At 69.2% G+C, this 41,020-nt stretch carries 38 protein-coding genes, 1 tRNA gene and 1 pseudogene; 17 read left to right on the top strand and 23 right to left on the bottom strand.

Annotation, left to right across the window (positions count from 1 at the left end; all coding sequences use genetic code 11):
- The coding region (locus tag V6M51_RS19235) for an acetyl-coenzyme A synthetase N-terminal domain-containing protein (RefSeq protein ID WP_332769782.1) at positions 1–213 on the bottom strand (213 nt) is incomplete at its 3' end.
- Positions 214–425: 212 nt separating this feature from the next.
- Here V6M51_RS19235 and V6M51_RS19230 point away from each other — a divergent pair.
- Positions 426–1,628: a carbohydrate porin gene (locus V6M51_RS19230; protein WP_332769780.1), complete on the top strand. Its 1,203-nt coding sequence runs from the start codon at positions 426–428 to the stop codon at positions 1,626–1,628.
- Here the strand turns inward: V6M51_RS19230 and V6M51_RS19225 are convergent.
- The 12 genes from V6M51_RS19225 to V6M51_RS19170 all read right to left on the bottom strand — a co-directional run bounded on the left by V6M51_RS19225 (position 1,617) and on the right by V6M51_RS19170 (position 15,699).
- Positions 1,617–2,780, bottom strand: coding sequence for a M20 aminoacylase family protein (locus V6M51_RS19225; RefSeq protein WP_332769779.1), 1,164 nt, complete (start codon positions 2,778–2,780; stop codon positions 1,617–1,619). The genes V6M51_RS19230 and V6M51_RS19225 overlap by 12 nt on opposite strands.
- A 2-nt stretch (positions 2,781–2,782) precedes the next feature.
- Positions 2,783–3,274, bottom strand: a complete 492-nt coding sequence (locus V6M51_RS19220) for an Lrp/AsnC family transcriptional regulator (RefSeq protein ID WP_332769778.1) — start codon at positions 3,272–3,274, stop codon at positions 2,783–2,785.
- A 13-nt stretch (positions 3,275–3,287) separates the two neighbouring features.
- A complete protein-coding gene (locus V6M51_RS19215; RefSeq protein ID WP_332769777.1) occupies positions 3,288–4,679 on the bottom strand; it encodes an aspartate aminotransferase family protein in 1,392 nt (463 codons plus the stop codon).
- 109 nt (positions 4,680–4,788) lie between these two features.
- The gene (locus tag V6M51_RS19210; RefSeq protein ID WP_332769775.1) at positions 4,789–5,868 is read right to left on the bottom strand and encodes a tartrate dehydrogenase; all 1,080 of its coding nucleotides are present in this window, start codon (positions 5,866–5,868) and stop codon (positions 4,789–4,791) included.
- 20 nt (positions 5,869–5,888) lie between these two features.
- The gene (locus tag V6M51_RS19205) at positions 5,889–7,370 is read right to left on the bottom strand and encodes an NAD-dependent succinate-semialdehyde dehydrogenase (RefSeq protein WP_332769774.1); all 1,482 of its coding nucleotides are present in this window, start codon (positions 7,368–7,370) and stop codon (positions 5,889–5,891) included.
- Positions 7,371–7,384: 14 nt separating this feature from the next.
- A complete protein-coding gene (locus tag V6M51_RS19200; RefSeq protein ID WP_332769773.1) occupies positions 7,385–8,242 on the bottom strand; it encodes a GNAT family N-acetyltransferase in 858 nt (285 codons plus the stop codon).
- A gap of 300 nt (positions 8,243–8,542) precedes the next feature.
- On the bottom strand, positions 8,543–10,363 hold the full coding sequence (locus V6M51_RS19195; protein WP_332769771.1) for an ABC transporter ATP-binding protein: 1,821 nt from the start codon (positions 10,361–10,363) through the stop codon (positions 8,543–8,545).
- A complete protein-coding gene (locus V6M51_RS19190; protein WP_332769769.1) occupies positions 10,363–11,247 on the bottom strand; it encodes an ABC transporter permease in 885 nt (294 codons plus the stop codon). The genes V6M51_RS19195 and V6M51_RS19190 overlap by 1 nt, the downstream gene beginning before the upstream one ends.
- Positions 11,247–12,197 (bottom strand): ABC transporter permease, encoded by a 951-nt coding sequence (locus V6M51_RS19185; RefSeq protein WP_332769767.1) that lies wholly within the window; start codon positions 12,195–12,197, stop codon positions 11,247–11,249. The genes V6M51_RS19190 and V6M51_RS19185 overlap by 1 nt, the downstream gene beginning before the upstream one ends.
- 4 nt (positions 12,198–12,201) lie before the next feature.
- Positions 12,202–13,737 carry an ABC transporter substrate-binding protein gene (locus V6M51_RS19180; protein WP_332769766.1) on the bottom strand — a complete coding sequence of 512 codons (1,536 nt, stop codon included), beginning with the start codon at positions 13,735–13,737 and terminating at the stop codon, positions 12,202–12,204.
- Entirely contained in the window at positions 13,737–15,017 is a 1,281-nt protein-coding gene (locus tag V6M51_RS19175) for an NAD(P)/FAD-dependent oxidoreductase (protein WP_332769764.1), read from the bottom strand. The genes V6M51_RS19180 and V6M51_RS19175 overlap by 1 nt, the downstream gene beginning before the upstream one ends.
- Positions 15,018–15,030: 13 nt before the next feature.
- Complete coding sequence (locus V6M51_RS19170) at positions 15,031–15,699, bottom strand: haloacid dehalogenase type II (protein WP_332769762.1); 669 nt, start codon at positions 15,697–15,699, stop codon at positions 15,031–15,033.
- A 345-nt stretch (positions 15,700–16,044) separates the two neighbouring features.
- Here V6M51_RS19170 and V6M51_RS19165 point away from each other — a divergent pair, with 345 nt between their 5' ends.
- Positions 16,045–16,974, top strand: a complete 930-nt coding sequence (locus V6M51_RS19165; RefSeq protein WP_332769760.1) for a 2-hydroxyacid dehydrogenase — start codon at positions 16,045–16,047, stop codon at positions 16,972–16,974.
- Here the strand turns inward: V6M51_RS19165 and V6M51_RS19160 are convergent.
- From V6M51_RS19160 to V6M51_RS19150, 3 genes are all read right to left on the bottom strand, one after another.
- Entirely contained in the window at positions 16,968–17,999 is a 1,032-nt protein-coding gene (locus V6M51_RS19160) for a PepSY-associated TM helix domain-containing protein (protein ID WP_332769759.1), read from the bottom strand. The genes V6M51_RS19165 and V6M51_RS19160 overlap by 7 nt on opposite strands.
- Positions 18,000–18,069: 70 nt before the next feature.
- A complete protein-coding gene (locus tag V6M51_RS19155) occupies positions 18,070–20,208 on the bottom strand; it encodes a TonB-dependent siderophore receptor (protein ID WP_332769757.1) in 2,139 nt (712 codons plus the stop codon).
- Positions 20,209–20,546: 338 nt separating this feature from the next.
- Positions 20,547–21,758, bottom strand: coding sequence for a DUF1624 domain-containing protein (locus V6M51_RS19150; RefSeq protein WP_332769756.1), 1,212 nt, complete (start codon positions 21,756–21,758; stop codon positions 20,547–20,549).
- 287 nt (positions 21,759–22,045) lie between these two features.
- On the opposite strand from V6M51_RS19150, the gene copC reads away from it, so the two are divergent.
- The 4 genes from copC to V6M51_RS19130 all read left to right on the top strand — a co-directional run bounded on the left by copC (position 22,046) and on the right by V6M51_RS19130 (position 25,753).
- A complete protein-coding gene (copC, locus tag V6M51_RS19145; RefSeq protein WP_332769755.1) occupies positions 22,046–22,399 on the top strand; it encodes a copper homeostasis periplasmic binding protein CopC in 354 nt (117 codons plus the stop codon).
- Between the two features lie 332 nt (positions 22,400–22,731).
- Positions 22,732–22,947 (top strand): hypothetical protein, encoded by a 216-nt coding sequence (locus V6M51_RS19140; protein WP_332769753.1) that lies wholly within the window; start codon positions 22,732–22,734, stop codon positions 22,945–22,947.
- A complete protein-coding gene (locus tag V6M51_RS19135; RefSeq protein ID WP_332769751.1) occupies positions 22,944–24,401 on the top strand; it encodes an aldehyde dehydrogenase family protein in 1,458 nt (485 codons plus the stop codon). The genes V6M51_RS19140 and V6M51_RS19135 overlap by 4 nt, the downstream gene beginning before the upstream one ends.
- A gap of 26 nt (positions 24,402–24,427) precedes the next feature.
- Positions 24,428–25,753: an NAD(P)/FAD-dependent oxidoreductase gene (locus V6M51_RS19130; protein WP_332769749.1), complete on the top strand. Its 1,326-nt coding sequence runs from the start codon at positions 24,428–24,430 to the stop codon at positions 25,751–25,753.
- A 79-nt stretch (positions 25,754–25,832) separates the two neighbouring features.
- Here the strand turns inward: V6M51_RS19130 and V6M51_RS19125 are convergent.
- Positions 25,833–25,921 (bottom strand) — tRNA-Leu (locus tag V6M51_RS19125).
- A 118-nt stretch (positions 25,922–26,039) separates the two neighbouring features.
- Here V6M51_RS19125 and V6M51_RS19120 point away from each other — a divergent pair.
- Entirely contained in the window at positions 26,040–26,228 is a 189-nt protein-coding gene (locus tag V6M51_RS19120) for a hypothetical protein (RefSeq protein ID WP_332769747.1), read from the top strand.
- On the opposite strand, the gene V6M51_RS19115 is transcribed toward V6M51_RS19120, so the two are convergent.
- The 3 genes from V6M51_RS19115 to V6M51_RS19105 all read right to left on the bottom strand — a co-directional run bounded on the left by V6M51_RS19115 (position 26,225) and on the right by V6M51_RS19105 (position 28,452).
- Positions 26,225–26,908 carry a glutathione S-transferase family protein gene (locus V6M51_RS19115; protein ID WP_332769745.1) on the bottom strand — a complete coding sequence of 228 codons (684 nt, stop codon included), beginning with the start codon at positions 26,906–26,908 and terminating at the stop codon, positions 26,225–26,227. The two genes, V6M51_RS19120 and V6M51_RS19115, sit on opposite strands and share 4 nt — an antisense overlap.
- 34 nt (positions 26,909–26,942) lie before the next feature.
- Positions 26,943–27,737, bottom strand: a complete 795-nt coding sequence (locus V6M51_RS19110; RefSeq protein WP_332769744.1) for an SDR family oxidoreductase — start codon at positions 27,735–27,737, stop codon at positions 26,943–26,945.
- 79 nt (positions 27,738–27,816) lie between these two features.
- Positions 27,817–28,452: a glutathione S-transferase family protein gene (locus V6M51_RS19105; RefSeq protein WP_332769743.1), complete on the bottom strand. Its 636-nt coding sequence runs from the start codon at positions 28,450–28,452 to the stop codon at positions 27,817–27,819.
- 109 nt (positions 28,453–28,561) lie between these two features.
- On the opposite strand from V6M51_RS19105, the gene V6M51_RS19100 reads away from it, so the two are divergent.
- Positions 28,562–29,929, top strand: a complete 1,368-nt coding sequence (locus V6M51_RS19100; RefSeq protein WP_332769741.1) for a spinster family MFS transporter — start codon at positions 28,562–28,564, stop codon at positions 29,927–29,929.
- On the opposite strand, the gene V6M51_RS19095 is transcribed toward V6M51_RS19100, so the two are convergent.
- From V6M51_RS19095 to V6M51_RS19085, 3 genes are all read right to left on the bottom strand, one after another.
- Complete coding sequence (locus tag V6M51_RS19095) at positions 29,926–30,186, bottom strand: hypothetical protein (protein WP_332769740.1); 261 nt, start codon at positions 30,184–30,186, stop codon at positions 29,926–29,928. The two genes, V6M51_RS19100 and V6M51_RS19095, sit on opposite strands and share 4 nt — an antisense overlap.
- Before the next feature lie 108 nt (positions 30,187–30,294).
- Entirely contained in the window at positions 30,295–31,095 is an 801-nt protein-coding gene (locus tag V6M51_RS19090) for a PEPxxWA-CTERM sorting domain-containing protein (RefSeq protein ID WP_332769738.1), read from the bottom strand.
- 437 nt (positions 31,096–31,532) lie between these two features.
- Positions 31,533–32,240, bottom strand: a complete 708-nt coding sequence (locus V6M51_RS19085) for a PEPxxWA-CTERM sorting domain-containing protein (RefSeq protein WP_332769736.1) — start codon at positions 32,238–32,240, stop codon at positions 31,533–31,535.
- Positions 32,241–32,964: 724 nt separating this feature from the next.
- On the opposite strand from V6M51_RS19085, the gene V6M51_RS19080 reads away from it, so the two are divergent.
- The 9 genes and pseudogenes from V6M51_RS19080 (at position 32,965) to V6M51_RS19040 (ending at position 40,873) form a co-directional block, all read left to right on the top strand.
- On the top strand, positions 32,965–34,485 hold the full coding sequence (locus tag V6M51_RS19080) for a DUF4153 domain-containing protein (RefSeq protein WP_332769734.1): 1,521 nt from the start codon (positions 32,965–32,967) through the stop codon (positions 34,483–34,485).
- Between the two features lie 11 nt (positions 34,486–34,496).
- A complete protein-coding gene (locus tag V6M51_RS19075) occupies positions 34,497–35,201 on the top strand; it encodes a response regulator transcription factor (RefSeq protein WP_332769732.1) in 705 nt (234 codons plus the stop codon).
- Positions 35,198–36,781, top strand: a complete 1,584-nt coding sequence (locus V6M51_RS19070; RefSeq protein WP_332769730.1) for a sensor histidine kinase — start codon at positions 35,198–35,200, stop codon at positions 36,779–36,781. The genes V6M51_RS19075 and V6M51_RS19070 overlap by 4 nt, the downstream gene beginning before the upstream one ends.
- Before the next feature lie 66 nt (positions 36,782–36,847).
- A complete protein-coding gene (locus tag V6M51_RS19065) occupies positions 36,848–37,039 on the top strand; it encodes a hypothetical protein (RefSeq protein WP_332769728.1) in 192 nt (63 codons plus the stop codon).
- A 224-nt stretch (positions 37,040–37,263) separates the two neighbouring features.
- Positions 37,264–37,902 (top strand): peptidylprolyl isomerase, encoded by a 639-nt coding sequence (locus V6M51_RS19060; protein ID WP_332769726.1) that lies wholly within the window; start codon positions 37,264–37,266, stop codon positions 37,900–37,902.
- Positions 37,903–38,029: 127 nt separating this feature from the next.
- Positions 38,030–38,416, top strand: coding sequence for an endonuclease domain-containing protein (locus V6M51_RS19055; protein WP_332769725.1), 387 nt, complete (start codon positions 38,030–38,032; stop codon positions 38,414–38,416).
- 117 nt (positions 38,417–38,533) lie between these two features.
- Complete coding sequence (locus V6M51_RS19050) at positions 38,534–40,057, top strand: S10 family peptidase (protein ID WP_332769723.1); 1,524 nt, start codon at positions 38,534–38,536, stop codon at positions 40,055–40,057.
- A gap of 36 nt (positions 40,058–40,093) precedes the next feature.
- Positions 40,094–40,198 (top strand): annotated as a pseudogene (locus tag V6M51_RS19045) (putative RNA methyltransferase); the annotation flags it as partial.
- 33 nt (positions 40,199–40,231) lie between these two features.
- Complete coding sequence (locus V6M51_RS19040; RefSeq protein ID WP_332769783.1) at positions 40,232–40,873, top strand: methyltransferase domain-containing protein; 642 nt, start codon at positions 40,232–40,234, stop codon at positions 40,871–40,873.
- Positions 40,874–41,020 lie beyond the last annotated feature (147 nt).

Raw genomic sequence — 41,020 nt, 5'->3', positions numbered from 1 at the left:
GTACCAGCGGATGTGGAACGGGTGCTTGTGGAAGGAGGTGTCCTTGATCTGGGTCGGGGGCGTGATCCAGTCCAGGCGGCCGGCGACCTTGCGCCAATAGGCCTCCGGATCGGCTTCCACCTGCGCGACGGCGGCCTCGTAGCCGGCGGCGTCCATATGCGCGCGCTTGGCCCAGGCGCTCGGAACCGGAAAGACCTCGCCTTCGGACACCATTCACCTCCGGGTTCGGGAACAGCCCGCCGCCACGGCGCGGAAGGCCGGGGTGGCCGTGGTCGGCGGGCGCCAGCGACCAGGGGGGCGAGGCCGCGGCGCCGACGTTCTCCCACGCACCCGCCGGAATGATCTGCGGTTTTCGCGGCTGGCGACGCAGCCGCCGCGCCGAACAGCGAGGCCTGTTCGCAATCACATGGGGCGCTGCTCCGGCGATGATCGCCCAACTTAGCTTGTCGGGTTTCCGCGTGGTTGCACATCGGATCATCGGTGCGGTTGGGGCGCTCTTCGCGCTCGGAACCACGGCGTCGGCCGAGGAGACTCCCGCCGTCCAATTGTCGGCGACCTACACCGGCGAAGCCTGGCGCAACCTCCACGGCGGCCTGCGCCCTGGCTCCGCCTACCTCGAGAACCTCGAGGCGGCCGCCGAGGTCGATATGGAGCGCGCGTCCGGCTGGCGTGGCGCGACCGTTCGCGTGTCGGCCTTCTGGAACGACGACGACACCCTCTCCGAACGGCTGGTCGGCGACACCCAGGCGGTCAGCGGCAAGGACGCCACCGGCGGGACCCGCCTCTATGAGGCCTGGGTGCGGCAGGCGATCGGCGGCGGCGGCGTCAAGCTGGGCGTCATCGACCTCAACAGCGATCTCGCCCTCAACAAGGCTGCGCTCCTGTTCGTGAACGGGGCGCAGGGCCTCGGCCTTGATCTCGCTCAGATCGGGCGGAACGGCCCCTCGGTGTTCCCGAACACCGGCCTGGGCGTGCTGGCCGAGCTTCCGATCGACGGGCACTGGGAGGTCAAGATCGGGGCGTTCGACGGCGTGCCCCGCAATCTCGACGGGCCTCCCGGCCCGACCTTCCGCATCGGCGCTGACGACGGGGCCCTGATCGTGGCGGAACTCCTCCACGAGAGCGACAACGAAACGCGGCTCGCGCTGGGGCTCTGGAGCCACACCGCCAAGTTCGACGCGATGGGCGGGGCGGTCGAGCGCGACTCCTCGATGGGCGGCTACGCCCTGGTCGAGCGCCCCCTCGCGCGGTGGGGCGATCAGCGCCTTGACGGCTTCGTTCGCCTGGGTCTGGCCGAGCCCAAGACGGAAGAGATCGCAGCCGCATATAGCGCCGGCCTCGTGCTGAGCGGCCGCCTGCTGGGTCTCGAGGATGAGGCCCTCGGCGTGGCCTTCACCACGGCGCAGACCAGCCGGCCGTACAGGCGCGCGCGCGCCGCGCTCGGCGCGCCCGTGGACAAGCACGAGACGGCGGTGGAGCTGACCTACCGCGCCCAGGTCACGCCCTGGCTCGCGGTGCAGCCCGACGTGCAGTACGTGATCAACCCCGGCGCTGATCCGGCTCTGAAGAACGCGCTGGTGGTAGGGCTACGGTTCGAGATGGCGTGGAGCGGGCCGTCAGGCCGCTAGCAGCCGCTCGACGATCGCCGCGTGCAGCCGAATCCCCGTGGGGATCACGGCGTCGTTGAAGTCGTAAGCAGGATGGTGCAACGGCACGTGCTCGCCCTCGCGCGCCTGGCCCAGCCAGATGTAGGCGCCCTTCCGCGCCTGCAGCATGAAGGCGAAATCCTCGGAGGTGAACGCCGGCGCGGGCGCGGTGTCGGCGTGGCAGCAGGCGCATCGCGCGGCCGCGAGCGCTTCGGCCGCCGCCTCTGGGTGGTTGATGGTCGCCGGGTAGTACCGATCATAGATGATCGTCGGCTTCACGCCGTGCGCGGTCGCGACCCCGGCGACGACGTCGCGCAACGCTGCTTCGATCGTGTCCTGCACTTCGGGCTCGAAGCTGCGCACCGTGCCCGTCACGCGAACGATCGCCGGCAGGACGTTGTGGGACTGGCCGCCTTCGATCTTCGTCACGGAGAGCACGGCCGATGATGTGGGCGGAATGCGGCGCGAGACGATGCTGTTCAGCTGGGTCACCAGGTGACTCGCGGCCAGGATGGCGTCCGGAGTCTGGTGCGGCATGGCGGCGTGGCCGCCCCGGCCCTCGAGGCTGATTTCGAACTTGTCCGCCGCCGCCATGATCGGTCCTGCGCGGGTCTGGGCCGTCCCCGCCGGCAGGTCGGGCCAGTTGTGCAGGGCGTAGACCTGGTCCGTCGGGCAGAGGTCGAAGAGGCCGGCCTCGATCATCGCCCGCGCCCCGCCCAGACCTTCCTCGGCCGGTTGGAAGACGAAGTTCACCGTGCCGTCGAAGCGGCGCGTTCGGGCCAGGTGACGCGCCGCGCCCAGGAGCATCGCCACGTGACCGTCGTGGCCGCAGCCGTGGAAGACGCCGGCCGTCCGGCTCGCATAGGCCAGCCCCGTCTCTTCCCGGATCGGCAGGGCGTCCATGTCGGCCCTGAGCGCAAGGCTCCGGTCCGAGCCGCCGGCGCGCAGCACGCCCACCACCCCGGTGCCGCCGATCCCGGCGTGGACCTCGAGCCCGATCTCCCGCAGCGCCTCGGCGATCTTCGCCGACGTGCGGTGCTCGGCGAACCCCAGCTCGGGATGGGCGTGGATGTCGCGGCGGAACGCGACCAGGGGCTCGATCAGGTCGGCGATGTCGGAGGCGGTCGTGGACATGCTCAGGCCTTCTCTCCGAACAGCCCCTGGATCGGGTAGTGCGTCTTGATGAAGGGCGACTTGATGACGATGTAGCTGAAGTACTTCTCGATCCCGATGTTGCTCTCGAGCAGGTACTCGATGAGGGTCTGATAGTGGCTCACGCCGGGGGTCACGAACTTGAGCAGATAGTCGTAGCCACCGCTGACCAGGTGGCACTCGATAATCTCGTCCACCGTGCGGATCTTGGCCTCGAAGCGGGCGAAGTCGGGGCTTCTGTGGTCCTGCAGGGTCACTTCCGTGAAAACGGTGAGGAACTCGCCCAGCTTGTGCAGGTTGATCTGGGCTCCATAGCCGGTGATGTAGCCCGCCTGCTCCAACCGCTTGACCCGCGTCAGGCAAGGACTGGGCGACAGGCCGACCGCGTCCGCCAACTCGACGTTGGTGATCCGCCCGCTCTTCTGGAGCTGGGCTAGGATCTTGAGGTCGATCCGATCGAGCTTCGGCGTATTCATTGAGGCCCCGGCGCTAAGCCAATGCCGCCCGAATGTCAGGCTCTTCGAGCAATGCGTCCAGTGTCCTCCCTATGCGCTCGAAAATCATGTCCATTTCCGCCTCCGAGCAACAGAGCGCCGGCGCCAGGCCGATCGTCGCGTCCCCAAAGGCCCGATAGATCACGCCATTGCCATAGCCGCCGCTGAACAGGCGATCGGGCAACTTCAGCGCAGGATCGAACGGCCGCTTGGTCGCCTTGTCGGCCACGAGCTCGATCGCGCCCAGCAGGCCCCGCCCGCGCGTGTCGCCGACCATCGGGTGCTCGGCCAGCCGCGCGAGGCCCGCCGCGAACCGCGGCGCCACGGCGCGGGCGTTCGCGAGGATCCCGCCCTCGGTGTAGAGCCGCAGCACCTCCAGGCCCACGGCCGCGCTGACCGGATGGCCCGAATAGGTGAAGCCGTGGCCAACCGGCATATCAGGCGCCGCGTCGGCGATGGTCGAATAGACCTCCTCGGACATCAGGACCGCGCCCATCGGGGCGTAGCCCGCGGTCAGGCCCTTGGCGACGGTCATCAGGTCGGGCGACACGTCCTCGTCTTCGCAGGCGAACATCGGCCCCGTGCGGCCAAAGCCGGTGATCACCTCGTCGGCGACGAACAGGATCCCGAGCTCGGCGCAGGTGTCGCGGATGGCCCTGAGCCAGCCCTTCGGCGGCACGATCACGCTGCCCGAACCCTGGATCGGCTCGCAGAAAAAGGCTGCGACATTGTCTGCGCCAAGCTCGGCCACCTTGGCCCGCAGCTCCCCAACCGAGCGGGCGATCAGGGCCTCGTCGCTGAGCCCGCTGCGGTACGGATAGGGGGACGGCAGGTGATGCTGCCAGGCGCGCGGCACGTCGAAATTGCGGTGGAAGGCCGGGAGCGCCGTCAGGCCCGAGCCCAGGCTGGACGAGCCGTGGTAGCCGCGCTCGAGGGCGATGAACTGCTTCTTCGCCGGTTTCCCCAGCGCGTTGAAGTAGTGGACGATGAAGCGGATGGCCGAGTCCACGGCGTCCGACCCACCCAGGGTGAAGTAGACCCGCTCCAGCCCGGGCGGCGCCAGCTCGGCCAACCGCTGCGCCAGCCGGATGGCGGGCTCGCTGCCGAAATCGAAGTAGCCGGTGGCGTAGGGCAGCCGGCGCATCTGCTCGGCCGCGGCCTGCACGATGCTCTCCTGGCCATAGCCGACGTTCACGCACCAGAGGCCCGCGAAGGCGTCCAGCAGCTCACGGCCGTCTCCGTCGGTGAGCCACATCCCGCGCCCGGATTCGAGCACCGTCACGCCGCGCGCCTCGTGCGCGCGGTAGGCGCTGACCGGATGGATCAGATGGTCGCGGTCGAGCTCCTGGAGCGTTCGGTTGGACCTGATGGGGTTCGGCAGCGGCATTTGCCCGTCTCCTCGCTGCCGCTAGGCTAGGCGAGACGCGGCGCGCGGATCGGCCGTCGTGGCCTTGCGCGTGAGGGCGCGGCGGCGTTTTTTCGACGTCCGCGGCAGATTATGCTTCGAGGGCCTGGGCGATGGCCTCGCCGCAGGTGACGGTGTCGGCGGTCCCCTTGAGGTCGGCGGTCCGCAGCTTGGGCTCGGCCAGCACGGTCTCGATGGCGCGCATGATCGAGGCCGCCGCGGCCGGCTCCCCCAGGTGCTCCAGCATCATCGCCGCCGACCAGATCTGGCCCACGGGATTGGCGATCCCCTTGCCTGCGATGTCGGGCGCCGAGCCGTGCACCGGTTCGAACAGCGAGGGCGACGTGCGCTCGGGGTTGATGTTGCCGGAGGGGGCGACGCCGATAGTGCCCGTGCAGGCAGGGCCCAGGTCCGAGAGGATGTCGCCGAACAGATTGGAGGCCACCACGACGTCGAAGCGGTCCGGATTCAGCACGAACTGCGCGGTCAGGATGTCGATGTGATACTTGTCCCACCGCACGTCGGGATAGCTCGCCGCCATCGCCTCCACGCGCTCGTCCCAGTAGGGCATGGTGATGGAGATGCCGTTGGACTTTGTGGCGGAGGTCAGATGCTTCTCAGGCCGGCGGCTCGCCAGCTCGAAGGCGTAGCGCAGCACCCGGTCGACGCCGATCCGGGTCATCACCGTGTCCTGGATCACCACCTCGCGCTCGGTGCCCGGGAACATCCGGCCGCCGACCGAGGAGTACTCGCCCTCGGTGTTCTCGCGCACGATCCAGAAGTCGATGTCGCCAGGCTCACGGCCGGCCAGCGGACTGGCGACGCCGGGCAGGAGCCGCGCGGGGCGCAGGTTAACGTACTGATCGTACTCGCGCCGGAACTGCAGCAGCGAGCCCCACAGGGAGATGTGGTCCGGCACGGTGTCGGGCCAGCCGACCGCGCCGAAGAAGATGGCGTCGGGCCGGCCGATCCGGTCCTTCCAGTCGTCCGGCATCATCTTGCCGTGCCGCGCGTAGTAGTCGCACGAGGCGAAGTCGTGCCACTGCTGCTCGACGCGGAAGCCGTGTATCGCGGCGACACGCTCCAGCACGCGGATCCCCTCCGGCGTGGTCTCCTTGCCGATCCCGTCGCCCGGGATCACGGAGATCCGGTAGACTCGTTCGTCCGACATGCTTCGCTTCCGCTCCGGCTTCAGGTCGAGAGCTTCAGGCCGCCGAAGTGGAAGGCCTTGGTCTCCAGGTATTCCTCCAGCCCGGCGTGGCCGCCCTCGCGGCCGAGGCCTGACTGCTTCACGCCGCCGAACGGCGCCATCTCCATGGCGATGGAGCCGGTGTTCAGCGCCACCATCCCGGCCTCCAGCCGCTCGCCGACGCGCCACGCCCGGTGCAGGTTCTCGGTGTAGAAATAGCTGGCCAGTCCATACGGCGTGGCGTTGGCGAGCTCGATCGCCTCGGCCTCGTCGCGAAACCGGAACAGCGGCGCCACCGGGCCGAAGGTCTCCTCGCTCGCCAGGCGCATCTCGCGCGTCGCGCCGGTGAGCACCACCGGGGCCACGAAGCGGCCGGCGTCGAGGTCGACGTCCGAGGTGGCCAGGATGCGGGCGCCCCGGTCCAGGGCGTCCGCCAGGTGCGCGCGCACCTTCTCCACCGCCGCGCCGTTGATCAACGGTCCGGTGGTGACGCCGCTCGCCGTCCCGGGTCCGACCTTGAGGCCGGCCACGGCGCGGGCGAGGCGCTCGGCGAAGGCGTCGTGGACGCCGTCCTGCACGAGGATGCGGTTCGCGCAGACGCAGGTCTGGCCGGCGTTGCGGAACTTGCTCGCCATGGTCGCGGCCACCGCCAGGTCCAGATCGGCGTCGTCGAAGACGATCAGCGGCGCGTTGCCGCCCAGCTCCAGGCTCAGCCGCTTCAGGGTGTCGGCGCACTGCCGCATGAGCAGCGCGCCGATGCGGGTGGAGCCGGTGAACGAGAGCTTGCGCACCACCGGGTTCGCGGTCAGTTCGGTCCCGATGGCTTCGGGCCGCCCGACCACCACGTTCAGGACGCCCGCCGGCAGACCCGCGCGCTCAGCGAGCTTGGCCAGGGCCAAGGCTGTGAACGGCGTGAGTTCCGAGGGTTTCACCACCACCGGACAGCCCGCGGCGAGCGCTGGCGCGCATTTGCGGGTGATCATCGCCGCTGGGAAGTTCCAGGGCGTGATGGCGGCCGAGACGCCGACCGGTTCCTTGGTCACCAGGATCCGGCGGTCGGCCTCGGGCGCGGGCACAGTATAGCCGGCGATCCGGCGGCCCTCCTCGGCGAACCACTTGATGAACGAGGCGGCGTAGCGGATTTCGCCCTCGGCCTCGGCCAGCGGCTTGCCCTGCTCGGCCGTCATGATGCGCGCCAGGTCGGCGGCGTTCTCCAGCACCAGGGCGTGCCACCGCTCCAGGATCACAGAACGCTCGCCGGCGGTGCGCGCCCGCCACGGCCCGAAGGCGGCCTCGGCCGCGGCGATGGCGGCGCGGGTTTCCTCGGCGCCGCAGTCCGGGACGTGGCCGATAACGGCGCCGGTCGCCGGGTCCTGGACGGCCAGCGTGGCGCCGGAGGCGGCCGTGATCCAGCGGCCGTCCACGAGGGCGCGGGTCTCGAACAGGCTCGGGTCGGCGAGGATCGGCGCGGCGAGTTTATTCATGATAGCGGCGGAGCTCAGCTGAAGGCCTGACTGACGATGGCGTACGGCGCGACGCCGTCGCCGCGGGCCGGCGGGGGACCTAGGACCATGGTGGTGACGGAATCGACCTCCTTGAGGCCCATCTTCTCAAGCCAGTCCGCGAGACCGGCGTCCCCCGGAGTGTCCACGCGGATGAACATGCCGGCGTTGGAACCTAGCCAATGCGAGATCAGCGCCCGGGCGCCGTCGCGGTCCGGCGACACCACCGGACCCACGGCATAGCCGCGGCCAAAGCGGCGAAAGAGCGCGAAGCCGGCGGCCTCGCCGCCACGGTCGAGGATCACGCCCTGCCCGCTCTCCAGCAAGGCCGAGACGAGCGCCTCCCGCTTGAGGCCCGTGGCTCGGCGGTCGAGCTCGATGATCGCGGCGCCGTCGCTGGCGCCGAGCGGCCGCACCCGCTCGCCTTTGCGCAGCTTTGCGACCGGGACCGAGAAGGCCGCGCCCTGGTGCTGGTGGATCGTGCCCACCGGCTCGAAGCCCAGCTTGCGGTAGAGCGGCGCGCCGATCTCTGTCGAGTTGAGCAACACCGTCCGCCCGCTGAGCCGCGCCAGGACCGCCTCCATCAACTTGCGGCCCACGCCGCCGCCGCGGCAGGCGCGCGAGACGATGACCATCCCGAGCGTCGCGGCGTCCGACCCGTAGGGCCAGCCCATGGTCGTGCCCACGATCTGGCCGTCCAGCTCCGCGACGACGCCGAAGCCGACGCTCAGCATCAGTTCCCAGTCCTCGAGCCGGTGCGGCCACTGCGCCTCGCTCGAAAGCGCATGGGCCGCGACCAGGTCTGCCGGCGTCATGTCCCTAAGCCGCAGGTCGGCCACCGCCGAAATCTCCATCGCAATCTACTCCTCGCCGCCGCATGCCGATCCGGCGCAGCACAGTCAGGCCTGTTCGAAATCGGAGCCGGCTCCGAAACGAGGCCCGGCATCCTAGTTTTCGACAGCATACGGCGCCTGCGTTGGCATTCGCTGCCGGGTTGCGGGGCAAATCGGTGACTTATCGCGCGTCATCCAGCCCGATGGGCCGGAAATGCCGCGCGCAACCCCTCGGCTGAGTACAACCTGGACGAGCGCCGCCATGGGGAAATCTGACCCCAGTGGGCATGATGTGCGGCCCCATCACCGCCTCGGCGCGGGCTATGTGGAGGGCGCGGGTGACGGCCTCGACGTCCGCTGTCCGAGGGACGGCCGTGTCGACAGGTCCTCTTCGCTGCGGTGGCACAGCACCTCCGAACCGGCCAACCGGACGCGTGGCGGCGGCAGGCGATCGCAGACGCCTTGGATGCGCACCGGGCAGCGGTCCAGGAAGCCGCAGAGGCCGGGCGCGACGGTCGGCGCGGCTTTCCGCGCCTCGCGCACCGCCGTCTCCTCCAGCCAGCCGCGCCGCATCTCGGGCACGGAGCCGACCAAGAGATCGGTATAGGGATGGAACGGCGGGGCGCTGAACGCCTCGCGGCCGCCCGCCTGCACCTTGCGGCCCGCGTACAGCACGACGATCTCGTCGCAGATCGCCCGCACGGTCGAGATGTCATGGCTGATGAACATGAACGACACCCCGAGCCCGCGGCGCAACTCGGCCATCAGGTCTAGGACCGCGGCGGCGACCACCGTGTCCAGGGCCGAGGTCACCTCGTCGCAGAGGATCAGGTCGGGCTCGGCGGCCAGCGCGCGGGCGAGGTTGATGCGCTGCTTCTGTCCGCCCGAGAGCTCGCCGGCGCGGCGGCTGGCGAGGGCGGCAGGCAAGCGGATCAGGTCCAGCAGTTCAGCGACCCGCCGCTCGCGCGCCTCCCCCTTCAGACCGTGGTACAGCTCGAGCGGGCGGCCCAGGATGCGCTCCACGCTATGTGCGGGATTGAGCGCCGTGTCGGCGTTCTGGAAGACGATCTGCACGCGGCGCAGTTGCTCCCGCGACCGGCGGGCCAGCGCCGGCGGCAGGGCGGCGCCGTCCAGCAGCACGGTCCCGGCGGACGGTGGCAAGAGGCCCGCGACCACGCGCGCCAGGGTCGACTTGCCCGAACCCGACTCGCCGATCACGCCCAGGGTCGAGCCGCGGGCGATGCTGAGGCTCACGTCCTGCAGCACCGGAACCCGGCCGTAGCTGGCGGTGACGCCCCGCACCTCGAGCAGCGGCGTGGGCGCGGCCGTGGCCTCGGCCGCGGCGGCAGTCCGCACCTGCGGCCGGGCGGCGGCCATCAGGGTCTGGGTGTAGGCGTCCTGCGGCGCGTGCAGCACCTGGTCGGTCAGGCCCGTCTCGCGCACCTCGCCGTGACGCAGCACCACGATGCGGTCCGCCATCTGCGCCACCACGGCGAGGTCGTGGGAGACATAGACCGCCGTCGCGCCGCGCTCGGCCACGACCTTCTTGAACACCCGCAGCGCCTCGATCTGGGTGGTGACGTCGAGGGCGGTGGTGGGCTCGTCCAGAATCACCAGGGCCGGATCGGTGATCAGCGCCATGGCCGCCATCAAGCGCTGCAGCTGTCCGCCCGAGACCTGGTGCGGATAGCGGCGGCCGATGGTGTCGGGATCGGGCAGCGCCAGGGCGCGGAACAGCTCCACGGCCTTCGCCTCGGCGTCAGCGCGGCTCAGGAGACCGTGGATCGTCGCGGGCTCCGTCACCTGGTCCATGATGGTGCGGGACGGGTTGAACGACGCGGCCGCGCTCTGGGCGACATAGGCCACGGTTGCGCCGCGATAGGCGCCGAGCTGGGCGGCGTTGAGCGCCAGGACGTCCGTCCCCGCCACCTCGATCGACCCCTCGGCGATCCGGCAGCCGCCGCGGGCGTAGCCCATCAGGGCGAGCGCGATGGTCGTCTTGCCCGAGCCGGACTCGCCGATCAGGGCCAGGACCTCGCCCTTCGGGATCGAGAAGCTGACGTCGTGCACAATGGTCACCGGCCGGTCGTCGTCGCCCGGCGCCGTCACCTTCAGCCCGCTCACCCGCACATGGTCGACCATCACGGCTCTCCCTGCACGCGCCGGGCGCGACCCGGCAGGGCGTCGATCAGCAGGTTGACCCCGATGGTCAGGGTGGCGATGGAAAGCGCCGGCATCAGGACCGCCAGCGCGCCGTCGCCGAGGCCGGAGGTGTTCTCGCGCACCAGCGAGCCCAGGTCGGCGTTCGGGGGCTGCACACCCAGGCCCAGGAAGCTGAGGCCCGACAGCAGCAGCACGACGAAGACGAAGCGCAGGCCGAAGTCGGCGAGCATCGGGTTGATCATGTTGGGCAGGACCTCGACCCGCGCCAGGTAGAAGCGGCCCTCGCCGCGCGCCCGGGCGGCCTGGACATAGTCCATCTCGTTGAGGTTCACCGCCAGCGACCGGCCGATGCGGTAGGCGCCGGGCACATAGGTCGCCGCCGCGATCAGCAAGAGCAGCGGGATCGAGGAGCCGAAGGCGGCGACCATCACCAGCGCCAGCACCTTGCTGGGGATCGAGATCATGGCGTCCATCAGGCGGCTCAGCGCCTCGTCGACCCAGCGCCCGCTGACCGCGGCGGTGAGCGCGAGCGCCGTGCCGATTGTGCTGGCCAGCACAGCTGCGGCCAGCGCCAACCCCACGGTGTAGCGCGCGCCCGACAGCACCCGGCTCAGCACGTCGCGGCCCAGGTAGTCGCTGCCCAGCAGGTGGGCGGCGCTGGAACCTTCGAACACGTCCGGGGCGACGATGGCTCCGACCTCATAGGGCGCTAGGAACGGCCCGACGATGGCGGCGGCGACCCAGAACACCACGAGCGCCAGGCCGACGCGGCCGGACAGCGGCAGCGACGCCCAGAACCCGGCGGCGCGGCGGACCGGCGACGGCCGGGCGGCAGGAGCGGCGGGGGCGGCGGTGTCGGTCATCAGCGCCTCAGCCGCGGGTTGGCGAGAATGGCGATGACGTCGGCGATGAGGACAAGCAGCAGGTAGGCGCTGCAGAAGACCATGGCGCAGGCCTGCAGCAGCGGCATGTCGCGGCTGGTGACGGCGTCCACCATCAGGCTGGCGACGCCCGGGTAGTTGAAGATGGTCTCCACGATGATCGCCCCGCCCAGCAGGTAGGACAGGCTGAGCGCCACCGCGTTGACGATCGGCCCAACAGCGTTGGGCAGCGCGTGGGTCAGCGCCACGCGGACCGGGTTCACGCCCTTCAGCACGGCCATCTCCACGTAAGGCTGGCTCATCTGGTCGATCACCGCCGCCCGCGTCATTCGCGCCATCTGGGCCACGATCACGAAGCAGAGCGTCATCACCGGCAGGGCGTAGGCGCGCAGCATTTCGCCCAGGGTCGCCTCCTCCGGGATCAGGGTGAGGGAGGGCAGCCAGCGCAGCTTCACCGCGAAGATCAGCACGGCGATGGTGGCCACCAGGAACTCGGGCACCGCCACCATCGACAGCGTCGCCACGTTCAGCGCGCGGTCCAGCAGCGAGCCGCGGAACATCGCCGACAGGATGCCGATGGCCAGCGCCAGCGGCACCGACACCGCCGCGGTCAGGCCGGCCAGCAGCAGCGACTTGGGCAGGCGCGCCCCGATCAGCTCACGCACCGGCAGATCGTTGGCCATGGAGCGGCCGGGATCGCCGGTGACCAGCCCGCCCAGCCAGCGGACATAACGCTCCGGCGCCGGCTGGTTCAGGCCCAGCTGCTCGCGCAGCGCCGCGACGGCCTCGGGCGTCGCGCTCTGGCCCAGGGTCTCCTGCGCCGCGTCGCCCGGCAGCAGGGAGGAGATGGTGAACACCACCAGAGACACCAGGAGCAGCGTCAGGACCGCGGCGCCGAGCCTGCGCAGGATCAGGGCGAGCGTCAGGGCCATCCGCTCAGCCCTCCAGCCAGACGTGTTCGGCGAAGGCGTAGCCCATCAGGCCCCCGATCGGGATCGACCCGAAGCCCTTCAAACGCTGGTCGTAGGCGTCGAGGCTGCTGATGAACACGGGGATCGCCACCCCGCCCTTTTCGTGCACCAGCACCTGCATGTCACCGTAGAGCTGGCGGCGGCGGGCCTCGTCCGCCTCGGAGCGGGCGGCCAGCAGCAGCTGGTCGAAGCGGCTGTTCTTCCAGCCGGACTCGTTCCAGTCGGCGTCCGACTTGAAGAACAGGCTGAACACCAGGTCGGCCGTCGGGCGCGGGTTGGTGTTCCCGAAGGTGAGCGGGTGCTTCATCCAGTGGGTCGACCAGTAGCCGTCGGCGGGCACCCGGTTGACCGCCAGCCGCAGGCCGATCTTCGACGCGGCCTCCTGCAGGATGGACGCCATGTCCACCGAGCCTTCGGCGGCCGGCGAGGCGTAGACCGGCAGGCGGACGCCCAGCAGGCCCGCCCGTTTCAGCAGGAAGCGGGCCCGATCGGGGTCATAGCCGCGCTGCGGCAGACCGGGCAGGTAATAGGGATGGGTGGGCGCGATCGGCTGGTCGTTGGCGATGGTGGCGTAGCCGCGGAACAGGGCGCGGCGGATCAGTTCCCGATCCATCAGCAGCTTCATGGCCATGGTGAAGTCGGGGTGGCCCGTGGGCGCGCGGTCCTGGCGGACCACCAGGTCGGTGAAGAGCCCGGCCTTGGTCTCCAGGATGGCGTGGCGGGCCGAGGCGCGGATGCGCTTGGTCGAGCGCGGGTTGACGGCGTTGATCAGCTGCACGTCGCCCGACAGCAGGGCGTTCACCCGGCTGACCTCGTCTGGGATGCCGATGAGTTCGATCTCGTCCAGATAGGGTCGGCCCGGCTTCCAGTAGTTGGGATTGCGCGTGACGATCGTGCGCACGCCCGGCTTGAACACCTTCAGCCGATAGGGCCCGGTGCCGACCGCGGTCCGGAAGTCGGTGGTCCCGTCCCGGATGATCAGGAAATGCGAGGTCGCCAGGATCGTCGGGAGATCGACGTTGGGGCTCGTGAGCCTCAGCTCGACCTCATCGGTCCCGATCGCGCGGGCCTCGGCGAACTGGCTGGCGACCGTCTTCATCTTGGACGCGACCCGCGGGTCCTTGTGGCGCATCAGGGAGAAGACGACGTCGGCGGCGGTCAGCGTGCGACCGTCGTGGAACGGCACGCCCTTCTTCAGCCGGATCCGCCAGCGGATCCGGTCGCGCGTCTCGAAGGACTCGGCCAGGGCGAGCCTGGGCGTCAGCCGCGCGTCGAACTGGGTGAGCCCGCTGTAGAGCATGTAGTGGCGGACGTAGTCGGTGTTGAGCGCCCCTTTGGCCGGGTCCAGGGTGTCGGCCGTGGAGCTCGACGTGGTGGCCACCCGGATGCGCCCGCCCCGCCGGGGCTGGGCGAACGCCGGCTCGGGCAGGATGAGCGCCCCGCCCGCGGCGCCGATCAGGCCGCGGCGCGTCAGCACGTCGAGGGCGGCCGGATCGCGCATCAGTGCAACCTGTCCTGCAGGCGATAGTAGGCGCCGACGAACGGCAGGAACCACGGCTTGCCGAAGTGGCCCGGGATCGCCGGCCAGCTGAGTTCGCGCCAGGGATTGGCCTCGGCGCGGCCCTCCATGACCTGCGCCATCCGCTGTCCCGTGCCCACCGACATCTGCACGCCATGGCCGCTGTAGCCCATGGCGTAGAATAGGCCGTCGCGCTCGCCCGCGCGGGGCAGCCGGTCGGCGGTCATGTCCACGAGGCCGCCCCAGCAGTAGTCGATCCGCACGCTCGCAAGCTCGGGGAAGATGTCGGCCAGGGCCGCCTGCAGCACCCGGCCGCTCTTGGCGTCCTCGCGCGGGTTGGACATGGCGAACCGGGCGCGGCCGCCGAACAGCAGGCGGCCGTCGGGTGTCGGGCGGAAATAGTTCCCGATGTTCTTGCTGGTGACGTAGTTGCGGCGGTTGGGGATCAGCCGGTCCAGCACGTCGCGGCCCAGCGGCTCGGTCACCACGATGAAGCTGCCCACCGGCACGATCCGCCGGCGGATCCAGCCGAACGGCCCCTGCGTCGCCGCGCCGGTGGCGACAAACACCTGGTCCGCCTCGACGACGCCCTTCGCGGAGGTCACGCGCCAGCGGCCGCCCGCGACCCGCTGGAGGCCGGTTACGGCCGCCTGCTCGTGCACACGCGCACCGGCCCGTGCCGCCGCTTCCGCCAGTCCGACCCCGAACTGGCCCACGTGGAATTGCGCGCTGCGGGTCTGGATCATCCCGCCGTGGAAGGCGTCGGACCCGACCTCCTCGCGGATGCGCTCCGGGGGCACGAGCGTCACGTCCTGGTCGACGCCTTCAGCGCGCAGGGTCTCGTACGCCCGGGCGATCTTCTCGAAATGGTCCGGCTTGGCGGCCAGCTTCATACGGCCGGGCCGATGGAAGCCGCAGTCGATGGACTCGTCCCGGATCAGGCGCTCGACGGCGTCCACGGCGTCCGTGTGGGCGCGGTAGTAGGCGCGCGCCCTTTCGGCCCCGATGCCTTGGGCGAGTGTCGCGTAGTCGTGGGCGAGACCGTTGTTGCAGTGACCGCCGTTGCGTCCTGAAGCCTCACCGCAGACCCGTCCTGCCTCCAGCACCGTCACCGAGGCGCCGTGGCCGGCCAACGCATGCGCCGCGGACAACCCGGTGAAGCCGCCGCCGACCACGACCACGTCCGCTCGGCCTTCGACCGGGCCCTGAGCGGCTCCGCCGAAGGTCGGCGCGGTGTCGAGCCAGTACGGGGTCAGCTTCATCGCGACATGGTCCTCAGAGACCGACGAGCGCCGGCAGCCCGCCGATGTCCTTGATCTCGTGGGTCGCGTAGTGCGGCAGGGCCGGCTCGTGCCCGCGCGCCACGAACACCCGGGCGCCCATGCCGAGGTCGTAGGCCGACATCTGGTCGTAGCGGTAGCTGGACGAGACGTGCATGCAGTCCTCCGGGCCGACGCACAGCTGGTCCAGCATGTACTCGAACGCCTGCAGGCGGGGTTTGTAGGCGTTGGCGTCCTCGGCGGTGAAGACGTGCGCAAAAGGCGCGCCCAGCAGCTCGACGTTCTGGTGGATCTGGGCGTTGTCCGCATTGGACAGGATCACCAGCGGGATCTCCTTGCCCACGCGGCGCAGCGGCTCGGTCACGTCAGGGTGCGGCCCCCAGGTCGGCACCGCCGCATAGATCTCCTCGGCGTCCGACTCCCGGAACTCGACGCCCCAGAGCTTGCAGGTGCGCGCCACCGAATTGCGCACGACCTCGCGGTACGGCTTCCAGTCGCCCAACACCTCGTCGAGCCGGTAGCCGCGGAAGTCGTCGCAGAACTCTTCCATCTGCTCGGGCGTGATCCGGTCGGGGAACAGCTTCCGCGCCATCGGCGACATCTGGAAGTTGGTCAGGGTGCCGTAGCAGTCGAAGGTGATGTACTTCGGTCGGAACCGGCTCATTGGCGCCTCTTGCATCCTCGTGTCCGGCCCCACGCCGCATGGCGTTTTGGGGCGCTCCGTCACAATCAGTAGCGCATGGCGGCGCCGACACATGGCTCCGATTGCGGCGCGCAGGGCGCACAAACGCTCATTCTGCCGCAGCGCCTCGGCATAGGGCGCCGCCTGTGGTGAACGTTCCAGGGCCGTGGTCTCCCCTCGCGAGGACCGCTCGCCAAGACGGCCATCGCCGCATGAATCGCCACGCCGGACACCCCTCGACCGTAGATTCTGCTTCGCGCCGGCCCTCTACGGCGCCGCCCCCGCGTCGGGACGGGTGACAATAGGCCAGGCAAGAGGTTGAAGCAGATGACGAGCGTCCTCTACCGGTCGGATGCGGCGCGCGGGCGCGCCTGGGCCGAATACTTCGCGCACCACGCGCCGGACGTGGACTTCCATGTCTGGCCCGATCACGGCGACCTGGCCGACGTGGCGTACCTCGTCGCCTGGCAGGCGCCGCCCGAGCTGCTGGCCGCCTTGCCGAACCTGAAGGTCCTGTTCTCGTCGGGGGCCGGCGTGGACCACGTCGACTTTGCGGCCATCCCGCCGCACATCCCTGTCGTGCGAATGGTCGAGCCCGGGATCATCAACGGCATGGTCGAGTACGTGACCATGGCGGTGCTGGCCCTGCACCGCGACCTCTTCGACTATCAGGCGCGGCAGGCCCGCGGCGCCTGGGAGCCGATCGAGGTCCGGGCGGCGTCGGCCCGGTGCGTCGGCGTCATGGGAATGGGTGTCCTGGGCCAGGCCGTCCTCGCCCGGCTCGCCCCGTTCGGTTTCCGCCTGCGCGGCTGGAACCGCTCGGAGCGCGCGAGCGAAGGCGTCGAAGTCTTCGCGGGCCCCGAGGGTCTGGCGCCGTTCCTGGCCGGCGCCGACATCCTGGTTTGCCTCCTGCCGCTCACCGACGCCACGCGCGGGATCCTGGGCGCGGAGGTGTTCGCCGCCCTGCCCCGCGGCGCGGCGATCATCAATGTCGGACGCGGCGGGCACCTCGACCAGGCGGCCCTGCTCGCGGCGCTGGAGTCGGGTCAGCTTTCCCGCGCGATCCTCGACGTGACCGATCCCGAACCGCTGCCGGCCGACCATCCCTTCTGGCGCCACCCGCGCATCCTGCTTACCCCGCACGTCGCCAGCATGACCCAGCCGGAGACCGCCGCGCCCGTGATGCTCGAGAACCTCCGTCGCCACCAGCGCGGCGAGCCGCTCCTCGGCCTGATCGACCGCGACCGCGGCTACTGACGCCGCCGGGAGAGCAGCCAGACGATTGGTCCGGTCGCCGCCAGGGTCACGAGCCCCAGCGCGCCGAAGAGGATCACGAGCGATCCGAGCCGCCCGAACATGTCGCCCGAGTGGATCGGCAGCAGGGTCATCCAGAGCGTTCCCGCGCGCGTGGCGGGGGTCACCTCGAGCACGCGCGCACCCGCCAAGTCCACGCGCACGCGATGGACCGCATGCGGGCTCGCCTCCGGCGCCCAGAAGAAGACGTCCAGCGCATCGGCCTGCCGTAGGCGCACGTCGCGAATCGACCGTCCCGGATAGGCGGTCCGCGCCTGCGCGAGCGCCATGTCCAGGTCTCCCCGCACAGGCTCGGCCGACGCGGTGAACGGAACCAGCGGCCCAGGCGCGAGGATGAACTCGCCCGCCACGACCAGCCCCGTTGTCGCGGAGAACACGGCGCTGGCGGCGCAGGCGACCCCAAGGGTTCGGTGGACCTGGCGCAGCACCACCTTTCCCGGCAGCCGCGTATCCACCATCAGGCTCTTCTTCAAGCGACCGCGCTTGGGCCACCAGTAGCTCAGGCCCGTGGCGGCCATGACCAGCAGCGCGAGCCCCGACAGCATCATCAGCGCGAGGCCCGGACGTCCGGTCAGCAGCCGGTAGTGAACCTGCAGGATCGCCTCCGCCGGGAACGCCCAAATCTCTCCGGCGCGCGACACGTCGGCAGTCCCCGGATCGACCGAGACGTAGCGGCTGGCGCCTCGCGGATCCAGCAGATGGACGAGGTAGACGCCCTGCCCGGTCTGCGGGAAGACGATCTTGTCGACGCCATATCCAGGGTAGCGCGCACGGGCCGCGTCGAAGACCCGGCTCAGGGGCGCCGCGCCAGCCGCCGAGCGGCGGATCATACCGGCCGGATCGACCAGTTCGGCCAGCCCGGTGCGGAAGACCAGCAGCGCGCCGGTGCCGGCCTGCAGCAGGATGAGCAGCGCCGCCGCGAGGCCGGACCACCGGTGGATCTGCAACAGGAGCCGCTTGGGGACCATGCTCACCCTCAGAACGGACGCGGGCCGCCGGCGTGTCGCCGACGGCCCGGATCAGGCGCGACGGGCCCGATCAGAACTCGTAGGTGGCCCGCACCGTGAATGTCCGCGGCGAGCCGGGCGCGACCCACAGCCGCGAGAACGAGGCGGGGTAGTAGGTCTCGTCGAACAAGTTGTTCACGTCGGCCGCCAGCCGGACGTGTTCGTTCAGCTTGTACGCGGCGAACACCTTCACGAGCGTGTAGCTCGGCAGGTAGAAGGTGGTCGCCGTTTCCCCTAGGCGACGGCCCGAGTGGTGGACGTTGAAGCCCAGGGTCAGGCCCCGGTCGTCGGCGAACTCGAAGTCCTTGTAGACCAGCAGGTTGCCGCTTTGCTTCGGGATGCCCAGCAGCGACGATCCCGCCGGGACCGGCCGGCCGAAGTCCGGCTCGAAGATGTCGGTGGTGATCTTGGCGTCCAGGTAGGCGTACGAAATCCGCGCCTGGATGCCGGCCGGCAGCTTGGCGTCCAGCTCGGCCTCGAAGCCCTTGCTCTCGGCTTCGCCGATCGCCAGCGAGAAGCCGGTGTTCACCGGGTCGGCGGTGATGATGTTGGTCTTCTCGGTCTTGAACACCGAGAGGGTGCCGACCAAGGCCTGGTCCATCAGCTGGACCTTCGCGCCCACCTCGTACGACTTGGTGAATTCGGGGCTGAACGGCGTGCCCCTGACGTCCGAACCGCTGTTCGGGCGGAAGCCCTTGCCGTAGCTGGCGTACAGCGAGAGCGCCTCGGTGGGTTGGAACATCAGGCCGATTTGCGGGCTCACCTTGGTGACGTCCTGGCCCGAGCGAGCGCCGTTCAGGCGGTTGGTGATCCGCTGCTGGAAGTCGTCGTAGCGGACGCCCAGGCGCAGCTTCAGCTGATCGGTCAGGTCGATCTGGTCCTGGACATAGACGCCCCAGGCCCTCTGCTTCTCGATCATGTCCTGGAAGACCCCGGGAACCGGCCGGTTGCCGTAGACGGGGTTGAAGATGTTCACCGCGTTATGCGCGGCCGGCGAGGGGTTGGCGGCGACGCTCGGCGGGCGGAAGCGGTTCTGAATCTGGTCGAGGTTGAACCGTTCTCCGTCGACGCCCACCAGCACGTGATGGAGGAACGGGCCCGTGTCGAAGCTGCCGTCCAGTTCGCCTCGCAGCACCAGGTGCTCGGCGCCATAGTCGCGGTAGCGCCGCTGGCGCGATACGAACTGGCCGGTCGAGAACAGCAGCTGGCGGCTGGCGGTCAGCTCGGCGTCGGAGGAGAAGCCCTTGAGCGAGGTGTCGCGATAGCCCAGGCCAAGCATCACCACCCAGTCGCCGGTGAGCTTCTGGGCGAGCTGCAGCTGATGACCTAGCACCTCGACCCTATTCTGGCCGTCGCCGGGCTCGCCGAGGAAGCGCGACTTGGGGATGACGCCCAGCTTGCCGTTCACGGCCACGACGCCGCGGTCGAACGGCACGTCCTGCCGCACGATCTCCATCTCGTAGTTCAGCGACGTCGAGTCCGAGAACTTCACCACCACCGACGGCGAGACGACGATCTTGTCGGACGACAGGTGGTCGCGGAAACTGTCGGCGCTCTCGTAGGCCCCGTTGATGCGGACGGCGATCATGTCGTTGATCGGCCCGGTGTAGTCGCCCTCGGCCCGATAGGTCTGGTAACGCCCCGCCCCGATCGTGAGGCTGCCTTCGGGGCTGAACTGCGGCTTCTTGGTGATGATGTTGACAGTGCCGCCCGGCTCGCCGCGACCGAACAGGGCCGAACCGGGACCCTTGAGGACCTCGATGCGGTCGATGTTCGAGGCGTCGCGGGGCCCGCCGAAACCGCGACCGCCGTTGAAGCCGTTGACCAGGTAGCCGCTGGGCACGTTCGGGTCGCCGACGAAGCCACGCACGGCGAAGGAGTCCCAGAGGCCGCCGAAGTTGTTCTGCCGCTCGACGCCCGCCACGAGGTCGAGGGCGCCGTCCAAGCGGGTGAGGTTGACGCTCTCCAGCACCCGCGCGTCGATCACCGAGACACTCTGCGGCAAGTCCTGCAGGGGGATATCACCCCGGTACTGCTGGCGCTGGGCGAGGACGACGACTTCCTCGATACTGCTCGGGGTCTCCGGTTCGGCCGCCTGGACCGCAGGCGCAATCGCCAGGACCGCCGCGCCGGAAAGCAGGGAAAGTCGAAGAGCTTTTTCGATCGGCATTTTGAACCCCCAATACCTCAGTGTGATCTTCGGCGAGTGACACGAGACGTATTTTTCTGCCGCCCCTAGCCATGCCGGAGGTGGGTTTCGCTTATTCAAACCAAACGATTACTCTCGCTTGCAGGATGAGTGTCCGGCCGCCCCTCGGGAATTTGTCATCAAATCGGCACAATGCGGCAGGCGAACCTTCGGTATTGGGTGCGGAAACCGCACAAAATGCCGGTCGCAAGTCCAGGCTGCGTCCACAACTCATGCGATAGCGCCCTGGTCCCTAAGGGTGCAACGAAAAGGGCGCGATCCTCGTGGATCGCGCCCCTGAAAAACCATCTCCCTCCGCCCTACAGGTAGCGAAGCCAGGCGATGTCGCGGCGGCGCTGCTTGAGGCGCGCAAACCATGCCGACGGCAGGTAGAGGGGGGCCAGCAGGACCAGCGCGGTCAGCCAGACCATGCCGATATTGTCGAAGCCGAAATACTTGCCCTCGTTCAGCCCCCAGATGGCGACTGCGGCGAAGTAGAGCACCTTCAGGACGTAGAGGTGCAGGATGTAGAAGAACATCGGAGCACCGCCGAAAATGCCCAGGCGCGCGATGGTCGGCCCGTCCTGCATCTGTTCGAACAGCGCGAGCAGGACAAGGCCGAGGCCGATCGTCGGCATCAGGAAGAGGAGGGATGGCGGATACTTGGTGAGCGCCAGGAAGCTCATCACGGTGCGCAGGGCGTCGCCCGTCTCGCCCCACGGCTTGTCGCCATAGACGTTCGCGTAGCGGATGAGGAAGAACCCGAACACCAGGGCCCCACCCGTGATCAGCAGGCGCTTCATGCGCAGCGCAGGATCGGTCCCGCGCGCGAACCAGGGACCGATGGCGTAACCCAGCAGGATTACGCCGATCCAAGGCAGGACCGGATAGGTGGTCTTGGCGACCATGCCGCCACCCAGTTCGATCACGGCGCGCTGGTGCAGCATCGCCCAGGGGACGAAGAACGGCGACTGGGCCGTCAGGACGATCCCGTCCAGCAGGTTGTGGCCGGCCACGATCACGCCGCCCACCAGGAGCTGCCACACCCGCGGCAGGTAGATCAGGCCGGCGAGCGCGATCATGCAGACGCCGATGCACCAGATGACCTGCAGCCAGAAGGTCGGCGGCAGGGTCTGGGCCGCCCAGGCGAAGCCCACGACGGTGAGTTCCAGAACCATCAGGAAGGCGCCGCGCTTCAGGAGGAAGAGCGCCGTCTCCTTCTTCGTGTGCGACTGACCGTACAGATAGGCGGAGAGGCCGGTCAGGAACACGAAGACGGGCGCGCAGATTTGGCTGGTGACCCGCGTGAAGAAGAGCGCCGGCTCGATGGTCAGCGCGTCCATGGGATCGGTCACGCCGTGGTGGGCGTAGAAGACCTCGCGGATATGGTCGACCATCATGAACAGCATGACCAGGCCGCGCAGCGCATCGATGGCCAGGAGCCGCGTGCGGGTGACCGCCTGGGCGCTGGCCGCGGCCCTGGGCGCGACGTTTAGCGGAACGGCGGCCTCGCCGCCCATCACGGTACTCATGCGATCCTCCGTCAGTCGTCGGCGAGGCGTTGTCCTGGGCTTGCCCACGCCGCCCACCTGACGCGAAGCATAGGCTCCCGGCCCAGGCGCAACCTGCCAATTGCACGGCGTCAGGCGACGATCATTTGCCGAAACCCGCCAGTCAAACGGCAGATTGCGCGGCGCATGCCATGCGAAAAGAGCAGACTTCGAAGAGCGGCGCACCCTGGCTGCCGACGCCGTGAGGGATCGCCGAGCACGGAACGCATGCTTGAACGCGGCCCCTCTCGTCGCCGCTGGAGAACGCCATGAACTCGATCAAATCGCTCGCCGCCGCGGCCCTACTGTCCGTCGCCTGCGCCGGCCAGGCCGCGGCCCACGCCAAGCTCGTGGAATCGAATCCGGCCGCCAACGCCACTGTCACCGCGCCCAACCAGATTGTGCTGCGCTTCAATGAGAAGCTCGAGCCCAAGTTCTCGGGCCTAGACCTCAGCGTCGGCGGCGCGAAGGCGCCGGTGAAGACATCCATCGCCAGCGACGGGATCACCCTGATCGGTGCGCCGGCCAAGCCGCTCGCCGCGGGCGCCTACAAGGTCGACTGGCATGCGGTGACCGCCGACGGCCACCGCATGCAGGGCGCGTACAGCTTCACAGTTCGCTGAGCCGCGTCCATGATCTGGGCCGTCGCCCTGCTGCTGGAGGCGGCCGGCCATATCAGCGGCTCACGGGGGCCAGCGCTTGGTGTCCCGGTTCGCCATCCGGTCGATCGTCGAGATCGATTGAGGTCGACGACACAGTCCTGTCGAACCGTCCCGAGGCCCTCAAGCGACGACCGAACACGCGTCACCGCACCGCGCGGCAGGAAATAGCGCTGCGGGCCCGCGCCACCGCACGAGGCCGTCGCGGCTCGACGACATACAGGAGATGTTGCGAGCCAGGGCTGGCTAAATGGAGAGGATCCGGCGGCTACCGCCCACGGCGAGGGGAACGAGACATGCGTTGGCGGGACCATTTGCAACGGGTCTCTCCTCAGATCGCCCGCGCGTGTGCGCCGGTCGCGCTGGGCGTGGACCTCGCCGTGCTGATTGATTCTACGGAGCAGGCGCGCACGCTCGCTGAAGCTGCGGGAGCTGGCGGCGCCATGCCGGCCATGTTGATCGAGATCGACGCGGTCGCGGTTCGCGGCGCGCCCCTGGATTTGGTCGGATGACGAAGGCCCTGGCTGGCGAAGGCGCCACGACGAAGACGCACCACTCCGCCTACATCGACGGTGCTTGGAGCCAGGTTTCCGGCGCCGAGATGCTGTCCGTCGTCGATCCCGCGCGCGAAACGGTGATCGCCGAGGTGGCGGCCGGGCAAGCCGCTGATCTCGACCGAGCGGTCGCCGCGGCGCGCGGGGCTTTCCCGGCCTTCGCGGCGTCACCGGTCTCGGAACGGCTCGCGCTGCTCGAGCGCATGCATGCTCTGATCCTCGAGCGGGCGGAGCCGCTTGCCCAGACCCTCGCGCGCGAGATGGGGGCGGCGATAACGCACGCTCGGGCGGCGCATGTTCCGCTGGCGGCCGCGCACGTCCGCGCCGCGGCCGAGGTCCTCGCTGAGTATCCGTTCCTCACCCTGCGCGGCACGACCGCGATCGTCCGCGAACCGATCGGGGTGTGCGGCCTCATCACCCCGTGGAACTGGCCCCTTTATCAAATCACCGCCAAGGTCGCGCCCGCGCTGGCCGCGGGGTGTACCGTGGTGCTGAAGCCCAGCGAGCTGGCGCCGCTCAGCGCATTGATGTTCGCGCAGATCGTCCACGACGCTGGCGCGCCGCCCGGCGTATTCAACCTCGTCAACGGCACGGGTCCGGAGATTGGCGCGGCCATGGCCGCGCATCCCGACATCGACATGATCTCGATCACGGGCTCGAACCGTGCCGGCGCGCTCGTCGCGCAGGCCGCCGCGCCGACCGTCAAGCGGGTGACCCAGGAGTTGGGGGGCAAGTCTCCGAATGTCCTGCTGCCCGATGCGGACTTCGCGCGCATGGTCCCTCTCGGCGTGATGGCCGCGTTCCGGAATGTCGGCCAGTCGTGCAGCGCCCCGACGCGCATGATCGTCCCTCGCGGGAAGCTGGCCGAGGTCGAGGCGATCGCCCGGGCGACCGCGGAGGCGATCATCGTCGGTGATCCGCTCGACGACGGGACAGTCCTGGGGCCCATCGCCAATCGCGCCCAGTTCGATCGCGTCCAGGCGATGATCGAAGTGGGGATCAGCGGAGGCGCCACCCTCGTTTGCGGCGGGCCAGGACGACCGCACGGACACGACCGCGGCTTCTACGTTCGTCCGACGATCTTCTCGGATGTGACCGGCGCCATGCGGATCGCCCAGGAAGAGATCTTCGGCCCGGTGCTGTGCATCATGCCGTATGACGATGTGGACGAGGCGGTGGCTATCGCCAACCACACGGTTTTCGGCCTGGGGGGGCATGTCCAGGGCGAGGACATCGAGCAGGCCCGCGCGGTCGCGCTGAGGATCCGCACCGGTCAAGTCCACCTCAATCAGCCGGCGTGGGACGCTCACGCGCCGTTCGGCGGTTACAAGCGATCGGGCAACGGCCGGGAATACGGCGTCTTCGGCTTCGAGGAATATCTCGAAACAAAGGCGATCCTGGGCTTCGCCTGAGCGCCGGATAAGGGAGAGATATCGTCGTGCCAGCGCCGTTACGTCTGATCGAATCATCGCCCGATTTTCCGGCCGAAGCCGATGCCGTCGTGATCGGCGCGGGGATCGTCGGCAGCTTCGCCGCGTACTACCTCGCAAAGGCGGGACTGAAAGTCGCCCTTCTCGAGAAAGGCGTCGTCGGCGGTGAGCAGTCGAGCCGCAACTGGGGTTGGTGTCGGCAACAGAATCGCGATGCGCGTGAATTGCCGATTTCCACCAAGAGCTTGGAGCTCTGGGAGCAATTTTCAGCCGACAGTGGCGAAGACACCGGCTTCCGCCGGTGTGGGCTCTTCTACGTCAGCAACGATGAAGCAGAGCTCGCAGGCTGGGCGAACTGGGGCGAGTTCGCGCGGACGGTCGGTGTCTCCTCCCTGATGCTGAGCAGCGAGGAGGCGAGCGAGCGGGCGGCGTTCACCGGTCAGCGTTGGCGAGGCGGCGTGTTCTCGCCGACCGACGGCATCGCCAATCCCGCCCTCGCCGCGCCCGCGGCGGCGAAGGCGCTTATGAAACTGGGGGGCGGCGTCCACCAATCCTGCGCAGCTCGCGGAATCGAAACCAGCGGCGGCGCCGTGAGCGGTGTCGTGACCGAGAAGGGTACGATTTCAACGCGCCTGGTGATCATGGCCGGAGGCGCCTGGGCATCGTCCTTCTGCTATCAGCTCGGCGTCCGCCTTCCGCAGGCGGCGGTCCGACAGTCGATCATGGCTGTCGCGACGGGCAATCTGGCATTGCCCGACGCCTTCTACAGCAAGTCGGTGTCGATCACGCGTCGGGGCGACGGTTGCCACACCTTGGCGATCAGCGGTCGGGCCCGCGTCGATCCGACGTCGCAGTTCCTCCGTTTCCATCGTGAGTTCGTGCCGATGTTCCTTCGCCGCTGGCGAAATCTCTCGCCGGGCGGGTTGGAGGGCATACGTTCAGGTCATGAAGGTCTAACCCGTTGGCGCCTCGACCGACCGACGCCGATGGAGAGCATGAGGATCCTCGACCCGAAGGTCGATGCAAGCGCCATCAGTTTGACGAGGAAGCGGGCGACCGCCCTCGTGCCGGCGCTTGAATCCGCGCCCATCGTCGGTTCCTGGGCCGGCTATGTCGACAGCACGCCGGATGGCGTACCGGTCATCAGCGAGGCGCCCTCGGCGCCGGGCCTCATCCTGGCAGCGGGCTTTAGCGGTCACGGTTTCGGGATCGGTCCGGGTGCCGGACGACTGGTCGCTGATCTTGCGACGGGCGCTCCGCCGATCGTGGACCCTCGACCATATAGCCTTTCGCGCTTCAACTCCGGCCAGGACCTGCAAGTGGCTGATTTTTGAGGGCTCAAGTCGCCTGACTTGGTGGGCCGATCGCGCCCTGCCGGCGGCGATCACCAACAGGGCGCGGTCATCGAACTCATGGTGCGGGCGGCCGGAGTCGAACCGGCACGGGCCTTGCGGCCCTACGGATTTTAAGTCCGGTGCGTCTACCAGTTCCGCCACGCCCGCTGACCGCCCTGGCTCTATAGCCGCCCGGCGCCGCCAAGGCGACCCGGCCCGCCATTTGCTCGCTTCAGCCCTCGCGGTCCCGTTCTGACACGGGCCGACGGGGTGACCGGAGGGGAATATGGGCGACCCGATGCTGGCCTACGCCATCGACCAGGCCGACACCGACTGGCGCTGGCGGGTGTTCGACGTCGACGGCGAACTGGTGGCCGGCGGCTTCGCCCCTACCCGCCCAGAGGCCGAGTCCGCCGCCATCCATGTCTTCGCGGTGGCCCCCCGCCAGCGGCGGGGAACCGCCGGCACAGCCTAGGCGGTTTCCGCCGCCTTGGCCTTGGCCGCCATCTTGGCGATCAGGGCGCGGCGCTCCTCCAGCCCGCGATGCAGCTCCACCAGGGTCCGCGCGCCGTGCTCGTTCTTCGAGATCGCGGCCCAGTAGGCGGCGACCTTCGGCGAACCCGGGATCGGGTTCTCCACCCCCACAGTCGGGATCACGTTCTCCACCAGGAACAGCGCCGGGACCAAGGTGCAGTCGGCCAGGGTCAGCCGCCCCGAGACCGCGAAGCCGTCCGTGCCGATATAGTGCTCCAGCGCCTTGATCCCGCGGATCACCTGGCCGCTCAGCAGGTCGACCACCGCCTGGTCGCGGGTGGACTTCCGCCCCTGGCCGGCCAGCATGAACATGTTGTTCATCAGGTAGATGTCGGCGATCCGCGAGACCGTGCGGATGGCCGCCGTCTCCCGGGGAGTGGCCCCCAGCAGCCGCGGCGTCGGGTGGATCTCCTCGATATATTCCGAGATGACCTCGGACTCCGGGATCACGTCCCCGCCCAGGTCCAGCACCGGGATGCGGGCCAGTGGCGAGACCTTGTGGAACTCCCCGGTCAGGAAGCCGGGCGGCAGTTCGATCTCGATGTCGGAGATTCCCTTGGCGTAGATCTGCATCCGCACCTTGGCGGAATACGGGCTCAGGTCCCCGGAATAGAGCTTCATTTCAAATACTTCCCTGGAAAATGGCGTCGACGCCTCAGGCGTAATTCGCCAGCGCGTTGCCCGTAGCATCGCCGACGCCGCTGCCGCCGTCCACCGGCACGATGGCGCCGTTGACGTAGCGGGCCTGGTCCGAGGATAGGAACAGCGCCATGTCGGCGATCTCGTCCTTGGTGCCGTAGCGGCGCAGGGGATTGCGCTCCTTCACCCGCGCCTCGGCCTCCGGCGTGGTGGCCAGCCGCGCCATGCCCTCGGTGTCGGCGATCGGCCCGGGCGAGATGGCGTTGACCCGCACCCCGGCCGGTCCCCACTCCAGGGCCAGGCACTTGGTCAGCATGTTGATCCCGGCCTTGGCGGCGCAGACATGGGCTTGGAACAGGCTGGCCCGCTCCGCCTGCCCCGCGGTGATCGAGATCAGCGAGGCGCCGGGCCGGCGCAGGAACTCGAATGAGGCGCGCAGCACGTTGAAGGTGCCGATCAAGTCGATGTCGACCACGGTCTTGAAGCCGTTGGCGCTCATGCCCAGGGCCGGGGCCACGAAATTGCCCGCCGCGCCCGACAGCACGATGTCGATGGGCCCGTGCTCGTCGAAGGTGCGCTTCAGCGCCGCCTCCACGGCGGCGTAGTCGCGCACGTCGGCGGCGATGCCGATGGCCGGCTTGCCGAAGGCGGAGACCTCCTTGGCCGCGGCCTCGATCTTCTCGGGGCTGCGGCTGATCAGCACCACATTGGCCCCGGCCGCGGCGAACCGCTTGGCGATCCCCAGATTGATCCCGCTGGAGCCGCCGGCGACGAAGGCGGTCTTGCCCGCCAGTTGGGTGTCCTGAGCCATGATGTTCCTCTCCCTTGTTGGCGAGGACCCTAGTCCCCGCGACCGTGGGAAAGGAAGGCTGACGCCACGTCGGCCCCCCTCAACTCCCCGCCTTGGCCGCGGCTTCCCATTCCAGGAACTCCGGCGTCGCCAGCAGTCGGGTCATATAGGTCCCGCAGCGCCCGTCGTCGCCGTAGTCGCTCAGATGCACCCCATAGGTCCGGAACCGGGTCGCCACCGGGGCGTAGAAGGCGTCGGCTATGCTCCACTCGCCGGCCAGGAACGGCCCGCCCGAGCGGGTCAGCAGCTCCGACCACAGGGCGACGATCCGCCGGATGTTCTTCTGGGTGGCCTCCGACAGGGTCGCCACCTTCGGCGGCGCCTCCAGCGCCATCGGGCATTCGCCGCGCAGGGACTGGAAGCCCGAGTGCATCTCGCTCGCCGCCGCCCGCGCCAAGGCCCGCAGGGCCGGATCGGCCGGCCACAGCCGCGCATCGGGGAACTTCTCGGCCAGGTATTCGCAGATCGCCAGCGAATCCCAGATCAGCAGGTCGCCGTCCTTCAGGGCCGGCACCATGCCCGAGGGCGAGTGCGGCAGGATCGCCGCCTCGGTCTGGTGGTCGGCCTGGCGCAGCGCGATCAGGGTCTCGGTGAACGGCGCCCCGGTCCTCTTCAGCGCCAGCCAGGGCCGCAGCGACCAGGTCGACCACCGCTTGGTTCCGATCACGAGTTCCATGCCCGCTCCTATTCCTTGGGGTCAGCCTATTGCCCAATGAGGGGGGCCATCGGCTACAGTGACTTCAACAATAAGAATTTCAGTTCGTCATTTCCGAGGAAACGCTTTCATGACCGAGACCGCCGCACCGTCGGCCGATCCGATTGTCCCCCCCGCCACGTCCACGGTCAGCGCCGCTCCATTTTCGCCCGCCTATACGCGCTATGCGATGTTCCTGCTGCTGGGCATCTACATCGTCAATTTCCTCGATCGCGCCGTGATCAATATTCTGGCCGAGCCGATCAAGAACGAACTCCACCTCGCCGACTGGCAGCTCGGCCTGATGAGCGGCCTGGCCTTCGCGATCTTCTATACCGTGCTGGGCATCCCCATCGCCCGCCTGGCCGAACGCAAGAACCGCCCCGTCATCATCGGCACGGCCGTGGCGGTCTGGTCCGGTTTCACCGCCCTGTCGGGCCAGGCGAACAGCTTCGTCACCCTGGTCCTCTGCCGCATCGGCGTGGGCGTGGGCGAGGCCGGCTGCACGCCGCCCGCCCACTCGCTGATCGCCGACTACGTGCCCAAGGAAAAGCGCGCCTCGGCGCTCGCCTTCTACTCCATGGGCACGCCGCTGGGCGGCCTCCTGGGCCTGGTCATGGGCGGGCTGGTGGCCGACGCCTATGGTTGGCGCGCCGCCTTCCTGGTGGCCGGCGTCCCCGGCATCCTCTTCGCCCTGCTCTGCTGGTTCACCCTGAAGGAGCCGCGCAAGATCCTGGCGGCGCACAGCTCCAAGATCGTCGCGGCCCAGGCCACCTTCGGCGAGACCCTCAAATACCTCACCAAGAAGAAGACCTTCTGGCTGATCGCCATCGGCGCCGCCATCAAGGCCTTCATCGGCTACGGCCACGCCCCCTTCACCGCCTCCTTCTTCATGCGGGTCCACGGCGAGGAAGTCGCCGGCCTGGCGGCGATGTTCGACCTGAAGTCGCTGGGCTTCCTGGGCCTGGCGCTCGGTCTCATGGGCGGCACCGCCGGCGCCATCTCGTCCTGGATGGGCGGCCAGATCGCCGACAAGTACGCCAAGAGCGACCTGCGCGGCTATGTGGTGGTCCCGGCCTTCGCCTCGCTGATCGCCGTACCCGTCTACATCATCGCCGTCAGCGTGCCCTCGGCCAGCGTGGCGCTCTGCATCCTGGTGATCAACGGCCTGCTCGGCTCGCTCTGGTACGGCCCGGTCTACGCCATCGGCCAGTCCATCGTGCCGCCGCACATGCGGGCCACCACCGCGGCGATCCTGCTGTTCACCATCAACCTGATCGGCCTGGGCCTCGGCCCGCTGGCTGTGGGCATCCTGTCGGACATCATGTCCAACGGCTTTGGCCTAGGCTCGGCCCAGGGCGTGCGCTGGGCCTTGATGCTCTCGACCTGCTTCGGCTTCCTGGCCTTCGCGCTCTTCTGGATCGCCCGCAAGACCATCCGCGAGGAGATGGAGTCCTAGGCCCGCGTCCAGAGCCAGGCGGACAGGGCCACGAACACCACCGCCCAGAACAGGTGCCGGCGGTTCGGCCGCTCGGTGAGCGCGCGATAGAGGTAGATCCCGGCCAGCCAAAGGCCGCCGCCCACCGCCAGCCAGCGGCCGGGACCCTCGTCCACGAACACCGCGCCCACGATCGCCGCCAGGCCGACAGCCCGCAGCGCGAGCTCCACGCCGGCCGGCATGTGGCGGCGGGGCGGGATCGGTTCGTCGGGATTCATCGGGAGCTCCGGCGCGGGCTGCTGTCGGGAGCAGGATCGCACAGGCGCGGGAAGCGCGCATGAAAACGCCGCCGGTGGGGGCCGGCGGCGTCCTATTGCGTGTGCGTGTCAGGCCGCGATCAGGGCGGCCGAACGACGGCGGAGGGCCGAGCCCGCCAGGCCGAAGCCGACGATCATCATGGCCCAGGTCGCCGGCTCGGGAATGCCGCCGGGGGTGACCGGGGTCCCGAGCGAACCGCCGAGCGCCAGGAAGCTCGAATAGTCGCTGGGCTTGGAGCCAAGCCCGTTGTTGGAGTCCACCAGACTGATGAAGCCCAGCGGCGCGAAATAGGACATCGCATAGGCTTGGTGACCCCAGCAGCCCAGGGAGCCAGGCTGCGTGAAGCCCTTCGCGAGTCCGGTGGCGTTGAAGGTCTCGGTGTCGAAGCAGCCCGCCCCACCCGCACCGCCGCCGTAGCCGCCGATGACGCTCGAAGGCGCGTTGAAGCTGAGGATCGAGCCCCAATCGCCGCCCTGATAGTCCTGGATCGCCAAGCTGCCGCCCGCCGCATAGAAGGTGGCGATCTCGCTCTGGTAGGTCAGCGCGCCGGTACGGTTGTCATCGCAGCAGCCACCGGGGCTCTGGATGTAGACGGCGCTGTAGGTGGTGAAATCCAACGTGCTGAGGTCGTTGGTATAGACCGTGTCGCCCGGCGCGTGGGTCAGGTTGACGCTGCCGAACACCAGGACGGGCTTGGACGAGCCTTCCTTGAGATAGCCGAAGAGCTGGCTGGTGTAGTTGGTGTCCTGGTGGTAGCTCGTGGCGTCTGAGCCTTCGAGGACAAGTGTTTTTGCCGACGCCGTGGCGGGAAGTCCCGTCGCCGCGAGAAGCAAGGCCGCGCCGATCGCGCTGCCAAAGAGGCGGTTCATTTCGTATCTCCCAATCGCACAAAAAGCCAACGAGTTCGCAGCGGGCAAACCCATCTGGACATAGCGAGGCGTGGGGGCGCTTCTTCAGGTTCCAGCGTTTTTTGAAAAACGCCCAAACTGCGGCAAAGTCAACTATTCCTAATGGGCGTTTAACAATTTTCTACATTCCGGCTGAGAACGTGATCAGTCTTTGCGCGTTTTTGGCGTGCAGAATCCGCAAACGGCGCCACGATCTCAATCCGATTGCTAAGACGTTGCTGTTGATGAACTCCGCACCACGTGCTGTGAATCGCGGAAACCTAGACGCAACATCTTGATGCCGCGCTCCGTGAGCGGATCGATAAGCCCCGAAAATCTTGCGTGCTCGCAGTTGGGCCTGGGAGCGCGCATGAAGACGCCGCCCGTGGGGGCCGGCAGCGTCCTATTGCGTGTGTGCGTCAGGCCGCCATGATCTCGGCCGGACGACGACGACGGAGAGCCGATCCTACCAGGCCGAAGCCGGCGATCATCATGGCCCAGGTCGAGGGTTCCGGAATGCCCGGCAGGCTGCCTTCATCGAGCAGGGCGTAACGGACGGTGCCACCGGCGTAGAGAACCTCGCCAAAGCCGTCGCCCCAGAACTCGACCGTATTGAACGAGCCGCTGTCGTCGAAGGCGGCCACGAACACGGCCGGATAGCCATTGGTCAGGTAGACGTTGTTGGAACCGTCCGAAAGACCAACCTGGATCGGCGCACCGCCGTCGAAGGCAATGTAGAGCGCCGAGGGGTAGCAGCAGGTGCCCCAATCGCCCACCTCGAAACCGAACGAGTTGATCGCCGTAGTGAAGGTCAGCGTCACGCCGCTCGGACGGGAGTCGCCGGCCGGGCCCTTGACCGTGCCCGCCGGACCGATGTCGGTCAGATAGCCGGTGGTCTGGGTATAGGAATTGTACGGGTTCTTGCTGAGCGAGAAGTCCGCATAGGTCGAGTCACCGTACAGCAGCTGCTCCGAAAGAGGCGTGCCTCCCGCAGTGGTCACGGTGTTGTTGAAGTCGGCGGTTCCCCCCGGAATGCTGTCGAAGACCGTCACGATGGTCGCGTTGGCGGCGCCAGAGAACGCAAGCGCACTACAAGCCGCAACGCAGGCGATTGCCAGATTACGCATGTAAAGCTCCCAAACTAGGTGGTTCACATGGCCCCCCAACCCACCCCCGGAGGGGCCGGTTATTGCGGCCGGAATGCGGCAATTGGTCACTGGGCTTAATCTCTTGTCAACACTTTCAGCGATTCGCGTTCTCTGATTCCCTGTTTTCGGGACAAGATGAGCAGTTGTCCGGCGTCATAAACATGTCATTTCAACAAGGGGTTGCCGATAACGCGGCTCAAGATTGACGGCTTATCTCAAGCACAACCGGCGACCCAAGTTCGTACGCACTAGGCCAAGATCCCGATCAGCCAGCTTACTCTCCGGTGAAGCTTGCCGAAGCGATGGTGACTTGGACGACGGATGAGGCTCGGATCGACGCGCGGAATCCGTTAACCAGAAAGGCTTTGAAGCTTAATCATTGGCGCGCGTGCGCGCTCGAAATCATGGCTGCGAAAGTCGCTTATTGAACGTGACCTGTCCCCGCGGCGAGACCAAGATCGTCCGTTAACCATACCGCTTTTGGGAACGCGAGTTGCTGCATTCGAAGCCAAGTCGAGTCGAACGTTACTCATGAAGCTTCACAATTGGTGGTAGTAAAAATGATCGCCTAGCAGCGCACACCGCCGTCCGGCGACCTGCACGAGATCTGCATGAGGCCGGGTCGGGCCCTGCACGGCGAGCCCCGAACCGACTGGACCTGCCGCGAGCAGAACCGCGTCTCCATCCGCCGGGGACCGACCACATGCCGCGCCGCTTGAGCTTCCACATCAAGCTGATCCTCGCCGCCGCCCTGGCGGCGCTGGCCGATCTGCTGTTCTTCCAGGCCGAGGGCCGCCTGGGCGCCGCCCTGGGGATCTTCGCCCTGGCCTGGGTCGCGGGCGCGCTCGTCGCCCACCCCGCCCTGCGCCGTGACAGCCGCGCCCGGATCGCGGCGGGCCTGGCCCTGGGTTTCGGCCTGCTGCTGGTCGAGGCCTTCACCCTGGTCGGCTGGTTGTTGTTCTGCGCGGCCCTGGGCGTGGCCGTGCTCTCCCCCCGCGCCGGCCGCCGCGACGACGCCTGGCGCTGGTTCCAACGCCTGGCCTTCCAGGGACTGGCGGCGATCATCGCTCCCGTCGCCGACGGCCTGACCCTGCGCAAGGCCCGCCGGCGGTCGGCGCCGCGCCGGCTCGCCGCCACCCTGGGCCTGGTGGCCGTGCCGATCCTGGGCGGCCTGGTCTTCTTCACCCTCTTCGCCTTCGCCAACCCGGTGATCTCCCAGGCCCTGGCGCGCCTGCGCATCCCGCCGCCGGACTTCGGCCGGGGGGTCTTCTGGCTGGTCGTGCTGGTCCCCGTCTGGGCCGTCCTGCGGCCCCGCTTCCTGCGCCGCCCCCTGGCGCTGCGCGAGCGAAGCCGGCGCCCGACGCCCGGCGTCTCGACCGCCTCGACCATCCTCTCGCTCGCGGTGTTCAACCTCCTGTTCGCCGGCCAGAACGGCCTGGACCTCGCCTTCCTGTGGAGCGGCGCGCCCCTGCCCGAAGGCGTGACCCTGGCGGAATACGCCCATCGCGGCGCCTATCCGCTGATCGTCACCGCCCTGCTGGCCGGCCTCTTCGTCCTGGTCGCCCTGCGCCCGGGCAGTGAGACCGCCGAGCGGCCCCTGGTCCGCTGGCTGGTGATCGCCTGGATCGCCCAGAACCTGTTCCTGGTCGCCTCGACCATGCTGCGCACCCTGGACTATGTGGAGGCCTATTCCCTGACCCGCCTGCGGATCGCAGCCCTCGCCTGGATGGTCCTGGTGGCCGCGGGCCTGGTCCTGATCTGCTGGCGGATGCTGAAGAACCGCGACGCGGCCTGGCTGATCAACGCCAATGTCCTCTGCGCCGGCCTGGTCCTGACCCTGGCCAGCCTGGTCGACGAGGGCGCCCTGGCCGCCGCCTGGAACGTCCGCCATGCCCGCGAGGTCGGCGGTCGCGGCGCGGCGCTCGACCTCTGCTACCTGGACGGCCTGGGCGGTTCGGCGCTGGTCTCCCTGGTCGAGCTGGAGCAGGCGCCCATCGATCCGGCCTTCCGCGACCGCGTCGCCCATGTCCGCGCCCAGACCCTGGAGCAGCTGCGAGCCGACCAGGCCCAGTGGCGCGGCTGGACCTGGCGCGACCAGCGCCGCCTGGACCGCGCCGAACGCCTGCTGGCCGCCCACCCGACGCCCCCGCCCCTGCCCGGCCCGCGTGGCGAATGCGACGGACGCCTCGTTCCCCCGGCATTGACCGCGCCGCCGGCAGACTGAACATGCGCCCCATGGACCGCACGATCCTGATCGTCGACGACGACCCGCACATCCGCCAGCTCCTGGCCTTCGCCTTCGCCAAGGCGGGCCTGGCGACGCGAGAGGCGCCGGACGGCGAGGCCGCCCTGGCCGCCGTCGCCGCCGATCCCCCCGACCTGGTGGTGCTCGACATCAACATGCCGCGGCTGAACGGCCTGGACGTCTGCCGCCGCCTGCGCGCCCAGGGCGACCTGCCGATCCTCTTCCTGTCCTCCCGCGACGACGAGATCGACCGGGTTCTGGGCATCGAGCTCGGGGCCGACGACTACGTGGTCAAGCCCTTCAGCCCCCGTGAGGTGGTGGCCCGCGTCCAGGCCATCCTGCGGCGCGCCGGCGCCCCGCGTCCGCCCGCCGAGCCCGACGCCGGCCTCTCCCGCGGCCGCCTGCGCCTCGATCCCGAGAGCTGGAGCGCCTGGTGGGGCGAGGCCGAAGCCCCGCTCACCGTCACCGAGTTCGGCATCCTGCGCGCGCTCGCCTCGGCGCCCAGCCGGGTCTTCACCCGCGACGCCATCATCGACCGCCTGCACGGCCCCGGCTTCGCCATCACCGACCGCACCATCGACAGCCACATCCGCAACCTGCGCGCCAAGTTCGCGGGCCTGGGCGGCCACGACGTGATCGAGACCCGTCCCGGCGTCGGCTACCGCCTGGGACCCTGCCGCGGCCCGGCGGCGTGATCGGCGCGATCAAGGACCTCGCCAAGCGCTGGTGGCCGGCCCTGCGCCTGCGCACCATCCTGCTCTCGGTGCTGTTGTTCGCCGCCGCCCTGCCGGGGCTCGGGGCCATCGGCCTGCGGGTCTATGAGAACGCCCTGGTGCGCCAGACCGAGGCCGAGCTGGTCGCCCAGGGCGCGGCCCTGGCCGCCGTGGCCGGCGCCGGCTGGCCGGGCGCGCGGCCGAACGCGCCGCCCCCGCCCCACGACCGTCCCGGCGACTATTACCGGCCCGAGCCCACCAGCATCGATCTCTACGCCTCGCCGATCCTGGCCGAGCGCCCCGCCTCGGCGCCCGCAGCCCCGCCCGACCCCCGCGCCGTGGCCATCGCCGCCCGCCTCGCCCCTGTGATCGCCGAGACCACTCGCACCACCCTGGCCTCGGTCATCCTGCTGGACGGCCGGGGCGTCATCGCCGATGGCCGTCCGGGCGGCGGAAGCCTCGCGGCTCTGCCCGAGGTGAAGGCCGCCTTGACCGGCGGCGCTCGCACCGTCATCCGCCGCAACGGCGACTACCACCCGGTCTATTCCTTCGAGTGGCTCAGCCGCGCCTCGGCCGTGCGCCTGCACCACGCCCGCCCTGTCGTGGCCGACGGTCGTGTGGTGGGCGTCCTGCTGCTCTCCCGCTCGCCGCGGGCCCTGTTCCGCGGGCTCTACGAGGATCGGGGCAAGATCGCCATCGGGGTCGCCGGCATCTTCGGCATGCTGATCGTGCTGTCGGGCCTGGTCTCGCGCGGCGTCACCCGGCCCATCGAGGCGCTCAGCGCCGCCTCCCGCGAGGTCGCCGCCGGGCGCGGCGGCATGCCGGCCACCCCGGCCACCGCCGCCATCGAGATCCGCGCCCTCTACGAAGACTTCCGCGCCATGGGCGAGGCGATCGATCGCCGCTCGGGCTACCTGCGCGACTTCGCCGCCGCCGTCAGCCACGAGTTCAAGACCCCGCTGGCCGGCATCGGCGGGGCCGTGGAACTGCTGCAGGACCATGCGCAGACCATGACCCCGGAGGAGCGCCGCCGCTTCCTGGCCAACATCGCCGCCGACAACGCCCGCCTCTCGCACCTGGTCACCCGCCTGCTCGACCTGGCCCGCGCCGACATGGCCCAGCCCCAGGCCGACGCCGCCATCGACCTCGCCGCCCCGGTCCGCCGGGTCGCCGATGGGTTCTCGGGCGAGGCCTTCGCCGTCCGGATCGACCTGCCGTCCGCCCTGCCCAGGGTCGCCGTCCCCGAGGCCACCCTGGAGGCCGTGCTCACCGCCCTGCTGCAGAACAGCCGCCAGGCCGGCGCCCGCCAAGCCACCCTCGCCGCCGCCGTCTCCGAGGAGGCCGTCACCCTCACCCTCGCCGACGACGGCCCCGGGATCCCCGCCGCCGACCGCGAGCGCCTGTTCGAGCCCTTCTTCACCAGCCGCAGGGCCGAGGGCGGCACGGGCCTGGGCCTGCCCATCGCCCGCTCCCTGTTGGCCGCCAGCCATGGCCGCCTCGACCTGGTCGCCTCGCCCGCCGGCGCCCGGTTCGAGATCGTCCTGCCGCGGGTCCAGGCCTGAGCGCCCTGCACGGCATCTCCACATCGCCGCCGTCACCGCTCCACACGGCCCGCCGATCCTCACCCCATGCAAGACGTCCCCGAAGGCTATGAGATCCTGCTGACCGTCCAAGGCCGCACCTGGACCTGGACCCTGCGCCGCCCGGCCGGGATCGCGGCCAGCGGCCAGGCCCCCGACCCCGAGACCGCCCGCCGCAGCGGCCTCTTCGCCGCCTTCGCGCTCAGCGCCCTGGCCCGCGTCGGCGCGCGGCGGTTTTGAGAACGACAACCCTTCCCGATGCTCCCCTCCTGGGGGAGCTGTCAGCGAAGCTGACTGAGGGGGACTTTGACTCGCTTTCGCGCGCTTCAACCCCCTCCGTCTCGTCGCGAAGAGGCGACGATCCACCTCCCCCAAATCGCGCTGCGCGCTGGGGGAGGATCCTGTGCTCAACCGCCACGGATCGCGGCCATTGCCACCCCGCCTTCCCGCTGTAATCTCGCCCCATGTCGCACCGATCCCTCCGCCGCCTGGCCCTGCGCGCGTTCGCCGCCGCGGTCCTGCTCGTCGCCGCCCCGGCCCTCGCCCAGACCCCCGCCGCGCCCCCGCCGGCCGCCACCGTCAAGGTGACCCTCACCACCTCCGAAGGCCCCATCGTCCTGGAGCTGCAGCGCGAAAAGGCCCCGATCACCACCGCCAACTTCCTCCGCTACGTCGACCAGAAGCGCTATGATGGCGTGACCTTCTACCGGGCGTCCAAGACCCCCAACGCCCCGGAGTTCGGCCTCATCCAGGGCGGCGCCCAGAACGATCCGGCCCGGGTGCTGAAGCCCATCGCCCACGAGCCCACCACCAAGACCGGCCTCTCCCACACCGACGGCGCCATCTCCATGGGCCGCTTCAATCCGGGCAGCGCCACCTCGGACTTCTTCATCGTGGTGGGCGACATGACCTACATGGACGCCAACCCCGCCCTGCCCGGCGACAACCTCGGCTTCGCGGTGTTCGGCAAGGTGGTCGAGGGCATGGACACCGTCCGCAAGATCCTCGCCGCCCCCACCTCCCCCACCAAGGGCGAGGGCGTCATGAAGGGCGAGATCCTCGCCAAGCCCGTAAAGATCATCACGGCGCGGCGGGCGGGCTAGGCGCATCTAACCGATCTCAGTGGCCGCAGACCATTCGCGTCCTTCTCCCCTTGCGGGAGAAGGTGGCCTTGCGGAGCAAGGTCGGATGAGGGGTCGCGCCGCCCTCTCGGATTTGCCAAGCTGAGCCATGGCGGGAACGGACCGGCCGAAGATCACCCTCGCACGCCGCATGCGGCGACAGCCGACCATGGCAGAACGGCTGCTGTGGAAGCTGCTGCGCAATCGCCGGCTAGAGGGCTTCAAGTTCCGGCGTCAAGTCCCGATTGGTCGGTACGTCGCTGACTTCATCTGCCTGCGCCATCGGCTGATCGTCGAGGCCGACGGTCCATGGCATGAGGACAATCCACGCGACTTGGATCGCGACGCGTGGCTGGCGGCGCAGGGTTTCAAAGTCCTGCGTTTCCCAAACAACGAGATCGTCACGGCTCCAGAGAACATCCTGATGGCGATCATCGACGCCGTGCCGGGCGCGGCGCCCCCAGACGCCGTGCGACCCCTCATCCGACCCCGCTGACGCGGGGCCACCTTCTCCCGCAAGGGGAGAAGGATGCGCTTCGTCCGACCCGCTTCCGCCCGCGCCGGGATCGTGCCAGATACCGCTGAAGCTTGCGTGAGATCGGGGACCCCCGCCATGAAATCGCTCTTCGTCGCCGCCGCGCTCGCGGCCCTGTTCCTCGCGCCCGCCGCCCTGGCCCAGGACGCGCCCAAGCCCGACGCCAAGGCCGAGGCGAAGGCCGACCCCGCCATCCCGCCGGCCACCGTCTCCGTCACCAACCATAGCGGCCGGTTCGGCGGCGTCGCCATCGACTATGTGGCCACCACCGGCGAGACCTATCTCACCGACAAGGACGGCAAGCCCACCGCGGCGATCTTCTCCACCTCCTACGTCAAGGCCGGCAAGCCCGACCCCAACCGCCCGGTGACCTTCCTGTTCAACGGCGGCCCCGGCTCCGGCTCGGTGTGGCTGCACATGGGCGCCTTCGGACCCAAGCGGGTGGTGGTGCCCTCCGACGCCAAGGACGACGCGGCCCCGCCCTATCCCATCGTCGACAATCCGATGAGCCTGCTCGACGTCACCGACATCGTCTTCATCGATCCGGTCGGCACCGGCTTCTCCAAGGCGCTCGGCAAGACCGAGCCCAAGGAGTTCTGGGGCCTCACCGCCGACGCCCGCTCGGTGGCCCAGTTCATCCGCATCTGGCTGCGCGAGAACGGCCGCTGGAACTCGCCCAAGTACCTGGGCGGCGAGAGCTACGGCACCACCCGCTCGGCCACCGTGGTCAACCAGTTGGAGGGCGCCTACAACGACGTCTCGTTGAACGGGATCATCCTGATCTCCACCATCCTCGACTTCGGCGCCCAGGCCGACGTCCAGGGCAATGAGATGAGCTATGTGGTCACCCTGCCCAGCATGGCCGCCACCGCCTGGTACCATAACAAGCTCGCCGACCGCCCCGCGACAGTGGAGCCCTTCGTCCAGCAGGCCCGCGAGTTCGCCGCTGGCGAATACGCTTCGGCCCTCCTCAAGGGTAATCGCCTGAAGGACCCGGAGCGCGCCGCCGTCCGCGCCAAGCTGGCCCGCTTCACCGGCCTCTCCGAGACCTTCCTGGACCACGCCGACCTGCGGGTCACCACCGGGCGGTTCTACAAGGAGCTGCTGCGCGATCGCGGCCTGACCGTGGGCCGCCTCGACAGCCGCTACACCGGGGTCGACTACGACAGCGCCGGAGAGCAGCCCGACAACGACCCCAGCTTCTACGGCATAGACGGCGCCTATACCGCGGCGATCAACGCCTATGTCCGCGGCGACCTGAAGCTGAAGATGGACCGGGAATACGTCACTATCGGCCCCGTGGGACCCTGGGACTGGCGCCTGGGCGGCGACCGCGACCTGGACGCCTATCTCAACGTCACGCCCTATATCGCGAAGGCCATGCGCGAGAACAGCAGTCTGCGAGTCTTCGTCGGCCAGGGCTGGTACGACTTCGCCACCCCCTTCTTCGGCGCGGAATACGCCCTGTCGCGCACCGGGGTGCCGGCGGACCGGATCTCGTTCCACTATTACGACGCCGGCCACATGATGTACGTGCGCGACGCCGACCTGGCCAAGCTCTCCACCGACATCCGCGCCTTCATCCGCGCCGGCGCGAAGTAGGAGCCGCACACGTCCGGTCTCCTCGCCTGTCCGGTCTGCGCCCAGCCGCTCGCGCGGGATGGGGCCGCGTTCCGCTGCGAGGGCGGCCACGCCTATGACGTCGCCCGCTCGGGCTATGTGAACCTGCTGCTGGCCAACCAGCGGCGCTCGAAGGACCCCGGCGACGACAAGGCCATGATGGCCGCGCGCACCGCCTTCCTCGACGCCGGCTGGTACGTCCCGGTGGCCGACGCCCTGGCCGACGCAGCCCTCGCCGACCCCATAGCCCGGCGCATCGTCGATGTCGGCTGCGGCGAGGGCCACTATCTGCGCCGCCTACGCGAACTTAGCGACCGGCCGCTCGAGCTCCATGGCCTCGACATCTCCCGCCACGCCGTCGAGGCCGCCGCCAAGCGCGATCCGGCCGGCCTCTACGCCGTCGCCGGCGCCCACCGCCTGCCGATCCTGACAGGCGCCGCCGACGCCCTGATCTCCCACTTCGCGCCGCTGGAGACCGCCGAGGCGCACCGGGCCCTGCGCCCCGCCGGCCGGCTGATCGTCGGCGCCCCGGGCCCGCGCCACCTGTTCGGGCTGCGCACCCTGATCTACGAGACCCCCACCGAGCACCCCGAGGTCGCCCCAATCACCGAGGGCTTCGCGCTCATCGCCGAGACCCGCGTCCGCTACGATCTCGAACTGCGCGACGCGCCGACCGTCGCCGCCCTCATCGGCATGACCCCCTACGCCTGGGCCGCCGACGCTCGCGACCGCTTGGCTGGGCGGGACCGCCTCGACACCGAGGTCGATGTCCTCATCCGCACCTATGAACGGCGCTGAACCGAACGGAGACCGCAAGCTCATAGATGCTCCCCTCCTGGGGGAGCTGTCAGCGAAGCTGACTGAGGGGGACTTTGACTCGCTCTTGTGCGCTTCAACCCCCTCCGTCTCGTCGCGAAGAGGCGACGATCCACCTCCCCCAAATCG

Origin of the sequence: Phenylobacterium sp. (genome assembly GCF_036677185.1) — a bacterium.
In the GTDB taxonomy this organism is placed as follows: domain Bacteria; phylum Pseudomonadota; class Alphaproteobacteria; order Caulobacterales; family Caulobacteraceae; genus Phenylobacterium.
The sequence above is the reverse complement of the archived record's forward strand: the minus strand, read 5'-3'. Positions and strand labels throughout refer to the sequence as shown.

Coding starts and splice junctions, on each gene's coding strand:
- V6M51_RS19230 (WP_332769780.1), top strand. CDS start 426: ATGATCGCCCAACTTAGCTTGTCGGGTTTCCGCGTGGTTGCACATCGG.
- V6M51_RS19225 (WP_332769779.1), bottom strand. CDS start 2,780: ATGTCCACGACCGCCTCCGACATCGCCGACCTGATCGAGCCCCTGGTC.
- V6M51_RS19220 (WP_332769778.1), bottom strand. CDS start 3,274: ATGAATACGCCGAAGCTCGATCGGATCGACCTCAAGATCCTAGCCCAG.
- V6M51_RS19215 (WP_332769777.1), bottom strand. CDS start 4,679: ATGCCGCTGCCGAACCCCATCAGGTCCAACCGAACGCTCCAGGAGCTC.
- V6M51_RS19210 (WP_332769775.1), bottom strand. CDS start 5,868: ATGTCGGACGAACGAGTCTACCGGATCTCCGTGATCCCGGGCGACGGG.
- V6M51_RS19205 (WP_332769774.1), bottom strand. CDS start 7,370: ATGAATAAACTCGCCGCGCCGATCCTCGCCGACCCGAGCCTGTTCGAG.
- V6M51_RS19200 (WP_332769773.1), bottom strand. CDS start 8,242: ATGGAGATTTCGGCGGTGGCCGACCTGCGGCTTAGGGACATGACGCCG.
- V6M51_RS19195 (WP_332769771.1), bottom strand. CDS start 10,363: ATGGTCGACCATGTGCGGGTGAGCGGGCTGAAGGTGACGGCGCCGGGC.
- V6M51_RS19190 (WP_332769769.1), bottom strand. CDS start 11,247: ATGACCGACACCGCCGCCCCCGCCGCTCCTGCCGCCCGGCCGTCGCCG.
- V6M51_RS19185 (WP_332769767.1), bottom strand. CDS start 12,197: ATGGCCCTGACGCTCGCCCTGATCCTGCGCAGGCTCGGCGCCGCGGTC.
- V6M51_RS19180 (WP_332769766.1), bottom strand. CDS start 13,737: ATGCGCGATCCGGCCGCCCTCGACGTGCTGACGCGCCGCGGCCTGATC.
- V6M51_RS19175 (WP_332769764.1), bottom strand. CDS start 15,017: ATGAAGCTGACCCCGTACTGGCTCGACACCGCGCCGACCTTCGGCGGA.
- V6M51_RS19170 (WP_332769762.1), bottom strand. CDS start 15,699: ATGAGCCGGTTCCGACCGAAGTACATCACCTTCGACTGCTACGGCACC.
- V6M51_RS19165 (WP_332769760.1), top strand. CDS start 16,045: ATGACGAGCGTCCTCTACCGGTCGGATGCGGCGCGCGGGCGCGCCTGG.
- V6M51_RS19160 (WP_332769759.1), bottom strand. CDS start 17,999: ATGGTCCCCAAGCGGCTCCTGTTGCAGATCCACCGGTGGTCCGGCCTC.
- V6M51_RS19155 (WP_332769757.1), bottom strand. CDS start 20,208: ATGCCGATCGAAAAAGCTCTTCGACTTTCCCTGCTTTCCGGCGCGGCG.
- V6M51_RS19150 (WP_332769756.1), bottom strand. CDS start 21,758: ATGAGTACCGTGATGGGCGGCGAGGCCGCCGTTCCGCTAAACGTCGCG.
- copC (WP_332769755.1), top strand. CDS start 22,046: ATGAACTCGATCAAATCGCTCGCCGCCGCGGCCCTACTGTCCGTCGCC.
- V6M51_RS19140 (WP_332769753.1), top strand. CDS start 22,732: ATGCGTTGGCGGGACCATTTGCAACGGGTCTCTCCTCAGATCGCCCGC.
- V6M51_RS19135 (WP_332769751.1), top strand. CDS start 22,944: ATGACGAAGGCCCTGGCTGGCGAAGGCGCCACGACGAAGACGCACCAC.
- V6M51_RS19120 (WP_332769747.1), top strand. CDS start 26,040: ATGGGCGACCCGATGCTGGCCTACGCCATCGACCAGGCCGACACCGAC.
- V6M51_RS19115 (WP_332769745.1), bottom strand. CDS start 26,908: ATGAAGCTCTATTCCGGGGACCTGAGCCCGTATTCCGCCAAGGTGCGG.
- V6M51_RS19110 (WP_332769744.1), bottom strand. CDS start 27,737: ATGGCTCAGGACACCCAACTGGCGGGCAAGACCGCCTTCGTCGCCGGC.
- V6M51_RS19105 (WP_332769743.1), bottom strand. CDS start 28,452: ATGGAACTCGTGATCGGAACCAAGCGGTGGTCGACCTGGTCGCTGCGG.
- V6M51_RS19100 (WP_332769741.1), top strand. CDS start 28,562: ATGACCGAGACCGCCGCACCGTCGGCCGATCCGATTGTCCCCCCCGCC.
- V6M51_RS19095 (WP_332769740.1), bottom strand. CDS start 30,186: ATGAATCCCGACGAACCGATCCCGCCCCGCCGCCACATGCCGGCCGGC.
- V6M51_RS19090 (WP_332769738.1), bottom strand. CDS start 31,095: ATGAACCGCCTCTTTGGCAGCGCGATCGGCGCGGCCTTGCTTCTCGCG.
- V6M51_RS19085 (WP_332769736.1), bottom strand. CDS start 32,240: ATGCGTAATCTGGCAATCGCCTGCGTTGCGGCTTGTAGTGCGCTTGCG.
- V6M51_RS19080 (WP_332769734.1), top strand. CDS start 32,965: ATGCCGCGCCGCTTGAGCTTCCACATCAAGCTGATCCTCGCCGCCGCC.
- V6M51_RS19075 (WP_332769732.1), top strand. CDS start 34,497: ATGGACCGCACGATCCTGATCGTCGACGACGACCCGCACATCCGCCAG.
- V6M51_RS19065 (WP_332769728.1), top strand. CDS start 36,848: ATGCAAGACGTCCCCGAAGGCTATGAGATCCTGCTGACCGTCCAAGGC.
- V6M51_RS19060 (WP_332769726.1), top strand. CDS start 37,264: ATGTCGCACCGATCCCTCCGCCGCCTGGCCCTGCGCGCGTTCGCCGCC.
- V6M51_RS19055 (WP_332769725.1), top strand. CDS start 38,030: ATGGCGGGAACGGACCGGCCGAAGATCACCCTCGCACGCCGCATGCGG.
- V6M51_RS19050 (WP_332769723.1), top strand. CDS start 38,534: ATGAAATCGCTCTTCGTCGCCGCCGCGCTCGCGGCCCTGTTCCTCGCG.
- V6M51_RS19040 (WP_332769783.1), top strand. CDS start 40,232: ATGATGGCCGCGCGCACCGCCTTCCTCGACGCCGGCTGGTACGTCCCG.